Below are 57,671 nucleotides of genomic sequence, written 5' to 3' on the forward strand. Positions count from 1 at the left end.
GGAATCGCTCATACCGGTTTTGGCACGACTGCCATCAACCGGTACTGCCCAGAAAGGGCTGAAACGAGGAAAGAACAAAAACAGCACCAGCATCAACGCCAGCGCCTGAACAACCGGCACAGCCAGGCCACGCCAATGCAGGGATGCTGGCGTATCATCCTGTGGCGATACACTGAGCAACAACAAGGCGTAGCTCAATAACATCAGGCAAAAGAGGCCGTAAACGGCGGCAAAAATGGTTGAGAAGAACAGAAATTGCGTGGCTACCACCAGGTAGCCGAGAAAGCACAGCAGCAAACCGTCGCGCTGGCGCTTCATCTCCAGCAGCTTGAGAATGAAGCCGGTAAGCAGCAGGCTGACCATGCCACTGGTACCCACCTTGCTGCCGAAAGATAAAAACAGACCGCCGCAGCAAATGATCAGCAACAGGGCTTTAACCAGACGCCCGGGGTATTGCCATTTGTGGGCAAAAATTTTCCAGCGCCACACCACAACTGCCAGCCAGACCAGCGGCACCCAGAGTGGCGATGTCAATGCATGAGGAAGCAACGCAAAGAACTGTGCCAGCAGTAACCAGAATAATGCCCGGCGGGAAATTAACGAGTCAGTCATTGGTCGCCGCCGAATCCGATTGTCCATAAAGAGCCAGAGCGGTTAACGCCTCAAGCTTATGCGGCTCCCCGGAGCCGGGAGCTACAATCCGGTCGGGCAATCGCACACCGTAAGTTGCCGAAGCCTTACTCTGCTCAAGCACCTGAAAACACATCGCCGATAAACAGGACTCCATCTCCAGCCGCTGCCAGCTTTGCCAGTCAATCCATAAATCGCTGCCCTCGGAACCGCCAAACTCTTTCAGATGTAACCCGGCACCCCGCGCATAATGCTTCCAGGCAACCCGCGATAAGGGCGACCCGGGCTGGTAGGTGGCAAAACCATAAAAGTCGTCTCCGGCGGCTTGCAGGCTTTCTTTTTGCCCGCCTCGGGATGGTGCGGAATCTGCGGCTTGCGCCGTAATGGGCTGAGGAAACACGATGGCAGACATATTCAGGCGAATCCACGTCCAGCAATTGACCAGACCGAATGGATAGCCGGTTTCAACCTTGATAGCGGGCAATGGCAAGTGTCCACGCCGCTGCGCCAGCGGCTCCAGCTGCAAACGGCATTCTCCACCGGCAGGAATATCTACCACATAGGTTTGCGGCGGATTGCACATCAAGGTGAGGCGCAAGTGCCGATAGTGACGCGGCGCTTTACTGGAAACGCGCACGATAAAAGCCGCCCGCTCCTTTACAAAAACCCCCTCCACCGAAACCGCCTCAAAGACAAGCCCCGAGATATTGCGCCAGACATGAAACAGGCTGATGAAATGCAAACTGATCAGCATGAAGGCGGCTGCCAGAATAAGGTTGTTCTGGTAGTTGGTGCCAAGCAACCAGATAATCAGGACCAGTAGCAAGAACATCCAGCCCTGCCGTGACGGCAGTACGTAGATGGAGCGCAGGCCCGGCTGAACTTTTCTTGCAAGCGGCAAGCGCTGCAGTGTTTTTTGATGCACCCGGCGCCTGAGTCGCTGCCAGTAATTACCCGTTGTAAATTTATTCACCACTGACACCTTTTACCGGCCGGACACTTCCCCAGGTTTTGCATCCCGGACACAGCCAGTGCAAATGTACCGCCGAAAAACCGCAACGATTGCAGAGATAAATCGGCTTTTCAGCAATCACCTTCTCTACAATCAGGGATAATAATTCAAGATTTTGTTTGGCCTTCCCTTCGGAATGCTGGAGATATAAATCGATAATCTGTTTGAGCACCCGGATAGACGGCTTTTGACTCACCTGCTGTTCCAGAAAAGAAACGGCTGACTCAATGCCCTCCTGCGCGACGATAACGTCTGACAGAGCAACCAGCGTGCTGTTGCTTTTATGCTGATTCAGTATCAGAAAAAGGTTCTTGCGTAGCCCCTCCTGGTCGCCCAGCGCATGGCAGCAGGCAATCAGCAAGGGAAGGCACTCGCGAGTCAAATCCGGATCGTGCTGCGGCAGTTTTTTAACAATCGTCAGTGCCTCGGTATAGCGGTGAGCCTCGTAAGCAAGGCGCGCGGCAATCAAGCCCGCCCTGACGGAATATTGATGAGAGTGGCCAGCCAGCTGCAAAAAGTGTTGCGCCTCGGCCTGACGCCCGACTGCAATATGCTCTTCCGCCAACTCACAACAATAATGCGATTTCATTTGAGCCAGTTCCTGCTCACCGAATCGCTCGCTATTACCTTGCAGCCGCTCGGCAATATCTATCGCTTTTTGCCATTCCTTTTCGTTTTGGTAAATACCCAGCAACTGCTCCAACGCACCTGCAATCGGTTTACGCAGTTTTATCAACGGCAATAACAGCAACTCGGCACGATCCAGTAACCCGGCGTGGATATAGTTTTGCGCCAGCTCCAATTGCACCTGCTGTTTGAGGTCAATCGTAAGACCCGTCACGGTTAAAATATTTTCATGAATAGCAATCGCCCTGGTGATCTCCCCTTTACGCCGCATCAAGCCGGCCACTGCCAGATGGATGTCCAGCGTTTCCGGTGTTACATCCAGCGACTGGATGAAGATATCCACGGTGCTATCGGTTTGTTCATTGAGCAGAAAGCGCAGACTTTGATGATAGGAATCCGCCGTAAAGCGCACCGGCAGCAGCGTTTTACGATGACGCAACGACCGGCCGATTGCGACACCGAGCAGGAACAGAACAATTGCTACAAAAATCATCACAAGCATGACAAAGCTTCCGGGTTGCAAGGTTATGCAGAAGGAGAATTATCAGAACTCACACAATCGCCAGGGTTGAGTCGCGTTAGCGATGCCCCGGAAGGCGGTTAACCCGGGATGCCAGGCAAAAAAAACGGCACACCTGAGCTACAAGTATGCCGTTTTCAGAATACGGGGGAATAATCAGTGGTGAATACTTTCGTTAACGCGGTCACGCATTTCCTTACCGGGCTTGAAGTGAGGAACATATTTTCCTTCCAACTCCACGTTTTCACCGGTTTTGGGGTTTCTTCCCATACGCGGGGCACGGTAATGCAATGAAAAGCTGCCAAAACCTCGAATTTCAATACGCTCGCCAGAGGCCAGAATTTCAGACATGTAATCCAGTAACAATTTGACTGCCAGCTCAACATCCTTCATGGGAAGCTGATTCTGTTTTTCCGTTATGTATTCGATCAGTTCAGATTTTGTCATGGCCTGCGCTCTATTGTTAGATGGTATCAGGCAGAAAAGGGAAAGGGCTGGTCTATGAAACACATCATGACGATAACAACACCCTACCGGCCTGATGCCTGTTAAAACGATAAACAGACGCTATACGTTATAGCTCAAAAACCCATGGGGCTCTATAGATATTTGAAAAACTTTAATATTTTTACCGGGGCCACATAAAATAATGGCCGCCCGAGGGCGGCCATTATTCAAACCAGCAGGAAATTATTCCTTGTTGGCCATTTGCGCTTTGATCAGGTCACCCAAAGTAGTCGGGGAAGCCTGTTCAGACTGCTTGCTGCTGTGTTCCTTGATCGCTGATTTTTCTTCTTCAACGTCTTTGGATTTTACAGACAGGCTGATGCTGCGGTTTTTGCGGTCAACAGCAATGATGCGGGCTTCAACTTCGTCGCCCACTTTCAGTACATTGCGCGCATCTTCCACTTTCTCGCGGCTCAATTCAGAAGCTTTCAATACAGCTTCTACATCGGCAGCCAAAGTGATAACAGCAGCTTTAGCTTCTACTTCTTTAACGATACCTTTAACCAGAGCACCTTTATCGTTCTCAGCTACGTACTCGGAGAACGGATCGGTTTCCAGTTGCTTGATGCCCAGAGAAATACGCTCACGCTCCGGATCAATAGCCAGAACAACGGTTTCCAGCTCATCGCCTTTCTTGTACTTGCGAACAGCTTCTTCGCCAGCTTCGTGCCAGGAGATGTCTGACAGGTGAACCAGACCGTCGATGCCGCCTTCCAGACCGATGAAGATACCGAAGTCAGTGATGGACTTGATTTTGCCGCTGATCTTGTCGCCTTTGGCGCAAGTACGGGCAAATGCATCCCACGGGTTTTCCTGGCACTGTTTCAGACCCAGGGAGATACGACGACGTTCTTCGTCGATATCCAGAACCATAACTTCGATTTCGTCACCCAGCTGAACAACTTTGGACGGGTGAATGTTCTTGTTGGTCCAATCCATTTCAGAAACGTGGATCAAACCTTCAACGCCTTCTTCCAGCTCAGCGAAGCAGCCGTAGTCGGTCAGGTTGGTAACTTTCGCTTTAACACGAGCACCTTCCGGGTAGCGCTTGGTGATTTGGATCCATGGATCTTCACCCAGTTGTTTCAGACCCAGAGAAACGCGGTTACGCTCACGGTCAAATTTCAGTACTTTAACGTCGATTTCGTCACCAACGTTTACGATCTCACCCGGGTGCTTGATGCGCTTCCAGGCCATATCGGTAATGTGCAGCAGGCCGTCAACACCGCCCAGATCTACGAAGGCGCCGTAGTCGGTCAGGTTCTTGACGATACCTTTAACAGCTTGACCTTCTTGCAGGCTGGCCAGCAACTCGTCACGCTCAACAGAGTTTGCCTGTTCCAGAACCGCACGACGGGAAACAACAACGTTGTTGCGCTTCTGGTCCAGCTTGATAACTTTGAATTCGAGCTCTTTGCCTTCCAGGTGAGTAGTTTCACGCACTGGACGAACATCTACCAGAGAACCTGGCAGGAAGGCACGGATACTGGCCACGTCAACGGTGAAACCACCTTTGACCTTGCCATTGATAACACCCTTGATAACTTCATCAGCAGTGTGTGCTGCTTCCAGAATTTTCCACGCTTCAGCACGTTTGGCTTTTTCACGGGACAGACGGGTTTCACCGAAACCGTCTTCTACACTTTCCAGTGCTACCTGAACTTCATCACCAATGGAGAGGTTCAGCTCGCCCAATTCGTTGCGGAACTGCTCGGCAGGAATAACGCCTTCAGACTTCAGGCCGGCGTGAACAGTCACCCAGTCCTTGTCGATGTCAATAACTACACCGGTAACGATGGTGCCTGGCACCATATCAACGGTTTTTAAACTTTCTTCAAATAATTCAGCAAAACTTTCAGTAAAGCTCATGGGTGTTACCTGTAATGGACCCGGAATCCGCATGTCAAACGCTATGACCAGCCAAATTCCGCGATTACCGCACTGCCAGAAGTACGGGCCAGTTAATGTTAAAGACAGTAATTACCCAAGGCTGGCGCCAGTAATTACTGCTGATGCTGACACTGGAAATGGTAAAAAGATCGACACATGTCCCAGCGAGCGGGCGAAGGCTATCAGATTCGGTGTGGATTATCAAGAATGAGCAGCATTAAAGCAGTAACGGCAAACTCTGGCCGCTACTGCTTCAAGGGTTAACGCAGGTAGCTGAACAACGTCAGCTGGCTGACTTTGGCGAAGCTTTGTTGGGCAGCACTGAGCACATAGCTCTCCATCGCCAGTTTGATGGACGCCTCGGCGTAATCGAGATCTTCTATATCCGACAACACCTTTTTGTTGGTCAGGTTGGTCTCTATGTTCAGGTCCTTGGCGCTTTCCAGCGTATTGAGCCTGGCACCCACCTCCCCTTGCACCGCCGAAATCTGCGTGACCGAATTACCGAGGTTATTCAGTACCTGAGCGACGATCTTGCTGAACTCGGCCTTGCTCTCCGGGGTGTCCTTAACATTTTTCAATGCCTCCGAAAAACGGCTCAACGTGGTCAACAGCGCTTCTTTATTACTGGAGTTCACCTCGAAACTGTCACCCGGGAGACCGTTAACCGACGTTGTGCCGGCGCCCTGGGTATTCAAGCCGGTAATGGCATCAAGGCCGGCGTTACCACCACTCACGGTGATATTCATACCCTTGGCAGCGGTAATGCCATTGGCATCGGCGGTCAAACCCAGGCGCTGTAATTTTGCAGCGTTACCATTGCCCGCATCATTTAATACCGCCGCCAGCGCCGAGCCGTCTGTGGCGCCGGTAAAGTTGCCGTTAATAACGAAGGTCTCACGCTGACCATTCACCGACAAAGTCAGTGTGGTGGGCGAGGACGAATAATCAGCCCCCGCCCCTGCCGCACCAAAAGACAGGCTGGCAGGTACCGGTGCCGCAGGATTGCCGTAAACCGGCACCTTGATGCCTGCTACTTCGATGTCCTTGCCAGAGGTGTAAGGTTGGTTTGCAGCAAGCACTTTGCCCGAACCTCTTTCAGTTACGGTGTAATTCATCCCCGGCGGTGTCACCGCATTCGGGTCATTGAACACAATGGTAAGATTTTCCGGGAAGAGCTTGTCGTAGTCAGTCTGATCCACAACTGACCCGACGCCGATAGACGCTGCAGGCGCAGAACGATTGGCCGGGTTGGACTGGGTAGTAAAGGTGTTATGGCTGCTCGGGATATCAATAAATAACTTTTTGCCGGAATCATTGACCGCCACGTTCACATTCGCCGATGCCTGCAAGCTCAGCTGACCCTCATCTCCGTGATAGGAAACCTGCCCCATGCCATTACTGACAAATGGCTTGGTGTCGCCCTGGTAACCGGCAAAAATATATTGTCCGGAATAGTTTTTGGTATTTTGCAGCCCCAGCAATTCATCAATACGACTGTCGACCTCGGAGGCAAAGGACTTGTAGTCGCTGGCAGTCATTACCGCCGTGTTGCCTGAAGCCACGCCAAGCTCTTGCATCCGCTGCACCAGATTCACAATTGACTTGAGCGCAGCATCTTCAACACCGAGATTATTCTCGGCAATGTTGATGTTCTTGCCGTATTGCTCAATGCGCGCCATCTCCTGCTTCAACTGCAAAATAGTGGCCGCAGCAACCGGGTCATCGGCTGGCGACATCAGCTTTTTTCCGCTGGCAATTTGCTCCTGCGAACGGGTTACCGCCGTTTGGGCATCGCGCATACTGATGTTGGCAATGTTGTAAATTTGTGAGGTAGAAACACGCATGGTGTTATTCCTGTCAATGTTTTCTATCTGTAAAAAATCTGGCTATATCAAACCGCTTGCAACAAGGCATCAAACAAATCGCGAGCAACGGATATCACGCGCGCATTGGCGTTATACATTTGCTCAAAGCGAATCAGGTTGGCCGCTTCCTCATCCAGATTGACGCCGGAAATACTGTCTCGCAGATTCTGGGTTTGCTCCAGCATGCTTTTGCTGGCGGCGGCGTTCACCGAGGCAAGATGGCTCTGGCTGGCGACCACTTCTACCAGGCGACTGTAACCAGCCCCCAGGCTTAAAGAACCATCGCCAATCAATTTGGCATCTTCAAGCCCGACCAGCTTGAGCGCGTTGCGGTTATCGTTGGAAGCGTTAGTGTTGAATCCGATCGTAAAGGTGTCACCGGCCTGAGGCTGGCCTTTAATAGAAATCTGGTAGCCGGTGAAAGACGACTGGGCAAAATCGGCGGCAGCACTGTTGCCAAATATCTGGCTATCGGTAGGTGCTGTACGCATTTTTACGCCTTCAGCCAACACCAGATCGACACGACCGCCCACAGAAATATGCTCACCGGCACCGGAAAGCGCCACGGAAGGATTGCCCATGCCATCGTTAACACCCAGCGAACTGCCCGGTGCACCGCTCATGCTGATGTTGATATCAACACCGGACGATGCAACCAACCGTAACTCCGGCGCGCCGGTGATAGCATTGCTGCCACTGACGGCACGAATCCCCAGCGCCTGCAAATTGCTGTTGCCATTAACCTGCTGCGCCAGATAGTCATTGAAGGCGGTCATGGAAACGGCGGGGTCAGGCATCAACGAGTCTGAAAAATCCAGCAGTGCTTCGCCGTTAATAACCAGCTGAGCCGTTTGCGCTGCAAAATCCCCGGCACCTATTTGCATGTCGGTAATATTGGCAGAGGTAAACGCATTGGCAGAAACGCCCGGCAAACTGTTTAACATCGCCGCCGTTTGTGCGGCGGAAGCGTTGGCGGTGGTGGTGACTACGCGATTACTTTGCGCACCGCTAATCGGGTCAGTGGTAACCAGCGTGTATTGCTCAACCGGATAACCATTATTAGCCGGTAACGCCAGAGGGCTGGACTGACGACCCGCCGGTAAACCCAGACGAGCGCCATTACCCGTGATGCGAGTCTCGCCCGGGTCCGAGGTAAATACCTGATTATCTTTGCCCGGCACAAAAACCTGTTCACGAATCGGCGGATTCAAATGCACCGGGTTGGCCGGGTCGGTGTTGTCCAGCACATCGTAGGTATAAGGTGATGTAAAGCGCACCACCAGCGGTGGCGACAACTGGCCGGCCACAGAGAAAGCCGGCAAGGTATTACCATTCACATCTTTGGTGGTTAATACCTCACCGGCGCTGATAATACCGTTACCGCTATTGTGACTGTCGGCCAGGGTGCGAATGGGTGAAGCAAAGGCAAGATCTTGCGGCCGGGAAATGACCGATTGAATATGGCCGGCACTCTGGCGAGTGGGCTGCAACATAAAGGTGTCGCCGCCCTGAAAGCTGCCACTCTCCAGCGTAACGGTAATGCCATCAAAAGAAATTTCTGCCGGATAGGAGCCTTGCAACAACCCCTGACTTACTACCATGTTATCGCCGGTGCGAACCACCGTGTAGTTACTGGTTCCCGGTACGATATCGAAACGGTAATCACTGGCCGTTAACTGCGAAGGGTCATTAATTTTCAGAGAGATCATACGATCATTCGGCTGCGCGTTATTACCATGCACAACACGCTCGTAGGTCAAACTTTTGTCATTGATATCGCGAAATATGGGTTGGCCGTAATCACCATCCAGATCCAGACCTTGAGATTGCATATCATTGAATGCATCCGAAATAACAACGGCAATGCGCCCCAACTCATTCATCGCCGGGTGCAAGACATCTTCACGGAATGTCAGCACCCCGCCCAGCTGTCCACCGGTGAGCTGGTGGGTAATGTTTTCCGGCTTGTTGCCATTGATATAAATTTGACCGCCGTCACGCACACTTAAACTGTTCGCCGCATTGCCCAACACCAGCGGCTGACCATTGCCGATAAAAACATTCAGCTCTCTACCGTCCTGGCTGACCACCTGAACAGAAACCAGCTCGGACAACTTGCGCAGCGCTTCATCGCGTTGATCCAGCAAATCGTTCGGGCCGGCACCGGTAGACGATGTTGTTTGCTCGCCAATATTTTTATTCAGGCTGGCAATGGTTTGCGCCAGTGTAGATATTTGATCGGCAATCGCCGATGTCTCACGAGTTACACTGGCTTCAACCGTCGTCAGGCGATCCTGCAACTGGTTAAACCGGGCGGCAAGACTTTGCGCCTGGGTAACAATTAGTTGACGCGCCGGTAATGCCGACGGGTCATCCGCACCGTTTTGCAACGCCGAGAAAAAAGATTGTAAACCGCCCGACAAACCGGTGCTGGAGTCAGCAAAGAGTTTGTCAATTTTACTGATATTGGTGCTGAATTTATCCAGCTGCTGGAATGCCGATGTGTCCAGACGAACCTGCGCCGTAACAAATTCATTGACCACCCGCTCAATAGATTGAGTGCTGACACCGTGCCCCAGATAACCGGCAGTGCCCAGCTTTTGCGGGCCGTTGGTGACGTAGTGAACTTCCTGACGGGTATAGCCTGCTGTTTTGGCATTGGAAATATTATGCCCGGCCGTGCGCAGGGCATGCTGACTTGCCTGCAAACCGGAAATGGCGGTGGATAATAATCCGGACATAATAAACCTCTGTTATCGGAGCTGGGCTATCAGGGCTGCTTCACATCACTATCGAGTGATGCCAATGCCGTTGATGTTTTCACAACATCCTGTTGCAGGATGTTTTTAATTTTTGCCGCGTAACGCGGGTCGGTGGCGTAACCGGCCTGCTGCAAGGCTTCTGCATAACGCGAGGTATTTTCGCCCGCTTGCAATACCTGCTCGTAACGCGGGTTATTTCTCAGCAGGTTAATGTAGTCATTGAAACTTTCTTCATAACTGTTGTAACGACGGAATTCAGCACGTTGCTGACCCGGTAAACCGTTTTCGTATTCCAGCGTATTAACGCTGACCTTACCGCCCTGCCAACTGGAACCGGCTTTAATATTGAAAAGGTTGAAACTGTTTTCGCCGCGGCTGGTGTGAATAACATGTTTACCCCAACCGGTTTCCAACGCGGCCTGCGCCAACAACACATCCGGGGTGGTATTCAATTCGGCCGCTGCTTTTTCGGCGTGAGGCTGCAACATGGCAATAAAGTCTTGTGGCGAATCTGCTGCGCTGGTCTTGCCACCACCGGCACTGGCGGTAATCACCGGCGCCGCCATAGGTGCAATAACAGGGCGACTGTAGATCGGGGGTGGCAATTCAGCGAGTTTTTGCGGCTGGGTTTCAACATTACCATGGGCTTGCTGCAATTGACGGTAGATAGCATCGCCCAAACCAAAGCCCTGGCCGCGGGTCAATTCCAAAGACATTTGCTGATCGTACATTTGTTGGTGAAACTGCATTTCACTGCTGTTGAATATGCTGTCTTCACTGAACACTTCGTTGGCAGCGCGCATACTTTTCAGCATTTGCTGCACGAATACCGCCTCGAACTGCCGCGCCACTTCACGCAGTGCAGCCGGGTCATCTTCCCGGCCTTTTTGCTTTACCTTATTCAGCGATGCCAGATCAACGAAGGCATCCTGGTTGCGGCTTAATATGGGGCTGTTATCAACGGGAATCATCAGATCACCACCAACTCGGCTTTCAAGGCACCAGACTGTTTTAACGCTTCAAGAATCGCCATCAAATCACCCGGTGAAGCACCCACGGTATTTACCGAGCGAACGATATCTTCCAGCGTTGCACCCGGAGCAAATTTGAACATAGGGTTGGTTTCTTCAGTAATCTCAATGCTGCTGTTAGGCACTACTACCGTGTTGCCTTCGCCAAACGCATTGGGTTGGCTGACCGTCAAACTTTCTGCGACTGAAACCGTCAGGCTGCCATGAGTAACCGCCACCGGTGATACCCGCACGTTCTGGCCCACTACAATGGTGCCGGTGCGCGAGTTAATGACAACGCGGGCGGCTTCGTCACCCGGGGTGACCTGAAGATTTTCCAGCAGAGAAATAAAATCTACACGGTGCGCCGGGTTTACCGGGCCGTCGACCATAATGGATACCGCATCAATAGGACGTGCAGTGTCCGGCCCCAACAAATCATTGATACTTTTGGCAACGCGATTGGCCGTTGTAAAATCAGCGCGGTGCAAATTGAAAATAACCGGCTGACCTTCGGCAAACGACGTTTCTACCATACGCTCTACCATGGCACCGCCAGGAATGCGCCCTACACTTTGCACATTAACCTGAATACGCGAACCATCAGCACCTTGCGCACCGAAACCGCCCACTACCAGGCTGCCCTGAGCAACCGCATACACATTGCCATCCAGACCTTTTAAGGGAGAAACCAGCAAAGTGCCGCCACGTAAACTTTTTGCATTACTCACCGATGACACGGTGATATCCAGTGTCTGGCCCGGCTTGGCAAAGGGTGGCAACTCGGCTTGAATCATCACCGCTGCCACGTTTTTCATTTGCATACGGGTTCCGGGCGGGATGGTGATGCCGAATTGTTTCAACATGCTGTTAAAAGATTGCGTGGTAAAAGGCGATTGCGTGGTCTGGTCACCGGTACCGTCCAGACCCACCACCAAGCCGTAACCAATTAACTGGTTGGAACGCACGCCCGCTACGCCGGCAATATCCTTAAGGCGCTCAGCCATTACCCAGGACGGCAGCATGAGCATTAACGCCAACAACAGGCCAATTTTTTTCATGAGAGTAACTCCTTAAAAGGGCCAGTATTCGCTGTTGAAAAATCGGGACAACCAACCCATGGATTGGGAATCTGCCAAAGCACCGGTGCCGCTGTAAGATATTTTGGCGTTCGCCAAACGGGTAGAAATAACGGTGTTATCCGGCGAAATATCATCCGGGCGAACGATGCCGCTAATACGAATAAATTCATCGCCGCGATTCAATGTCATCCATTTTTCGCCGCGCACAATCAGGTTACCGTTAGGCATTACGTCCGCCACGGTAACGGTGATGTTGCCTTGCAAGCTGTTGCTTTGATCAGCACCGGCATCACCGGAAAAATTTCGTGATTGCTGCAGCGCAGTTTCAAGGTCAGTAACGTTCGCGCCGAGCAAGGTGCCTGCGTTAAAATTCAGCTGGCTGTCTTTGGCTACGGATACACCGGAAGATTTGCGCGATACTGTGCGCTCACTCAGCGTTACGGTAATGATGTCGCCAATGCGCAACGCTTTGCGGTCATCAAATAAATTCAAACCATAAGAAGATTGATATAGCGAGCCGTCGGTGCGCTGCGGCACCGGCGCCATGGAAGAAACCACGGGCGCGTAATAAGGATCGTTAGGCATGGGCCGATGCGCCGACGAACAGGCCGTCAAAAAAACGGCAACACCGACAGTAAACCCGCTCGCTAATACTCTGCTTACGATTGTTTTCATGGTCATGATCCGACAGCGATTAAAGAGTCTGACTGATGTATTGCAACATCTGGTCAGCTGTTGATACCACTTTGGAATTCAGTTCGTAGGCACGTTGGGTAGTGATCATATTCACCATCTCTTCAACGATATCCACGTTGGAACCTTCCAGCGCACCCTGCACCAATTTGCCCATACCATTTTCGTTAGGCGCACCTTGAATAGGGTTACCGCTGGCTACGGTTTCCAGAAATAAATTGCCGCCTACTGCTTGCAAACCGGCCGGGTTGATAAAGTCAACCAGAGTCAGGTCACCCAACTGCTGTGGCTCAGCTTCTTCACCTTTGAAAAAAGCATTCACCACACCGTCAGTACTGACAGTAACGCGCACCGCGCCTTCGGGAATATTGATCGCCGGCTCAACCAGCAAGCCTTCATTGTTAACCAGCTGGCCTTCGCTATTGCGTTGAAACTGGCCATTACGAGTGTAAGCAACAGAACCATCCGGCTGCAGAATTTGAAAAAATCCGCGACCATCAATCGCCATATCCAGCGACTGTTCGGTAATTTGCAAATTACCTTCGGTAAATTGTTTTTGCGTAGCAACCACTCTTACACCGGCACCCAATTGCAAGCCGGATGGCAGTTGTGTGTCTTGTGTGGTTTGCGCGCCGGGCTGACGCTGTACCTGATACAAAAGATCTTCAAAAATGGCGCGATCGCGCTTAAAACCGACTGTGCCTACGTTGGCGAGGTTGTTGGAAATGGTGGTCAGTTGCTTATCCTGAGCGGCCAGACCGGTTTTACTGACATAGAGTGCAGCGTGCATGATAAAACCCTCAAATGAAATATCAGGATATTCTGAGTAACTGTGAAGATGCTTCAGAGTTTTGCTCAGCATCCTTCATTAATTTGACTTGCATTTCGTACTGCCGTGAGAGGCTCAATATTTCTGTAAAAGCACTCACCGCATTCACATTACTGCCTTCCAGAAGACCGCTTACCAAACGCACTTCTGCCGCTGGCTGTGCATTCAAACCATCGCGCTGACGGAATAAACCGTCCTGACCTTTTTCAATATTTTGCAGATCGGGATTCACCAGACGAATACGATCCAGCTCAACCATGGCTTCCGGTCCCTGGCCAATTGCCACAGCAGACAAGGTGCCATCGGCACCGACTTCCAGTTTTTCAAGCGGGGGCAAGGAAATTGGCCCGGCATTCCCCAGCACCGGCAAACCATTTCCGGTACGCAAAAAGCCGTTGGCATCAATGACCAGGTTGCCCGCGCGGGTATAAGCTTCGGTACCGTCATGACCGAGCACGGCGATAAAGCCGTTACCATTAATAGCAACGTCAAGATCCCGGCCGGTTTCATTCAAAGGGCCTTGCTCAAAGTCGCTGGTGGGTGATTCGGTGAGCGCATAAGCGCGAGTGGGGCTGCCTTCGCCGAAATAAACGGGCATGGAGCGCGCTTGCGCAAAGTCAGCGCGAAAACCGGTGGTATTGATATTGGCAAGATTATTGGAATGATTGGTTTGCGCCAGCATGTTGTGCCGGGCTCCCGTCATCGCGATATACAGCGCCTTATCCATTACCTTACTCCGCTATTTTTTTGGCAGTTTTGCCGTTAACGGAGTTATTGCAAGGTCAGTGCCAGATTGGACGGGTTATAAATTTGAATTGGATAAAACTTCAAGCCATTGAATTAAATAGATTTTTTAATTAAATCCGGTTAGCGAAGAGGTATTGCAAAGGGACAAGGAAAGTAAAAGCAAGTCGGGCGGCAAACTGCTGCCGCTGTTTGCCGCCCGCAGGAAAAAGGAATTGAAGAGGAAATGCCAACTCACCAAGGGCGCAGCGCCTTATAAAAAGCGCTGCATCACCGTGAGCTAAACATTAACGCAAATTGATAATGGTTTGCGTGGTGGCGTTGGTGGTTTCGATGGTTTTCGCATTCGCCTGGAAGTTGCGCTGGGCAATAATCAGGTTCACCAACTGCTCGGACAAGTCTACGTTGGACTCTTCCAGCGTACCCGAGGATATATCACCCAGCGTACCAGCCCCCGGAACACCAATACCCGGATCACCACTCTCGTAGGTTTGTGCCCACATAGAACCGCCGACCGGCTTCAAGCCATCAAGGCTGTTGAAGTTGGCCAAAGCTACCTGCCCCAATACCTGAGCCTCACCATTGGTAAAGCGGGCAAAAATAATACCATCCTTACCAACATCCAGCCCTGCCAAACGGCCTGTTGCATAACCGTTTTGTTGAGGGTTTCCTACATCAAATTTACCAGCAACCTGGGTTGAGCCATCCAGTTTGATTTCAAAGTTGGAACTTGCTGGAGGCTCACTCACTGGCAGAGTGCCACCTTGCAATACATTTAATGGCCCAAGAGCACCAACCGGTTCTCCATCAGTTCCCAATGGCATCCAGTTGGAAATCAAAATGGTATCGGTCAATGCCGTATTCAGCGAACCATCCTGATTAAAATGAACGTTAAATGACGCCATGGTTGGCTCAAGATTTTGCGGCGGCAACAACGTGGGGTCCGGATCACCCACATTTTGCCCATCCACCTGCACATACATTACCCAGTGATTGGCCGATGTAGAAGGATCTGCAGGATCATAAGGCTGCTTGACGAAATACTGTCGCATAGCATGAGGGTTGCCCAAGCTGTCATAAATCTGTGCTGAAGTGGCTTCGTTGTAGGTGTTCTGATTTTTTGGATCGAATGCGTTAATGGGCACATCGGTAAAAGTGGCTGCAGTAATTGGTGCCATGATGTTGCCCACCGCCGGGTTGCTGGCCTCAACGCTATAACCCTGCCCCATCACGATATCAATTTTGCCCCCCACAACCGCAGCATTGGTAAAGTCATTCAGTAATTGTGCGCCGGTACCCACACGACCAACCACTTCAACCGTACCTGCAGCGGCACCGGTGCCTGTATCGACAAATGAAAATTTGAGGTCAGTACCAATATTGGAAACCAGATTAAGGTTACCATCCGTATCCAGGCTGGCACTAATGCCAGGCAAGTTGGAAGTGGTCAACGCATTGATTTCGTTAGCCAGCCCTTCCATCGTGGTAGCGGAAAGGCGCACCCCATTCAACATCAAATTGCTGCTGCTGTTATCAAAGGTGGTAGAAAGCACTTTGGCATCGGTTCTTGCACTGGCGGTGATGCCCGCCATGGAATTCAGTTCAGAGGCGGTCTTGGCTGCCGACGCACCTTTGTCGCTATTAAAGGTAACAGTTGCACCGGTCGGCCCTTTGATTTGCAGCGCTTGCGGCAAATAGCCATTGTCCACCGCAGGAATACCCGCGGTTGAAGGCCCCGGGTTGGTAAATACGCCGGAGGCGTTACCCACACCAATCACCGAGTTAATACCAGTGGTCAAATCGCGAAGCTCAAGAGTGTTGGTCGCACTGTTTACCACCGCCTGAACATTCAACGGGGTGGTAGAACCGTAAATAGCACTATTAATCAAGCTCGCCATATCATTGAGCGAATTGGCCGTAGACGAGTTCAAATTGATCGTTATAGGGCCGCCATTGCCCGACGCCGGCTGTGAACCGTTTAAACTTAACTCAAACGAAGAAGGGCTGGTCGCAAAGTTGATAGGGACCGTAAAGCCACCCAGACTGCTGGTGGTGGTAGTCGCCTCTTTTAAACCATTCTGGGAAACGGCAATCGCCGCCCCTTCTGTAGAAAAACTTTTACCGGTACTCTCCAGCACCAGCTGGCGGGAATCCAGATTATAAGTACCGCTTAACAGCGTAGTTTGACGAGGCGCCTGAGTGGTTACATCAATGCGCAAGTCACCCATGATGCCGCTGATAACGCCATTGGCGTTGGCCGGGTAACCCTGTAGAACAGAATTATTGCCCGATACCACATAGCCTTCTTTATCCAGACCAAATGCCCCGGCACGGGTGTAAAGCTGCTCGCCGCCATTCTTCACCACAAAAAAACCTTCGCCACTGATGGCAAGATCCAGCTCGCGGTTGGTGTGCCGCGTTGGGCCTTCGCTGAACAGCTGGCGAATGGTTTGCAAATTAACGCCGGAGCCAGGCGTATTGGCAGTTCCGCCCAACAGAGTACTACTGTAAACATCGCCAAACTCTGCACGCGATGTTTTAAATCCGACTGTACCGGCGTTGGCAACGTTGTTACCGGTCACCGACAAGTCAGCATTCGCGGCACGAAGACCACTAAGCGCAGTATTAAAAGACATGGCATGCTCCTGCTAGAAATCGTTGGGTGTTACTTAAAAAAAATTTTGTTTAGTTAAACTGCTTAACATCGGCGATGTTAACCGGGCCAATACCCGCCAAGTTCAGCGTTAGGGAGCCATCCGCACCCAGGGTTACGCTGTTAACATTGGCACTAAGCCCGGTGGCCAGTTGTTCGGTTTTTCCGCCCTGGGTTGCGTGTACTTCAAAACGGTACTCGCCAGCCGGTGCCATTTCTTCTGCAGCCCACTCGGACAATTCACCATTGATTTCCAGGTGTTTGCCGTCCCAACGGAATGTCATATCGCCAGACGCCATATTACCTACCGGGTAGCGGCTAACCAGCGCGCCGGAACCATCGTAAATGCTGATGGATAAATCAGACGTTGACTGGGGAAGATTCACCGTCCCGGACACAATACCTTCCGGCATCAGACGGCTGGACTCGGCAGGAACAGTAACCGAGCGCCCCACCAGCGACGAAGCTTGTAACGCCTGGTTGGACATAAAATTGTTACTGAAACTCTGGAAGTTGGTGTTCAAACGTTCCAGACCTTCTACCGAACTGAACTGCGCCAACTGCGCCACAAACTCGGTGTTATCTTGCGGACTCAAAGGGTCCTGGTTATTTAACTGGGCAATCATCAACTCAAGAAAAGCCGACTGACCGAGCTCGTTGCTCTTTTTTTCAGCGGTATTATTGTTGATATTCAGATGGCTCAAAATGTTGCCAGCAGAAGACGTTTCACCTACCTGACTCATGATTTATCTCCTTACTGACCCAGGGTCAACACGCGTTGAACCATTTGTTTTGCAGAGTTCATGACTTCCACGTTCATCTGAAAAGAACGCGAAGCTGAAATCATATTGGTCATTTCCTCAACCACATTCACGTTCGGGTAAAACACATAACCTTCATCGTCAGCCATCGGATGGCTCGGCTCGTAACGGCGCTCCAGCGGCGCGTCACTCTCGACAATGCCCAACACCTCAACACCGGAACCGGCGGTATGATCAGACATGCCGGGGTTGCCGAATAAGGCACCGCCCATGGCTTTTTCCTGAATCGCAGCAAACACCGGCTGACGATTGCGATAAACCTGATCGGCACTGGAGCTGGCCGCCTGAGCATTGGCAAGGTTACTGGCAGTTGTGTTGAGGCGCAGACTTTGCGCATTCATGCCAGACCCGGCGATATCAAAAATATTTCCCAGTGCCATATAAACTCCGATCAATAATTCAACCAAACAGCGTTAATTTTTCAGTTTATTCACCGCGCAACGCGCTGGTAAGGCCTTTGAACTTGCTGTTTAAAAAAGTAAAACTTGCCTGAAACTGCAGGGCATTTTTCATGTATTCGGCGTGCTCAATCTGATCTTCCACGGTGTTGCCATCGATGGAAGGCTGGTGCGGAACGCGATACAACATATCCGGGTTGGCATCAAAGCCCTGTGCATTCAGATGACGGTCGTTGGTGACCTGAACGGCAAAGGTTTCTTTGGTAGAACCGGTGGCACGGCTGAGCACCTGTTTGAAGTCCAGATCTTTTGCTTTGTAATTCGGGGTGTCCACGTTAGCCAGGTTATCCGCAAGGATAGAGGCGCGCTGCCCGCGTACATGCATCGCTGATTCGTGAATACCGAGAGCATTGGCAAAGGAAATGGTCATGGTGGTTACCTGCGTTTTCCGTTTAAATGTTACGTGCAAGCAATAAAGCAATGCCTGTGCCAGCTGCTATAATTTTTTACAACCCATTGATTTTATTGAAGTTTATGACATTAAAAATAATGAAAAAAATGCGGAGAGGAAAAGCGGCAATGCAGAGCGGCAAGCTTTTACCGCCTGCCAGCGAGCAAAAGATAACCACAGGCAAAGCGGCAAACGGGACAGAAGACAGAAGACAGAAGACAGAAGACAGAAGACAGAAGACAGAAGACAGAAGACAGAAGACAGAAGACAGAAGAACTGTAGAGCAACGGAATCGAAAATGACGCCGCCGCAGAAAAAACAGGCAGTCAAAACAAAAGAAGTTAAGACGGGGGGATGGAAAGCGGTACCTCAGAGAGCCCGATAGTAGATTCCCGGATCACAACGCACCATCTCGAACAAATCTGTAGAGGCAGCAAGCCCTTCAGAGGAACCCAGGAACAAAATACCTCCCGGCTTTAGCGAGGCATGGAGTTTTTGCAAGATGGAACGCTTCAGATCAGCATCAAAATAAATAAGAACATTGCGGCAAAAAATAATATCGAAACGACCCAGCGCGGCGTAACTGTCCATTAAATTAATGGGGCGCAGTTCTACCCGTTCTTTAATAATGGGCTTGATCGCCCAACTGTTGGGGGACGTCTGGTCAAAAAAGCGCTCCAGGCGCTCGGCAGAAAGCCCGCGCAAAATAGACAAGCGGTCGTACATTGCGCGGCGCGCCTGCTCAAGCATGATGCTTGAAAGGTCAGTAGCGACAATTTGCACCGGGCGCGGCAAGGCACCCATGCTCTGCCGCTTGTATTCTTCTACGATCATGCTGATGGAATAAGGCTCCTGCCCGGACGAACAGGCAGCGCACCAGATGCGCACCGGCCCATACATGCGTTTGTCCGGTGCCATCAGCGCCGGCAACATGCGTTTGGTCAGTTGATCGAAGGGATAAATATCACGAAACCAGAAGGTTTCGTTGGTGGTCATGGCATCAATCACCTGGTCACGCAAACGGCGGTTGGAACCTGACCGGAGCGCGCGAACCAATTCGCTGAACGAACCGACACTATGCTCATCCATAAGGCGGCGCAAACGGTTGGAAACCAGATATTGCTTGTTATCGCCGAGCGCTATGCCGCAGGCATCCTGAAGAAACTGACGAAAACTATCAAATTCCGCCTGGTCGTAATTCTCCCCGCCGCCGTTCAACTTCGATTCGCCCGGCGAACTTTTCGACAGCGAAAAACCGGGGGCGATAAAGCTGCCGGTTCCATTGTTTTTCCTGTCTGAAAAATTAGTCATAGCAACTCATTAACCGCACGATAAAAGAACACAAATGAAGCGCCAGCATACAACATCCCCGGCGCACCTGCTCTTTATATTAACCGGGCAAATGCCCGGCTATGCAATCAGTGCCCGGGGTTGGCGAACCTCGCCAGACTTATTTTAATAAATGAGAATCACCTGCAGCCAGAATATGTTCGCTCACCCGACTCGCCAGCTCATCCGGATGGAATTTCGCCAGGAAGTCATTGGCACCAACCTTTTTAACCATGGCTTCATTAAACACACCGCTGAGCGACGTATGCAAAATGATATGCAGATCTTTCAAGGCGCTATTGTTTCGTACTTCGGCAGTAAAGGTATAGCCATCCATCTCCGGCATTTCAATGTCGCAGATAATCAATATCAGGTCGTCATGCGGGTGCTTGCCGGCCGAGAGCAGGCCTTGCAGATACTCCAGCGCTTCCGCGCCGTCTTTTTTCAGCACGGTGCGAATACCCATGGCTTCAACCACGCGCTGAATCTGCTTGCGGGCGATGGACGAGTCATCAACGATCAACACGTATTTCTCGATCACTCTGTCAGCAATACCCTGCCCTACAATCCCCTCACTGATGGATTCTCGGGCGGGTGACACTTCAGCCAGAATTTTTTCTACATCGATAATTTCAACCAGCTGACCATCCACTTCGGTAACGGCGGTTAAATAATGCTCTTTGCCGGCGCCGGTGGGTGGCGGATGAATATCGCCCCAGTTCATGTTAACGATACGTTCAACCGCACGAACCAGGAAGCCCTGCGCCGAGCGGTTGTATTCCGTAATAATGACAAAGCACTTATCAATTTCTGCCAGCGGATTGCGACCAATCGCCTGGTTCATGTCCATGATCGGCAAGGTACCACCGCGAATATGGGCCACGCCACGCACAACCGAGCTTCTGCCAGGGATAGCATTCAGGGGTGGGCACTGCAACACTTCCTTAACCTTGAAAACGTTGATGCCATACAACTGGCGCCCTCCCAGCCGAAATAACAGCAACTCCATACGGTTTTGACCAACCAGCTGCGTGCGCTGATCAACGCTGTCCATTACACCTGCCATACACAATCCCCTGAGGATATTAATTAACGGCCCGTTTGCTGCCGATACGATAAGTTGGCCAGTTGTACAAATACTGCCCTGCCACGGCACACTAATTGCAGAAACCGGCTCTATGAACAAGATAGCGGCAGAAAACCGTCAGCCTTTAGTGCTCTTATCGCACCTGTTGCCTGCGTTAGCTTCCATTTTAGTGGCGCGGCGGGCTAATTGCCGGGCTAACACGGTATTTTGTGACAATTTACGCGCCAATTGCGCCGGGATTCAAGGGGTCAAACCATGAAAAATGCCTTCATGGACACATTTTTTTACTGTCTTGCCAAAAAGGCGGCAAAAGCGACCGTTAACTTAACAAAAGTCAGCTGGCTGTTCGCAATGATAATGACGGTGTCGGGCGGTGTTATCGCCTTGCCGGCGATTGCATCAACAGTGGAATCGCTGCAGACATTGCAAAGCCGGGTGCAACAACAGGCGGCTCAATATTATCAGGGCGCCAAGGCGAAGAAGACCAACATTAGCGTTAATGCGCTCGACTCCCGCTTGCAGTTACGCTCGTGCGTCAAATCTCTGACCATCACACTGAATGACCCGCAATATAACGGTGGCAACCAGACGGCTCTGGTGCGCTGCGACGATGAAGCGCCCTGGTCTATTTATATACCGCTGCAAATTGCGTTGTTTTACGAGTATCCGGTGGCATCACGCAATATGGCCCGCGGCGATGTGGTCAGCGCCGGCGATATTCAGACCACCCTGGTAAACAGCACCGGCCAACGACAGGGCCAGATTGACAGCGCAGTGGATATTATTGGCAAGTCACTGCGCCGGCCGATTCGTCAGGGCGAAGTGTTCCGTAGCGCACAGCTGGAAATGCCAACCGTGGTTAAACGCGGTGATCTGGTCAGTATTCTCACCCAGGTAGGCGCCATCTCCGTCAGTTCTGCTGGCACCGCGATGAGCAATGGCAAAATCGGGGAAAAAATCCGGATAAAAAACAACCAGTCTGACCGGGTCATCATGGCCGAGGTGATTGAGGCAGGTAGCGTTCGCACACTTTAAGTGGTCGCAACGCACAGGAATTGAAAGATACGCCGCATTAAAGCGGTCTGATCGCCTGAAACACGGTAAAATGTGTGATGCAGTGCCTAAAAAAGTAACTTAAGGCGTTAAAGTTTCAGCTTTTCTGCCGATAACCTTTTTGAGCAACCTGTATTCGGGCGAATCGGGAACTTTTATAGCAGTTGGGGAATAGAAACCATGGTCATCGACATTAACAACAATTTTTCCAGTAATGCATCGAGTGCGTCGCGCAACCGCGCCACCGCCCCGACAACCGGAAAAGACACACCTGCCCAGGCAGAAACCATTCCCGCCAAAAGCGGCAAGGATCAGGTCGTGATCAGTGAACAGGCTCAGGGGTTGAGAAAACTCCAAACGTCTATTGGCAATCTGCCAGATGTAGACAGCGATCGGGTCAACGCGTTGCGTCAGGCAATTGCGGAAGGCAAGTTCGAAATCAACGCTGACCGTATTGCCGAAAACATGTTGAACCAGGACGCGCTGCTGCGCTAGAACCCTGAGCGACGGGTAGCGCCCCCAACCGCTGCCCGTTAATTGCGGTTTTTAACTGGAATAAATTCTGCCCGAATTTTCTAACGAGGTTGCCCATGTCCATGAATCCTGCCGTTTTACAACACATGATCAGTGTTGATATCAACACCAGTGAAACCTTGATCGCGCTGATGAACCACGAGCGCGAACTGCTTGAACAGCGCCAGCACGAAGGCCTTGGCGAGGTTATTGAGCAAAAAAACCAGCTGCTCAGCCAATTGGGTGAAAATGCCCTTCAACGTCAGGCCTTATTGCAGAGCCTTGGCTTACAAGCCGATGCCGAAGGCTGGGAAACCCTGCTCAGCACACACCCGGCGCTTACCGAGAGCCGTGAACCCTGGAAAAAACTCACGCAGCTTTTTACAGAGTGCCAGCGGCTCAATGAAATTAACGGCAAGATGATCAATCGCTCGCGCCAGACTCTGGGCAATCTGCTCAACCTGTTGCGCGGCCAGGCGGCCGGCCCCAAGCTCTACAACCAAAGCGGTGTTGCCAGCGGCAACGGCGGCTCCCATTCGGTAACGCGGGTGTAAACCACCCGTTTTTTCACCCGCCTGCATCATCCCTTTGAATTCAAATACAAAAATCCCTACAATGGCGCAGCTTTACATTCTGCTCCGGTAGCTCAGCTGGATAGAGCAGCCGCCTCCTAAGCGGCAGGTCGGACGTTCAAATCGTCTCCGGGGCGCCATTTTTCATCATGAATATTATCCTCCTCACCGCTGAAGATCTGACGGGCGACACCTGCGCAGAGATCCGTGACCAGCGCCGCTGTCAGCATATATTGTCGGTTCATCAGGCTCAGGTCGGCGAGAGAATTCGCGCAGGCCTGCTCAATGGCAACATGGGCTCGGGCATTATGACCACCCTCCAGCCCGACCTGATTATTATTGAAGACCTCATTTTTGATGAACCGCCACCACCGGATCTGCCGCTTTTTCTGGTCATGGCGCTGCCTCGTCCCAAAATGCTCAAGCGGGTTTTACAAACCGTGTCGACGTTGGGTGTCAAAAAACTGGTGCTGATGAATTCCTATCGGGTGGAAAAAAGCTACTGGCAAACGCCATTGCTGGAACCGGAAAGCATTCGCGAACATCTGATACTGGGGCTTGAGCAAGCAAGAGATACGCAACTGCCCGAGGTCATCCTCGAAAAACGTTTCAAGCCCTTTGTGGAAGATCGCCTGCCCGCGTTGATCGCGCAAACCCGCGCACTGGTAGCCCACCCCTATTCAGAAACCCCATGCCCGACCGGTCTTACCGAAGCCACCTCACTGGCGATAGGCCCTGAAGGCGGATTTATTCCCTGGGAGATTGAACAGCTTGAAGCTTGCGGTTTTGAGGGGGTTCATTTGGGAAAGCGCATCATGCGCGTAGAAACAGCCGTACCCTTTTTATTGGCCAGGCTTTTTCATTAAACCCCGCTAGCGCAAATTGCACTGGCGGGGTTTAACGTCTGTTACGGAAGCTTTTGCGGTTGCAACAATAATTTTTCAAAACTGGCGATATCAACTGCCGTACTGGCATAAAAACCCTGGTAGTAATGGCAGCCGTACTGACGAAGAATGTCGAGCTGCTCCGCCTGTTCTACGCCTTCGGCGACCACTTCCATATCCAGCAATTTGCCCATGGTAATAATGGTTTCTACCAGCACTCTGTCATTGCGGTCTTCAATAATATCGCGCACAAAACCCTGATCAATCTTCAGCACGGTAACCGGCAAACGTTTCAAATAACTGATGGATGAATAGCCGGTGCCAAAATCGTCCAGCGAGAAGCTGATGCCGTTTTCCACCAGCGTGGTCATGGTGACGATCGCTTCATCAATTTGCTGAATCAAAATACCTTCAGTGACTTCCATATCCAGAGAATTTTCAGGAATCGAGTAGGCTTTCAACGTACTCAGTACATCGTCCACAAAGGCTTTACGACGGAATTGACGCGGGCTGATATTGATACTGAGCCGCATACCGCTTTGCCAAAGGCCTTTATCCTGCCAGCGCACCAGCGTTTTACACGCTTCTTCCAACACCCACTGGCCGACTTCGAGAATCATGCCGGAGGTTTCAAGCACCGGAATAAATTCAGCCGGCGAGATAAACCCTTTGGTTGGATGCAACCAGCGCAATAACCCTTCAGCGCCAACGATGTGCCCACTGGCTACATCAAGTTTTGGCTGAAAGTGCAATTCAAATTGTTTTTCTTCCAGGGCGCGGTGAAGGTCACCTTCCATCACCAGCTGACGGCTGACCTTGTCCGCCATCTCTTCATTGAAGAACTCAATAGAATCCCGGCCTTTTTCTTTTACCTGATACATCGCGGTGTCGGCGTAACGCAGCAGTTCGTGCACGGTATTATTTTTTTCCGGATAAACCACCACACCCACGCTACAGGTAACACGCAACTCCATGCCATCGCAGAGAATGGGTAATGATACGACAGAGCGAATTTTTTCGCTGATCTCGCCCGCTCGCAATGCAGCAATTTCGATATCCTGATCCAGCACGGTTAGCACAACCACAAATTCGTCACCGCTCAGACGGGCAACCAGATCTTCTTCACGCACGGTTTTTACCAGGCGTGTGGCAACTTCCTGCAACACTTTATCGCCAACCGGATGACCAAGAGAATCGTTAATGGTTTTAAACTGGTCAAGGTCGATAAACAACACCGCACCGAAATAACCGTGTCGCTCTGCCCTGCGCAACTCGTGCTCAAGCCGCTCCACCAGTTGCACCCGGTTAGGCAACCCGGTCAGCGCATCGTGATGCGCCATGTATTCCATTTTTGCCTGAGCATTTTTTCGTTCGGTCACATCGACCGATACAATCAGGGCGACTTTTTCATCGTAAAAGGCCAGCGGCATAATATGGGTTTGCAGGAACAGCTGTTTGCCGGTGGCGGTGATAAAGCGCTCTTCAATCACATCCAGCTCTTCATCACCCTGAATAACGCGATAATCGTTTTGCAGCATGGTATCAATTTCGAATACCGAATTTTTCAGCAATTGCCGCACGTGCAAGGTACGCATCTCTTCGCGGGAAAAACCCAGCTCATCGGCCAGCGCTTTGTTAGCGAACAAGTAATAACCAGCGATATTTCGGGCCCCGATCATCACCGGCAAGCTATCGATAATCTGTCGTAAATGCTCTTCACTTTTGCGCAGCGCCAGCTCTACCGCGCGGCGCTTGGCAAGCGATAACTCGACAATATCCAGCAATTCATTACTGCTTGAAACCAGCAGTGCCAGCTCATCCTTGCGATCGGGCGGCAGCGGAGTAAGCCGTTGCAAGCCAGGCTGATCGGAGTTGATCAGATTGATTTCACGGGCAATACGTGCGATAGGTTTGGTGAGCGTGAGATAAAAAACAAAGAACAGCAGCGACACCAGCAACATGTTGCGCAATACACCGGCCACCAGCGCATATTTGGAGCGGTTGTAAAAACCGGCTAACGCCTGATCCATATCCACCGAGAAACGGATGCTGCCAGCAATGCCATCGGTGTAGCCGGCAATGGGCAAATTGGCGCGGTATTCCTGAGTACCTTCGGTAATGCGATCGGTTAGCCAGCGGGTGGGCGAATGCTCGCGGCGTGAACTGCCCTGCGCGAGAATATTACCCACCTCATCGGCAATTTCTACTTCGTAAATAAATCCGTAACGCAGCAGGCCATTCACCACTTCGTCGGAGAGTTCATCGTCGAGTGTTTGCACCGAACGTGCTGCGGGCGGTGTGGCCACCTCAATAACCCGCTCAATCAGGCTGTCAAATTCCCGCTGCTGATTGTGGTAATCGAGGTAAAGCTGCACCGAGTTCATCAGAAAGCTGAGAACAAACGCAACGATGATGCCTATTTTCGCCAGCTGGAACGAAATACCATCAAAAAACGAAGGCGTGCCGGTTTTATTCAAAGGTGTAATTCCATAACAGAGTCCAGTTTTTTATCATATTTTTCTGGCTACACCGGTTCATCATCAAGCGCCCGGTCTGAGGAAATAATAAAAGGCCGATCCGGCGTAAACCGGCGGCCTTGTTGTTCGCATTCTGCACATCAGCGTAAGCATTACTGTATCTGGAATCCGTTGATAAATTGCACACCGCTGTCCGGTTTTACCGCCGCAAACAGATCCGAATCATCACTGGTGGCTGCCGCGGTAGCGTCGGTTTTCAAATTGATAAAGTCGAATAAATTCACATCAGCCATTTGCGATGGAATGATGTTTTTAATGGCTGAGAAAATGGTTTCGGTACGGCCCGGGTATTGTGCCTCCCAGGTGTGCAACATCTGCTTGACCACCTGCCGCTGCAGGTTTTCCTGGGAACCGCACAGGTTGCAGGGAATAATCGGGAAGCCTTTTTGTTCGGCAAAGTCTACCAGGTCTTCTTCGCTGCAATAGGCCATCGGGCGAATCACAATATTGCGTTTGTCGTCGGACAGCAGCTTGGGCGGCATGGCTTTGATCTTGCCACCGTAAAACAAATTCAAAAACATAGTTTCAATAATGTCATCACGATGATGGCCCAGCGCAATTTTGGTCGCCCCGATTTCATCCGCGAAACCATATAAAGTACCGCGACGCAGGCGGGAGCATAATCCGCAGGTGGTTTTACCTTCGGGAACCAGCTCTTTCACGACGCTGTAGGTATCCTTTTCAATGATATGAAAAGGTACGCCCAGCGCCGTCAGGTATTCCGGCAAGATATGTTCGGGAAAACCAGGCTGCTTTTGGTCCATATTGACGGCAACAATGTCGAAATGGATCGGCGCCGTTTTCTGCATACTGAGCAGTACATCGAGCATGGCGTAGGAGTCTTTGCCGCCCGACAGGCATACCATGATTTTGTCGCCTTCCTCGATCATGTTGTAATCGGCAATGGCGCTTCCAACAAGACGGCGTAACCGCTTTTGCAGCTTGTTAAATTCGAGGCGCTCTTTACGGACAGGAAATGCTTTCATAGTGATTTGCGTGACAACCGGATGTAGAGGAAAAACCGCCATTGTACGGTTTTTATGCGCACGGGGGAATGTCTCCGGCGGTAATTTCCCTTTGGCGGCAATAGTTTGCCACTCGCCGCCAATAGCCTCTCAAAAGTGCTCATTATTTGCCTCTTCACGGTCCAAATCGCCGTTTTGGTGCACTTTCCTCCTGGCACAACCTTTGCTTTCTCACTAAAAAGCACCCTCGAATCACGGGTTTACGCCCTTATCGGATCAGGTTATGTCATTCATCCAGGGTTTATTGACCAAATTTTCCAAACCTTCCTTTGCAGGATCCGGCAAATCGGAGCGCCCGCGGGTGGCACCCGTTTACCTGACACCCGGTCCATTGCTGGATCTGTTTGAACAGCGCCAGCGACTGGAAGTGTATTTTGAAGGCAGCCAACGCTCCTATCAGACGCTTATCCTATCCATTGATGATGAAAATGGCGTGATATGGTTTGATGATTTATTTCCGTCACAACGTTTACTGGAAACCGGCAGCCAGCTTGAATTTATTTATCGCTCCCGCGAAAAACAGCTGAAGTTCACCGCCACGGTGATTGCCACCGGCGAGCACCTCGGCATTCAAGGTTTTGCCATCACCTTTCCGCATAATCCTGTGTGGCATTCGCGCCGCGAATATCGACGCCTGAATTTGTTTGGAGCCAGCGCCCTGTCGGGCAAGCTGCGCGCCTTTAATGATGATGTTCGCTACGGCACCATCGAAAATTTGTCAGCGGGCGGCATGTGTATTCTGCTGGCAGGCTCGCTGGAAGACTTTTTTCAGCAGGGCGAAGAGCTGCCGCTGTGCGAATTTATGTTGAACGATATTCGCATTCAGGCGCGCGCGCGCGTCAGAGGATTGTCACCCAACCGCACGCCCTACCGAAGCACGCGCTTGCGATTGGAGTTTCTGACGCTTTCTGAAGAAAAGAGAGCAGTAATTGACGAATTTATAAACAAAAATTCCTCTATTAAAAATTTTCGTCAGCGGGCAGCCTGAGAACAGGAAACAAGGCTAAACTATTCGCGCTTCAGGCCGATTACCTTTGAAGGCAGCTTAATAAAATGCCTCTGTTTCCAGCGCTAAACGCGTAGCGTTCGCTGACTTTTGTAAGGATTTTTCCATGCGTAATAACGGTCCGATAACCGGTAGAGAAGTCTTCGTTTCGAATAATAATGAGATTGTTTCCTCAACCGACACCCGGGGAAATATTCAATTTTGCAATGACTATTTCTGCCAGATTGCAGGCTACACGCGCGACGAATTATTGGGCCAGCCCCATAATATTCTGCGCCACCCGCATATGCCTGCCGAAGCTTTCGGCATGATGTGGACAGCATTAAAGGCAGGCCGCCCCTGGATGGGTATGGTGAAAAACCGCTGCAAAAATGGTGACCACTATTGGGTGGATGCCTATGTGACCCCGTTGCGCGAAAAAGGCCAGATTTACGGCTACGAATCTGTGCGCGCCAAAGCCGACCCGGTTATCGTTAAACGCGCCGAGAAGGTCTATGCCCGTATCCAAAACGGCAAAGGCATTTACCCCTGGTATGAAAAGCTCTGGCATATTTTCGGTGAAGCCATACAAGCAGGCGCCCTGACTTTTGTAGTGTTGCTGGGTATTTTTTCGCTCACCTCGCTGTTAAGTGCATCCATGGTGGCGGGGCTTTTTGGCATCAGCTTGTTAACCGGTTTTATCAATTTCTGGGTTACCCATAAAAAACTTTCGCAGCCGCTTGCGGCAGCGCGGGCGTTTTTAACCGATCCGGTGGCTGCTTATATCTATTCCGGTCGCTGCGATGCCAGCGGCGAAATTATGTTGGCACAAATTGCCATTCAGGCTCGCTTGCGCACCGCACTGGGCCGCTTCGGCGAGTCTGCCAGAGAACTGCATATCAAGTCTGAAGAAGCGCACGACCAGGCGCAGCGCACTCACACCGGCATGTCCGCACAGCAGCGCGAAACCACCAATGTTGCCAATGCCATGCAACAAATGTCGGTTGCGGTTCAGGAAGTTGCCAGCGGCGCTACGCAAACCTCTACCGCGACCAGCATGGCGATCAACGAAGTTCGCAAGGGTAATGAAGTAATCGCCGGTGCCAACAAGGCGATTGTTGATCTCTCTCGCACGGTAGGTGATCTGGGGCAAATGCTGGACCGCCTTTCCGAAGACAGCCGTAAAATTGGTAGCGTAGTAGATGTTATTCGCAGCATTGCGGAACAAACCAACCTGCTCGCCCTGAACGCCGCTATCGAAGCGGCGCGCGCCGGTGACCAGGGTCGCGGGTTCGCGGTGGTTGCGGATGAAGTACGCACGCTGGCACAGCGCACCCAGGAATCGACCAGTGACATTCAAGGCATTATTGGCAAGCTTGGCCAGGCGACGGAAGATGCCAGCGCCAGCATGAACACCTGTATGCAGCTGGCAGATCGCAGCGTTGCCGAAATGGTCAATGTGGAAAATGCACTGAACTCCATTTCCGATTCGGTAGCCACTATTGATGGCATGTCCCATCAAATTGCCACCGCCGCTGAAGAGCAGTCTTCCATGGCGATGGAAATCGAGCGCAATACCCACGCAATTGCCCGCATTTCCACTCAGTCACAACACGAAATTAATATCGCTGACCGTGTTACCCAGGAAATGGCTGACTTGTCCCAAAGCCAGCTGGAACTGATCATCCGCTTTCGTTAATTCTTCCGCAAAATTGGCTGCAATTCATAACTGCAGCCATACTTACCTCAACCGGCCTGATAAAATTGTCTGGCCGGTTTCCCGGCTCCACGATCTGAAACCGCTTTTATGGACCGTCTTATATGCCTAATGGAACCGCTGCAGCGGCTCATGCTGCTGCAATGACCCCGGAAGAAATTATCGCACTGGATCAGGCGCACGTTTGGCACCCCTATGCCGCCTTTCCCAATCCTTCACCGGTTTACCCCGTCAGTCACGCTGAAGGTGTTTATTTGCACCTGAGTGACGGGCATACGCTGATTGATGGCACCTCGTCCTGGTGGAGCGTGCTGCACGGCTATAACCACCCGGAACTGAATCGGGCAATCGAAGAGCAATTACACAAAGTTTCCCATGTCATGCTGGGAGGCATCACCCATGAACCGGTAGTAAAGCTGGCCAAATTACTGGCAGACATTACCCCGGAAGGTTTGAATAAGGTCTTTTTTTCCGACTCGGGCTCGGTAGCCGTTGAAGTCGCCATGAAGATGGCGCTGCAATACTGGTTCTCTTCCGGGCAACACCAGAAAACCCGCTTTCTCGCGTTGCGAGCGGGTTACCATGGCGACACCTTTGCGGCCATGTCAGTGTGTGATCCTTTTACCGGCATGCACCACTTATTTACGCAGACACTGCAACACCAGATTTTTTGTGAACCGCCGGCCTGCGGGTTTGATGAAGAATGGGATGAAATTCATATCGCCAGTTTTTCACAATTAATTCAACGGCACCGTCAAAAAATTGCAGCGGTTATTCTTGAACCTATCGCCCAGAATGCTGGCGGCATGCGCTTTTACTCACCGCATTACCTGAGGCGCGTACGTGAACTTTGCGATGCCCATGATATTTTATTAATTGCCGATGAAATCGCCACCGGCTTCGGACGCACCGGCAAACTCTTTGCCTGCGAACATGCCGGCATCAGCCCGGATATTATGTGCGTGGGCAAAGCACTTACCGGCGGTTATATGGGAATGGCTGCCACCTTGTGCAATGACAAGGTTAGCGATGAAATATCACGCGGTGATGCTGGCGCCTTTATGCATGGCCCAACATTTATGGGGAACCCCCTCGCCTGTTCGGTAGCACTGGCCAGCACCAGGCTGCTCATTGAAGGCGATTGGCAAAAACGTGTTTTACACATTGAAGCGTTTTTAAAAGCCGAGCTGGAGCCCTGCCGCGAACTGCCAGCCGTAGCGGATGTAAGAGTGCTGGGAGCAATCGGTGTAGTTGAGCTGCATAACGCGATTGATATCGCCAGCATTCAAGCCGCCTTTATCAAACAGGGAATATGGGTCCGCCCTATTGGCAAACTTATTTATTTAATGCCGCCGTTTATTATCAGCGATGCAGAACTGCATCAACTGACACGAGGTATTTACACCGTGGTATCCGAGCTGGATAGCTGATTGTAAAATTACAACCGCCACTCAGCCGATGAAAATAACGGCCTGATAGCAAAAAAGCCCGCCCTTTACCAAGGCGGGCTTTTTTGTGGCGCGGTATTTTTCAGAAAATATTAAAAGCTGCGTTTCGCCATATAACTTTCGTAATCGGGAATGGCACGCTCTGTAGTATTACTGAACAAGGGCGATGTCACCATGAAATCAGCCGACACCTGATTACAAGCAATCGGAATATTCCAAACCGCAGCAATACGCAACAAAGCCTTCACATCCGGGTCATGCGGCATGGGCTCAAAAGGATCCCAGAAGAAAATCAACACATCCACCCTGCCCTCGGTAATCATCGAGCCAACCTGCTGGTCACCGCCGAGCGGGCCACTCAATAATTTATTCACCGGCAACCCGGTTTCCCGCTCAATCAAGCGGCCTGTTGTGCCCGTACCGTACAAGGTATGTTGCGCAAGCTCAACCTTGTGCGTTTCACACCACTGCACCAAATCTTTTTTCTTATTGTCATGAGCAACCAGCGCAATGTGCTTTTTGGCTGCCAACGTAACGTTTTTATATTCCATAACCGGCTCCGGAATTGACCTGTTATTGATTGCCAACCCATGCGTAATGAAGTGCGATCAGCAATGACGCTCGATATTAATGCTCAAGGGTAACGCAAAAAAACAAAACCGGCTATTGCCGGCTTTGTTTTCAAACGATGCGCTATCAACGCAGAGAAGACGTCATCAGTTACTGAGTTCCAGCAACAGCTTGTTCAAACGCTGAACATAGGCCGCCGGATCAGCCAACTGTGAACCTTCCGCCAGGTTAGCCTGGTCAAACAACACGTGAGCCAGGTCAGTAAAGCGCGCTTCATTGCTTTCCTCTTCCAGCTTTTTCACCAGCGGGTGTTCCGGGTTCAGCTCGAAAATCGGCTTGCTTTCCGGCAGGTTCTGGCCGGCAGCTTCCAGAATGCGGCGCATTTGCGCACCCATATCATGGTCCGCAACCACCACACACGCCGGTGAGTCGGTCAAACGGTGGGTTACCCGTACTTCAGCGACTTCATTATCCAGGGCTGTTTTTACACGGTCCAACAAAGGCTTCAATTCTTCAGCAATTTTTTCCTGCGCCTGCTTGTCTTCTTCGCTGTCCAGCTTGCCCAGGTCAAGCTCACCTTTGCCAACATCCTGCAAGGATTTGCCGTCGAACTCGGACAAATGTCCCATCAACCACTCATCAACACGATCACTCAGCAACAGCACTTCGATGCCTTTTTTACGGAAGACTTCAAGGTGCGGGCTGCTCTTCGCGGTAGTGAAATTCTCTGCCGCGATGTAGTAAATTTTTTCCTGGCCTTCTTTCATGCGGCTGACGTAATCGTCCAGCGACTGATCCTGATCGGCCTTGTCGGTAAAGGAGGAAGAGAAGCGCAGCAGTTTGGCAATTTTTTCACGGTTGGCGAAATCTTCTGCCGGGCCTTCTTTTAACACCTGACCAAATTCCTTCCAGAATTTGCTGTAATTTTCCGGTTCTTTCGCCAGCTTCGACAGCATTTCCAGAACGCGCTTGGTCAGTGCCGAGCGCATGCTGTCAATGTTCGGGTCTTTCTGCAAAATTTCGCGCGATACATTCAACGACAAATCGTTGGAATCCACTACACCTTTAATAAACCGCAGGTACAGCGGCAGGAATTGTTCGGCGTCATCCATAATAAAGGTGCGCTGAACATAGAGTTTCAAACCACGCGATGCATCGCGGTTATACAAGTCATAGGGAGCGCGCGCTGGAATGTACAGCAGGCTGGTGTAATCCAGATTGCCCTCAACACGGTTGTGGCTCCAGGTTAACGGGTCGGTATGGTCGTGACTGACGTGCTTGTAGAATTCCTTGTATTCATCATCGCTCACTTCGCCACGGGAGCGTGTCCACAGCGCGGTAGCTGTATTCACCGCTTCCTCTTCCGACTCAACTTCGCCGTCTTCGCCCAACGGGCTTTGTTTCGGCATCAGGATCGGGATCGCAATGTGATCGGAGTATTTTTTGATGATGGAACGCAAGCGCCAGCTATCGGCAAACTCTACCGCATCGTCCTTCAAATGCAGTTCGATGCGGGTACCGCGATCGACTTTTTCAACCGTTTCGATATCAAACTCGGCATCACCGGAACACTCCCAACGAACGCCCTCTTCTGCTGCTGCGCCGGCACGACGGGTGGTAACCACCACACGGTCAGCAACAATAAACGCCGAGTAGAAACCGACACCGAACTGGCCAATTAACTGGGCATCTTTTTTCTGGTCGCCGCTCAGGTTTTGCATAAACTGCGCAGTACCGGATTTGGCAATGGTACCCAGATTATCAATCACTTCATCGCGGGTCATGCCGATGCCGTTATCGCTGATCACCAGCGTTTTGGCATCTTTATCAAAAGAGATGCGAATTTTCAGATCGCCATCGCCCTCATACAAGGCATTGTTGGAGACTGCCTCAAAGCGTAATTTGTCTGCGGCGTCCGATGCGTTGGAAATCAGCTCCCGCAAGAAGATCTCACGATTGGAATACAGAGAGTGAATCATCAAGTGTAATAATTGACGGGCCTCGGTCTGAAAGCCTCTGGTCTCTTTGCGGGTATCTACCGACATTGTTATCTCCTGATCAAAAAACAAACAAAAAACCTGTCAGGCGCTTAAAAATACACCTGAATTATGAATAACAAGCAAGATGGGGTTAACGAGGAGGATTTCAAGGGGCGAATGTCGCCCGGAAATAAAATGGCTCAAAAATACTTGACCCGGCCAGCTCGGGCCTGGCCCCTGAAACGAAAGACGGCGGCAATGGGACAATAGAGTGAGACCATACGCAGCAGGCTTATCAGCCATAGACTTTCAATACTTATACACCGAGTTGGATAACGCCGATCCCGGGCAAAACCGAATAACTCACGTTAATGGTCAGGCTGCTGTGTGGAAAAATAAAATTCCAATCATGCAAAATAGTCCCGCGCGCTTAACCCACCCATTGGCTGCGAAACGGATGATCGTTAGCAGCTTGTGGCCGGCGATAATAAATAATCAAAGGATAAATAACACTGCACGCGGCAAATGCACTAACGCAGACTGGCAACTGAAAATAAAAAAACCCGCCATTTAGCGGGTTATCAATAGTGACTCGCAACCGGTCACCAAGGCTCAATAGCATCCTTACGCCTACCACTGCATCCCTACCAGGCAAGGCTAATATTCCTCAAGGCACTTATGCTTAAAGCTGGCACCTCAGGGTAACTTTCGGCCTTGCAAGTCTTCACCGGGAGCTCTCTCGTGAAGGTTATCCTCGTGCCGCTTCCCTCTTTTGACGACCCGGTTACGGGTCACCATTGAGGCAATGAAAATTACCAAAAAAATAATAGCGGCGATGTCCAGCCAGACTGCGTTAGTAATTTCCATTGGAAACCCGTCTCCCCATTTCAACATGCTTAACATCGGCTACCAAAAAAATCCTTATCGCTCTACCCAACCTCCTTGCTGTATGAAAGACATTTAATTCGGATTACTCGGGTAACTTGCCAGAGTTGTTACTTCCGCCCTTTTTTCCTGCTTCAGAAGCGCGTTGCGGATCATTTTTAAAATTACCGCCACTTTGCTGGCCGCCTTTCGCTCCAGCTTCGGAGGCGCGCGCCGGATCATTCGCAAAATTTCCCGGATTTTGATTTTGCTGGGAATGCCCTGATTTTCCAGATTGGTCAGATTGCTCTGATTTACCAGATTGTTCAGACTGCCCTTGTTGCCCTTGTTGCCCTGACTGGCCAGCCTGGTTCGTTTTTCCCGAGTGCTCTGACTGACCTTGTTGTCCTTGCTGCTCTGACTGGCCGGCCTGGTTTGTTTTTCCTGACTGCTCTGACTGTTTAGGCTGGTCGGATTGTCCTTGCTGCCCTTGCTGTCCTGATTTACCTGACTGCTGTGACTGGTCGGATTGACTGGTTTTTCCTGACTGCTCTGCCTGACCCGATTGGCCTGACTGCCCGGATTTTCCTGGCTGCTCTGACTGACCTGATTGGCCTGACTGTCCTGATTGCTGTGCCATAAAAATCTCCTTGAATCTCAAAAAGAAGTGAAGTGCGTTGTTGCACTCACTGAGTATATGGCTCCCTGCCAATACAACAAATCCGCAGAAAATTGAAAAGCATCTAATGAATAACCGGTTAAGTCTGAACAGCGTTAAGAATGAAATTTTTTGGGTGTTTATTAAAAATACAGCGTGCAAGATCACACTTACCGCTACGATTGCTTCGTTTGCATGAAAATTTATGGCACTCAATCTACTTATAAGCGTATCGCGACATCTTTAAAGCCTGTGACGCAAGTAGCTAATTCATTTGGGGATTTGCTGCGTCAGAAATCACCACCGAAAAGTTACTGATAGAATTTTGATTTGTAATCAATCAATGCTCCGGATGAGGCCTCATATTGCTCATCCGTAACTCCGCTTTCTTTCAACCACCGATAAACCATATCGAAAGCGACTTCGTGGATGCACACCACCACGCGGCGATCTTCTTCGGCGTTACTCTTGCGTTCTTTTAAACAATTCAGCAGCCGCTCAGGGTCATGTGATGCAAGCGGTAAATGACCCGCTAACAACTTGCTTCCCTGAACAACATCGACCACTTCATACTCAATAATTGGCTCAAAAACCAACCTGGCCATGTCATCCAGAGATACACGAACCTTAAGTAATTTGTCCTTATCCAGGCTACCGGTAATCCAGGCATGATTTACAAAGGCCATAATTAATCCACCTAACACAACCAGAAAACTCCACCACATCCTCTGCTCAGAGCGATCCCATGAGCCTCTCAATGACAGAATGTGACCCATAAGCAACAAATAATAGGCAATTAATTCCTATTTTCCAGAAAATTTTTCAAGGAATATTAAATGCTTAAAGGGAAACATCGACACCCAGATGAAATGGGCGCCAAGCAGATCCTGCCCGACCCCGGATTTGCGGCAGGTCACAATTTACACTTGAACAAGTCGCGTATTTTCCTGAGAAGGCATTGCTGCATGACCGCTGAGCTACTGCGAAGATAACAAACGAAAAAATAAGCCCACTGAAAAGGATTATTCTTTCTTTAAACCAAAGACATTTTTGGGGAGCAAGCAGATGGAAGTTAGTAGCAACACGGTTTAAGGAAAAGCTTCCTAAAATGGTCACTCTTTTTTAATGGCGGAAGTTTCAGATTAAAACGCGACCAGCACAAACCCACTGCGTGATCGCTCTGCTGTCAGTACTCGAATAAAATAGATTTTAAATCAGCGGTTACTTCAGAGCCAAAGCTGCGAGCATAGGCCTGGCAAATTTCTACATAGCGGGTGTCCCGGCAAAAGGCCAACACAACCGCTTCCAATTGCGGATTGGTAACTCCCAATTTCTCTTCAAAACTTTTTGCAAAATCCGTCCAGGAAATTTTTTCTTTTTCGAAAAGGATGCTTTCATACTCCTCGAATATACCGTGTGCAGTATCCAGATCCGCCTCTGACCAATCAAGCCCTACCACCAGAGAAGAGATAGGCTGTTTTTTTGCATCCAGTAACTCTCGGGAAAGAAGGCCAATGTGAAACTTCAATTTTTCAATTTCATCAAAAACATTTTCACTTTTCATACTATTAATATCCTTTAAAAATCAGCTCGACTTACACTTTTTAGCACCAACAGAAAGCATCACCGGAATACTATAAAATTTTAGACAGGAGGTTTAATTGAATGGGTACGGCGTGAGCGAAGGTAATATTCAGTTTCTGTAGCTGTAAGAATAGACCAGAGGGTGAATAATTAAATTTTTGAGCCCTCTGGAAATATAATTTTGTGAATGAATTCAATTAAATTGCTGCTATGAATGCTTTCAGGAAAACCCCGGCGTGATAAACCCCATAACCGAAGCGATATCTTTGACAGCCTAAAGCACTGAAACCTATAAGTAACAGCCGTAAATTTGACCTATTTTACCGACTGTCTTTTCTTATGAATCACCGACATACCTATAAATAATGAACCCAAATTACCTTTCAAGCAGGGAGCAAACAGCGGTGTATGTTTCTCCCGGGTTATCGCGTCAAAAAAATATCGGAACAGAAACCCTCCACCCCGAATTTAAACGTTGAATGCACGGCCAGAACGCCACAAACCAACTGCAGAAGTATCACCGTCATCGGCCAATATCTGGAAATCGCTGCCCCATCAGGTGCTGTGATAGAATGGCGCCGCAATTTTTATAGCATCTCATTAAAAGGATATTTCATGAAAAAGCTTTTACCCCTTCTGTTGGCCGCTGGCGTTTCCGCTACTTGCCTTGCTCATGATGAACAGGGTTTTTATGTGGGCGGTGGTATTGCCGCAACCGTGGTGGATGATTGCGGAAGTTATTGCGACAGCAAGGGCGCCCTCATCGAAGGCGGATACTTTTTTAACAAAGTCGTCGGTATTGATGCAAAGTTTGCGAGAACCGAGCGCGATAAGGACGATGATATAACGACAGACAGCACTTATCTCGGGGTGAATGTAGGCCATACCTTTAACACCTCCTGGGTTCGCTTGTACGCAAAGGCCGGTTACTACCATTCAAAAATAAAATATGAGTACTACCGTGAAAGCGTTTCTGATTCCAACCCTGCCCTGGGTATTGGCGTTGTGATCACACCTTTGTCTCACCAAAGCAACCTCTACATTCGGCTGGAGTCCATTGCCAGCGAATTCCGCAACGCCGATGTGGGCTTCGCAAATTTGACGGTTGGCTATCAGTTCTAATAGCCGCGGCACCCGGCAATTGCAGAGGACGCATAACCTGCTGATTTTGTTTGTTTTTTAATCTTTTGCGTGATAAACACAAGAAAATCTGACTTTTTTGACGCGAATGCTTGTCATGATTAAAAATCCCTGGTAAAGTTCGCGCCCTATGCAGTTGTGTCTCCGCACAATGCTTCAGGACTATAGCTCAGTTGGTTAGAGCACCACCTTGACATGGTGGGGGTCAGCAGTTCGAGTCTGCTTAGTCCTACCAAATTTGTTACAAATCAAAGGCTTATCGATGAATTCGATAGGCCTTTTTTGTTGGGTTGTCGACCAATCCAGCCCGCTTTTACAAGCTATGTATTAGCCGCCTTGCTGATTGTGTTAAACTGCGCCCACTTTAAGCCAGCATCACGTCAGCTGCGCTTGCCCGCCCTGTGGCGAATTGCTGCAGGCATTGAAGACACTCCTCTTTACTCTACTGGCGATGCGGATGATGGCTCACCGCTTGCCTCGAGGCCATTTCATGCAAGAAAATTTTGCCAATATTATCGCTGCCGTCGGCGAAGATCTCGATCGTCCCGGTTTGCAAGATACCCCCAAACGCGCCGCCAAGGCATTTCAGTTTTTGACCAAGGGTTACCACCAAACGCTGGAAGAAGTCGTTAACGGCGCGCTCTTCCCGTCTGACTCCAATGAAATGATTATGGTGAAGGATGTGGAGCTTTACTCCTTGTGCGAACACCACTTGTTACCCTTTATTGGAAAAGCGCACGTTGCTTACATTCCTACCGGCAAAGTGCTGGGCTTATCCAAGGTTGCTCGTATTGTTGATATGTATGCGCGTCGCTTGCAGATCCAGGAACAATTAACCCTGCAAATAGCAGAGTCAATTCAGGAGATTACCGGCGCTACCGGTGTTGGCGTAATTATTGAAGCCAAACATATGTGCATGATGATGCGCGGCGTGGAAAAGCAAAACTCGTCGATGAAAACCTCGGCAATGCTCGGCAGCTTCCGCACCAACCAGGCAACCCGCACCGAATTTCTTTCTTTGCTTCGCTAATCGCTTTTAAAGTTTATAGACAATAAAAAAGCAGCTGTTAATAGCTGCTTTTTTATTGTCTGTTATTTCTACGAAAAACGTTTTATTTAACCCCCTACCACATCAACACCGGTTAGCAATTTCAAAATCAGCGGATGCTTTTGTTCGCTGGCGTGCGAGTGTTGCACTACCCGGTGGGTAACCACCACAGCCAGTAGTTGCTGCAAATCTTCGGGGATAACGTAATTGCGACCCTCCATGTAAGCCCAGGTTTTTGCCGCTCGCAATAAGGCCATGGCGCCGCGTGGCGAGAGTCCGCAGTGAAAATCTGTATCGGTTCGTGTTACGTGAATCAAACGCTGCAGGTAATCAATCAGGCTGTCCGAGGTTTTTACCTGTTCGGTTTCGGCACGCAACTGCAACAATTGCTCGGGGCTTAAGCAAACTTTTAACGATTCGAGATGGTTGCGAGTATCACCGCCCAGAAACAACTGCCGCTCGGATGCGGCATCCGGATAGCCGAGGCTGATACGCATTAAAAAGCGGTCCAGTTGCGACTCGGGCAACGGGTAGGTACCACTTTGCGATTGCGGGTTTTGCGTGGCGATAACAAAAAAGGGCTGCGGCAACTTTCTCGTTTCACCCTCAGAAGTCACCTGACGTTCTTCCATGGCTTCGAGCAGCGCACTTTGGGTTTTCGGTGTCGTGCGATTGATTTCGTCTGCCAGCAGCACCTGCGAAAACACCGGCCCGGGATGAAAAACAAACCGGCTTTTTGCCGGTTCAAAAACCGACACACCGAGAATGTCGGCAGGCAGCATGTCATTGGTGAATTGAACGCGGCGATAGCTTAATCCGAAGACGTTGGCCAGAGCTTGTGCCAAGGTGGTTTTACCCATGCCGGGTAAATCTTCAATGAGCAGATGGCCATCGGATAACAGGCAGCAAACCGCCAGCTTTATTTTTTCTTCTTTACCGAGCAATACGCGGCTGATTTCTTCAACCAGTGTTTGAATAACATCCCGCATGTCGTTTTATTCTCATCCTGACCCCCTCCGCGCACAACAGCGACAGGGTTTGATTGATTACAAGGACTCAAAACCGCGCTGAAGATCCGCCTTCAGGTCATTGATGTCTTCAAGACCTACCGCAATACGAATCAGGTTTTCAGTGATACCCGCCTCCAGCTTTTGCTCCGGAGCGAGACGACCATGGGTGGTCGTTGCCGGGTGCACAATGGTAGTTTTGGTATCACCCAGGTTGGCGGTAAGCGACATGATGCGCGTTGCATCAATCACTTTCCAGGCTTCTTCACGGCCACCTTTAACGCGGAACGACAGAACACCACCGAAGGCTCTCTGTTGTTTGGCGGCCAGCTCGTGACCTTCGTGATTGGGCAGGCCGGCATAAAATACTTTTTCAACCGCCGGCTGTGCATCCAGCCATAACGCCAGCTCCAGCGCATTGGCAGAGTGCGCGTCCATTCTCAGGCGCAGGGTTTCCAGACCTTTAAGAAATACCCAGGCGTTGAATGCGCTCATGGTCGGGCCAGCGGTTCGGATAAACGCCAGCACTTCGTCAGTAAGCACTTTTGCGCCGGCAACCACACCGCCAAGACAACGCCCCTGACCATCAATATATTTGGTGGCAGAGTGAACTACCAGGTCAGCACCGAATTTCAGCGGCTGTTGCAGCGCCGGTGTACAGAAGCAGTTATCGACAACCAGCAAAGCATCGTGACGATGCGCTATTGCTGCCAGCTGCTCAATATCCAGTACATCGCATTGCGGGTTGGAAGGTGTTTCAATGAAAAGCATACGGGTTTGCGGTGTAAAAGCCGCTTCCCAGGCTGCATAGTCGGTGGGCGCAACAAAGCTGGTGGTAATGCCAAATTTTTGCAGGTATTTATTAAACAGTACGGTGGTTGTACCAAATACGCTGCGCGAACAAATAACATGGTCACCGGACTTCAACAAGGCTACCGCGGTCGACAGAATGGCCGCCATACCGGAGGAAGTTGCTACCGCCCCTTCTGCACCTTCGAGCGCCGCAATACGCTCTTCAAACATACGCACTGTAGGGTTGGTGTAACGGGAATATACATTACCGGCGTTTTGCCCGGAAAAGCGGTTGGCTGCCTCTTCAGCACTGGCGAATACATAGCTCGATGTTAAAAATAAAGCTTCGCTATGTTCATCTTCATTAGTGCGGGTATGGCCGGCACGAATAGCCAGTGTGTCAGGTTGTGCAAACAACAACAGATCTTCCCATTCACTCATTGCTTTTCCTCACCAATAATTTCACACGCCGTTCGTCTTAATGATTGCTTTCGCCGTTGTGCAAACCGATCGGCTTATCTTCACCGGCAGCCGCTTTGGAATTGTCGCTACGGCTGTGCGCCAGCTTGTCGAGATAAGCCTGATCAACATCACCGGTGACGTACTTGCCGGTAAATACCGAGCAGTCAAACTCCGTTACTTTTTTGTTGCCTTCGGTAGAGGCTGCGATCAGGTCTTCAAGATCCTGATAGATCAGCCAGTCGGCACCAATTTCGCGGCAGACTTCTTCGTCGGTACGGCCGTGTGCAATCAACTCGGAAGCGGTTGGCATATCAATGCCGTAAACGTTGGGATATTTCACCGCTGGCGCAGCAGAGGCGAAATACACTTTGGCAGCACCGGCATCGCGAGACATCTGGATAATTTGCTGGCAAGTGGTACCGCGCACAATCGAGTCATCGACCAGCAATACGTTTTTGCCTTTGAACTCCAGATCAATCGGGTTCAGTTTTTGACGTACCGATTTTTTACGCTGCTGTTGGCCAGGCATAATAAAGGTGCGGCCGATATAGCGGTTTTTTACCAGGCCTTCACGGAATTTTACACCAAGTTTTTGCGCCAATGCCTGACCGGCTACACGGCTGGAATCCGGAATAGGAATAACCACATCGATGTCGTGGTTGGGGCGCTCGCGGAGAATTTTTTCTGCCAGCTTTTCACCTTGACGCAAACGGGCTTTATAAACAGAAATGCCGTCCATAATGGAATCGGGACGGGCAAAATAAACGTGTTCGAAAATACACGGCGTGAGCGAAGCTGACTCGGCGCACTGACGGCGATGCAACTGACCATCAACGGTGATGTAAATTGCTTCACCGGGTTCAACGTCATCAATCAGTTCAAAACCGAGTACGTTCAGCGCCACGCTTTCGGAAGCGACCATGTACTCAATGCCTTTTGCCGATTCGCGCTTGCCGTAAACCAGCGGGCGAATGCCATGCGGATCGCGGAAGGCAATCAAACCGTAACGGGCAATCAGCGTAACTACCGCGTAGCCACCGCTGATGCGGGCATGAACGCCTTTTACTGCGTCAAAAATATCATCAGCAGACGGCGATAATTTGCCCTTGGATTGCAGCTCGTGCGCAAACACGTTGAGCAATACTTCAGAGTCGGAATCGGTGTTGACGTGGCGCAGATCTGTTTTAAACAGCTCTTCACCCACTTTGTCGGCATTGGTCAGGTTGCCGTTATGTGCAAGGGCAATACCGTAAGGAGAGTTAACGTAGAAAGGTTGTGCCAGCGCCGGCCCCGAGCTGCCTGCGGTGGGATAACGCACATGGCCGATACCCATGTTACCCAACAGACGCTGCATGTGACGGGTTCTGAAAACGTCCTGTGCAAGGCCGTTTGCTTTTTGCTGGGCAAGTCGGCCGTCCTGGCAGGTAACGATACCGGCCGCGTCCTGACCGCGGTGTTGCAAGATGGTTAATGCATCATAGAGTTGTAAATTGACGTCGCTCTTGCCGACAATACCAACAATGCCACACATAGATTATCTACCTTTGCCGAACGAATTAATGTGATTCCTGCGAGAAGAATCCGGTAAAAAAACTGACAACCTGACTGAAAAGATCACGTGCCTGGGTTTCAAATTCGAGAAAGTGGGGAATCATTGCTGACTCTTGCCACCATGGGTCCTGATCAACTGAAATCAAGCCGGGTAGAAAAATCAGACAGACCATGATCACGATAACGCCTCTGGCCAATCCGAATATCATTCCCAACAGTCGATCGGTTCCCGATAAACCGGTTACGTGGATTAAAGCACCAATGAGATAGCCCAGTAATCCACCCGCCAACAAGGTGGCGATAAATAAAATAGCAAAGGCCACCATTTCACGAACTGACGGGGTGGCGATATGATCAATCAATAAATAAGAAAGAGGTTCGCTAAAAAGAACAGCGACAAGGACAGCAGCCACCCAGGTGGCCAGTGATAGGGCTTCCCTCACAAATCCCCGCTTGATGCTGATCAAAGCGGACAGAACCAAAATGGCAATAATGGCCCAATCTGCCCAATTCATGCGCGGGAATTCTCCGGTTATTCAAGGTCGCGCATTTTACCAGAGCAGCCGCATATCAGATACCCCGAATTGCAACTGCCGGGCAATCAGGGTTCGAAACGACGAATCTGGGCGTTGGTTTTCAGGCGCTGATCCAACTCGGTTTTGATTTTGGCCGATTCTTCACGGTTAAGGTTGGGGCCTACAAATACCCGAATAAAGGTACCCTTGTCCGTTTTTACATCGCGAATAAAAGCTTTGTAGCCATCACGCTGCAAGTCATCGCGCAGTTTTACCGCCGCTTCGCGGTTGGACAAACTGACCAGCTGAACCATCCAAGCTTGTGGAATACCTTTGTCGTCCAGCGGGATGGCCGGCACCGCTGCTATTGCAGACGAGGCGGCGGACGATGAAGAGGAGGAGGCCAGAGAAGAACTTGAAAACTGTGCAGCTACAACAGAAGACTCTGTAGCAACCTGGGGCTGTTGAGGAAGAGAGAAAGAATCTGACGATGCGTCATCATCAGGCAAAAACATAGTTTCGGGCTGCGGCGCCGGTTCACCGTCCCATGTTGCATCAGGGTCAGAGAACTCAACGGTTTGCGCAGGCGGTGCCGGCGGAATGCGGGACTCGCCGTCAACCCGGTGCCCCTGCTGCTCTTTGAACAGACCCGGCAAAAAAATCACCGCCAGTGCTGCCAGCACAAATCCGCCTACCAGGCGTTGCTTCAAGCCTTCTCTCACTCTTGCACCCTCTCCTGCTGATCCAAATTGTGAAACGCCGATAAGGCAGCCGCAACCGTAAAAAAAGAACCCCAGATAACAATGCGATCACCGGGAACCGATTGATCGATAATCAGGGACAAACAGGCTTGAAAATCACCGGAGCCATTAACCTTTTGCCCCAGCTTTTCAAGATCGCTGGTCAAACCGGCAACCGGCGCAGCCCGCTCCAGAAAGGATAAATCCACGACAAACCAGTGATCTACCACCGCCGTCATATTAGCCAGGGCACCGCCGCGATCCTTGTCGGACATCATACCAACGGCTGAAAAAGTCCGTCCGGCGATAGGCAGCTGCTGCAAACGGCTGACAAAGTAAGCACTGGCTGCCGGGTTGTGCGCTACATCGAGAATGATTTCACGCCCGAGATAATTCAAGCGCTGAAAACGACCTGGCAGGCGAACATTGGCCAACACCTCACCGGCGTTATCCGGCACCTCACCCAACAACGCGACCGCCTGCAAGGCAGCCGCAAGGCTTGGCAAAGGCAAGTGCGGCAACGGCCAGTTTGACCATTGCAAGCGCTCACCGGTTCCATCAATGCCTTGCCACGACCAGACATTTCCATCCACTGCGAATGAAAAATCCTGATTCACGGCCAGTAAATTCGCTCCCACCTCTGCCGCCGCGGCAGCGATACTCAGTGGAGGTTTGGGGTCGACGCTAATGACCGGTTTGCCATTGCGAATAATGCCAGCTTTTTCGCGACCGATAACTTCCCGGTCGCTACCCAGCCAATCCTGGTGATCAATAGCAATGCTGGTAATGACGGCGATATCGGCATCGAGAATATTCACTGCATCCAGCCTGCCGCCCAACCCGACTTCCAGCACCATAAAATCTACTGCGCGCTCACGAAAAACATAGAGCGCCGCCAGCGTGCCGTATTCAAAATACGTCAGACTGATTTCGTTGGCGGCATCGCGAATGGCAGCAAACGCCTGACAGATTTCTGCATCTGTGGCGGGAGCACCATCAACCTGAATACGCTCGTTGTAATGCAACAAATGGGGAGAGGTATACAGCCCGACACGTTTGTCGGCAGCCTGCAGCAAGGCAGCGATGGCCGTTACACAAGAGCCTTTGCCATTAGTGCCGGCGACAGTAATAACGCGGCATTGCGGCTTTAACAAATCGAGCCTGGATGCAACCTCGCGGATGCGCTCCAGGCCCAGATCGATTTCTCGCGGGTGAGATTGTTCAAGCCAACTCAACCATGCTTGCAGAGATGTCAAATTCATAGCGGAAAGGTCATCAGACCTCGGCGCGACGAGTAAACTTTGCCAGCAAACCGGCAACTTTATCGCGCATATCACGGCGGTGAATAATCAAATCAATGGCGCCGTGTTCGAGCAAAAATTCACTGCGCTGAAAACCTTTCGGTAATTTCTGGCGAATGGTTTGTTCGATAATATTGGGGCCTGCGAAGCCGGCGCGGGCGCCAGGTTCTGCCGCGTTGATATCACCCAACAATGCCAGACTGGCAGATACACCACCGTAAACCGGGTCGGTCATGATAGAAATGTAAGGCGTGCCCTGCATTTTCAGACGTTCAATCACCGCACTGGTTTTAGCCATTTGCATCAACGAGATCAATGCTTCCTGCATACGGGCGCCGCCCGTGGCAGAAAAACAGATCAACGGAATATTTTCTTCGAGCGCCAAACGGGCGGCACGAGCAAAACGCTCACCCACCACATAACCCATGGAACCGCCATGGAATGCAAATTCAAACGCGACCACCACAACCGGCATGCCTTTCAGGTTGCCGCGCATAGCGATCAGGGCATCTTTTTCGCCAGTGGCTTTTTGTGCGGTGGTCAAACGCTCTTTGTACTTTTTGATGTCTTTGAATTTCAGACGATCAACCGGCTCAACATCGGTGGCCAACTCTTCACGGCCATCGGCATCCAGAAAAATATCGAGACGATTACGCGCGCCGATGCGCATGTGATGCTCACACTTCGGGCACACATTCAGATTTTTTTCCAGCTCCGGCTTGTACAAAACAGAATCACATTTTGCACATTTCTCCCAAACACCCTCGGGCACTTTGTTGCTACGAGGTTTGCCTTCGGAACGCACAACACTCGGAATAATTTTTTCCAACCAGCTCATGGGTTATCTCTCTTTACAGAAATGGTATCAGTCAACAGGTTTACAATCAGAGGCTATCAAGAGCTGCGCGAATATCAGCGACGATGGCACCGGTCGCATCGGCAATCACCTCTGCTGTCTCACCTTGAAGCTCACCAATTTTATTAACCAGCACACTGCCAATCACCACGCCATCGGCGAGTGCGGCAACCGCTTTGGCAGTAGCGGCATCTTTAATACCGAAGCCGACACAAACCGGCAAATTTGACATGGAGCCAAATTCTGCCAGGCGGTTTTTAACTTCTTCTACATCCAGGTGTCCGGCGCCGGTCACGCCTTTCAAGGATACGTAATATAAAAATCCACTGGCTTGCGCAGCGATTTGACGAGCGCGCTCCGCACGGGTGGTCGGCGCCAGCAGAAAAATATTATCAAGACCGTGAGCGTCGAGTTGAGCACGCAAATCACCCACTTCTTCAAACGGCAGGTCAACGGTTAACAAACCATCGACACCGGCCGCACTCGCCGCTTTGGCAAACGCTTCATAACCAAAACGCTCAACCGGGTTGGCATAACCCATTAATACAACCGGCGTGTCGGCATTGGTTTTACGAAATTCCTGAACAACATTCAGGGTATCGGTAAGGCTGACGTTGCTGGCAAGCGCACGCTCGTGGGCTTTTTGAATCACCGGGCCTTCTGCCATGGGGTCAGAAAAAGGCACGCCCAATTCAATAATATCAACACCTTTCTCAACCAGCTTATGCATTACCGTGAGAGTGACATCCGGTACCGGGTCACCATTCACAATGTAAGCCACCAGAGTTTTTTTGCCCGCCGCCTTGGCGCGACCGAGCTGCTGGGAAATTCGACTCATCGACAAGAATCCTGCATAACAAATGGGGGCTTCGCTTACGAAGCCCGTTGTTTAATTAAATAGTAATACCGTCAATGGCAGCTACGGTGTGAATGTCTTTATCGCCGCGGCCGGACAAGTTGGCAATAATGATCTGGTCTTTACTCATGGTCGGCGCAAGTTTTTTCACATAGGCCATGGCATGACTGGATTCCAGCGCCGGCATAATGCCTTCAATCAGGGTGAGCTCGCGGAATGAGGTCAGCGCTTCCTGATCGGTAATGGATACGTAATTCACCCGACCAATGTCATGCAACCAGGAATGTTGCGGACCTACACCCGGGTAATCCAGACCGGCAGATACCGAGTGTGTCTCGATAATCTGGCCGTTGGTGTCTTGCATCAGGTAAGTGCGGTTGCCGTGCAGCACACCGGGAACGCCCTGATAAAAACGGGTCGCATGACTGCCGCTTTCAACACCCAGACCACCCGCTTCCACACCGTACATTTTCACGGATTCATCACCCAGCATCGGGTGGAACAAGCCGATAGCGTTGGAACCACCACCCACACAAGCGACCAGAGCATCCGGCAACTTGCCGGTTTGATCCAGACACTGCTGACGGGCTTCACGGCCGATAATCGATTGGAAGTCACGCACCAGCTGCGGATAAGGATGCGGGCCGGCGGCGGTGCCAATGATATAGAAAGTGTCATCCACGTTGGTCGCCCAATCGCGCATGGCTTCGTTCATCGCGTCTTTCAAGGTGCGGGAACCGGAGGTTACGGAAAATACCTCGGCACCCAGCAATTTCATCCGGTAAACATTCAACGCCTGGCGTTTGATGTCTTCAGAGCCCATGTACACGCGGCACTTCAAGCCCAAACGGGCCGCTACGGTAGCCGTGGCTACGCCGTGCTGGCCGGCACCGGTTTCGGCGATAACGCGGCTTTTACCGGTAAATTTGGCCAACAGTGCCTGACCAATGGTGTTGTTTACCTTGTGCGCGCCCGTGTGGTTGAGATCTTCACGCTTCAGGAAAATTTGGGCGCCACCCAGTTCACGGCTCCAGCGCTCGGCAAAATACAGGGGCGAAGGACGGCCAACGTAGTGCGCCAGGTCCTTGTCAAACTCAGCCTGGAAAGACGGATCATCTTTCAGGTTGTTGTAAATGGTTTCCAATTCATCGAGTGCATGAATCAGGGTTTCTGAAACGAAACGGCCGCCGTAAGGACCAAAATGCCCTTTCGCGTCCGGGAAGCTGCTGTAGTCAACAGTGCTGGTTTTGGAATCATTCACGGTCTGTATCACCTGAATTGGGGCCGGATTTGGCGTTATGGATAAATGCGTTTACTTTTCGGAAGTCTTTTTTGCCAGGGCTTTGTTCTACGCCGCCGCTAACGTCTACCGCGTAGAGCCCTGGCGTTTTAACCGCTTCGGCAACATTGTCCGGGGTTAGCCCACCGGCCAGAATTAAAGGTTTTTCGGCTTGCGAAGGCACACGATGCCAATCAAATACCTCACCGGTACCGCCAGGAACGCCAGGGCGCCAGGCGTCCAGCAAAATTCCCAGTGCCGACGGGTAGCGGGCTATTTCTGCCGCCACATCCATATCGGGGCGCATCCGCAAGGCTTTGATATAAGGGCGGCCAAAGGATTCACAAAATTCCGCAGGCTCGTCACCATGAAATTGTAATAAATGCAGCGGCACCTGGCGCAACAGCGCGTTAATAGTATCGGCACTGGCGTCTACAAACAGGCCGGTAACCGTCACAAAGGGCCCCGCCGCACGGGCGATGGCCGCGGCTTGCTCTGCTTGCACAAAGCGGGAGCTGGGCGGATAAAACACCAGCCCGATAGCATCCGCGCCAGCCTCAACAACAGCTATTGCGTCCTCAACCGAGGTAATACCGCAAATTTTGGTTCGGATATAAGCCACTGCAACGCCTTGAGAAATGCCGGAAAAAAGAAACCGTCGATACTATCAGAAATGCCGGGAAATTACTGCTTGCTGCGGGCAAAAATCACGAAGCCGCCCCTAACCCCGCGACGGTTATTTTCAGGGTTAATATTATCGACCCGTCAACTCCCCGACAGGTTCATCTATAAATAGCGGACCGGGAGACAGTTCCGGCAAGGCAAACATAGCCGGATAATCCACTTTCACCAGGTAAAGCCCATTCGGCTTTGCCGTCACCCCCGCCGCTTTGCGGTCGCGGGCGGCAAGAATTTCTGCCACTTTGCCTGGCGGAATGTCGCCGTGCCCTACCGCTGACAACACGCCAACAATATTGCGAACCATATGATGCAGAAAGGCATTGGCGCGCACTTCAAGAATAATCAAATGTCCGCGCCGCACCAGATGCAGATGATGAATGCGGCGCACCGGGTTGCGCGCCTGACATTGCGCCGCCCGAAAAGAGCTGAAATCATGCTCACCTACCAGATGAGCAGCCCCTTCGCGCATCCATTCAAGATTGAGTGGACGGTCAAACCAGCTGACCTGATCGTGCAGCAAACCGTGCGATGCCGGCCGGTCACTGAGCAAATAGCGATAAGCCCGGGCTTGCGCGCTGAAACGGGCATGAAATTGCGGCGAAACCTCTTTTGCCCAGGAAATACTGACACCGTAAGGCAAATGCGCCCTCGCCCCCAATCGCCAGGCTTTTTCCGGGCGCTGAGCCAGCGTATCGAAATGCACCACTTGCCCGGTGCCATGCACACCGGAGTCGGTACGACCTGCGCATACCAGGGTTATCGGCTCACAGGCCACCGCTGAGAGTGCTTTTTGCAGAACACCCTGCACGGTTTTCGGATCGTGAGGCTGCCATTGAAAGCCGCGAAACCCGGTGCCGTTATACTCAACACCCAATGCGATGCGGCGCATGCCTTCCGGCCACAAAGTATCAGCAACCACTTCCCCGTTGCGAGCGTAGGCTTTACTGGTTGGAATATAGTCTTGTGACATAAGCTGAAATTACCTGCTCCAAAAACAACAAAGCCTTGTACACGAATGCACAAGGCTTTGGGTAAACATCAAAACGTGGTTAGCCGATGCTATCCAGCAATTGCGACGCCTCTGCCTGCTGCTGCTCATTACCTTCCTGAGCAACTTCGGCAAGGATATCACGGGCACCTTCCGGATCCCCCATATCAATATAAGCGCGCGCCAGATCCAGCTTGGTAGCAACCTCATCGGCGTCGGCCAGGAAATCCAGCTCGGCATCGAGATCGTCATCCGACAGGTCTACACTGGCCGGAGCCAGGGTTTCGGCAAATGCGGGCGATGGCTCATCCAGCTCCAAGGGAGCATCCGGCTTATAAGTAGAATCCGACTCGATTTCAGAAGCCAGCTCGTCGAAAGAAAAATCATCGTCACTGCCAACTGCCGGCTCCGAGGAACTGAGCGCTTCGAGTTCTTCGAAATTAAAATCATCCAAAGAAGATTTTTCAGTCAGCTCATCATCCAGTGCAAACAGCGCTTCTTCCTCTTCCGGCGCATCAGCAACCGGCGTCATTTCCTTGAAAAGCGCTTCCAGATCTTCATCTGCCAGCGACAATTCATCATCGTCTTCATCAACAATTTCCGGCTGTGGCGCCGGGGCGTCGAGCGTGATTTCTTCGTCGGCATCATCAAACAGCGATGCATCGGCTTCGTTAACGGTCAGAGACAAAGACCCGCCCGCTTCTTTTTCCAGCTCATTAATCTCACGATCCAGCGCTTCGAGATCAAAGGCATTTGCATCAAACTCTGCATCAGGGCTGAAATCATCCAGAGCATCTTCTGTCGACAGCTCGGCAACAACCGGTTTGTCGGCATCCAACTCCGGACCAGCATCGTCAAGCAGCGTCAGGTCAGCTTCGGAGAACAGCTCGTCTTCATCTTTATCTGTCAGAGCATTATCCGTCAGTGCCGGGGTGCCTTCCTCTTCTTTAAGGTCGTCAAAGTCAAACGAGAAATCATCCAGCTCTGACAGGCTTTCAGTCGGCGCTGCTGTTGCTGCAAGGCCCGGTTTGTCACCTTCCAGCGGGTCATCATCAAGATCAAAATCAAATGTCAGTTCATTTTCTTCCGGTGCAGAATCTGCCAACGGAGCGACCGGCGCATCGAACGATAAATCGTAACGGCTGGCGGCGTTTTGCAGATCTTTGTCATCCGTCAGGGATTCTTCAGACAAGGCTTCAAGCTCGGCATCAAAATCAAATGACAAATCATCGTCAGAGGTCAGCGGTTGATTGTCGGCAAGCAGCGATTTTTCTTGCGGATCGTTGGCATCATCAATAAACAGTTCATCGAACAATGAATCTGTATCGTTTTCAGCGGTTAGCGCTGCATCGTCAGCTTCATCCGGCACTTCTGACAGATCAAAATCGCCCACACCCGGAATCTGCTCTCTCAGCTCGGTTGCGCGTGCAAGCACCATCGGGCTGGCAAGGGCGATAAGGCGAGCGTAATGCAGATCGAATTTTTCAGCATTTTCCTGCTGCGAGTAAACTTCCAGCAGCTTGAGGCGAATTTCCGTTGATTCCGGATCGCGCTCAAGCCCTTTCAGCAGCATGTCTTCTGCCTGATCGAACTTGCCGTAAGCGATATAAATATCCGCTTCGCTGACCACATCATTGGTTTCTGCTTCAAAACCGCTATCCGGCACGTCCAACGCGTCGGCATCTGCAGCCAGAGCTTCTTCTGCCGCTTGTTCATCATTAATTTCTGATGACGTATCGGCGGGCAACACGAAGATAGAACTGTCATCGACAACTTCAGGCTCTTGCGCCTGTTGATCCTGACGGCGCTTCCACAACAGCAGCAACAAAAGAATCAATGCCAACAAACCGGCACCGATCCAATGGATGTAATCAAACAAGCTGTCCAGCAAACTCTTTTGCGGTGGTGTGGTGGTTACTACCGCACGCTGACTGCTCGACGCTGCCGCTGAAGAAGCCGACACAGCAGGCGCTACGGCGGCAACATCCGGCGCAGTGGCAGTGTCATCCGCCAGCGCAGAGTCATCAGTGGCTGCGGCGGCAGTAGTTTGATCCGCCTCGGCACCGTCTGCTGCGCCACCCAATTGCAAAGCGCGCAACTGACTGTTGCTCACTTCAACCAGGCGCTCCATGGTTTTAATTTGTTCTTCAAGATCGCGAACGCGGGAGGTCAGCTCCTGATTTTCGGCGGCAGCTTTGTCCAGCTCTTCCAAAGAAGAAGCCAATTCGCCTTCAAGCGCGCGGCCACGGCCAGTGTTATCACCACTGCCCTGACCTACTGAACTGTCACCACTGCCGGGAGTTGCCAGGCGAACGCTGCCCGTTACACCGGTATTATTACTGGCCGGTGCGCTATCACGGCGCGCAGCACTGAGCGGCGCACCCAGGGTGTTATCGCCCCAGGATTGATTCTGACGAGCGACTTCGTTAACGGCTTCGCCACGCGACAGTGAACGAATATCATCCGATGAAGGAACACGTAACACCTGTCCACTGCGCAAGCGGTTGATGTTGCCATTAATGAAAGCATCAGGATTAAGTCGCTGAATGGCCAACATGGTTTGATGTACGGAATGACTGGAATCGGGCCGCACTTCGAGGGCGATTTGCCACAAGGTGTCATTGCGGTCAACGCGATAGTTGTCACCCGATGCCGACGATGCGGCGGTGGCACGACGGGCAGCCGGTTGAGGCGTGGGCTCCACTACCGGGCGCGACACGGGTGCAGGTGCTGCCGGCTGAACTGTATCCGCCGGGCGAGCGGTAGACGCCGGCGCAACCGACGATTGCGTAGTAGCAGCAACAACGGAGCGGCTGGCGGAGGTTTCCGAGAAGACCGGCAAATCCATTAACAAGGTATATTCACGCAGCAAACGACCGGTTGGCCAGCGCGCTTCTACCAGGAAGTTGATGAAGGGTTCGCGCACCGGACCACGGCTGCTCACCTTGACGATAGCGCCACCGGGATTGTCCAGCAGCACCTCGAATTCAAATTCGCTGTAAAAATACAGACGCTCTACGCCATTGCGCTCAAAATCGGCTGGTGCAGCAAGGGCGATTAATACCTGATCAGCACTGAGACCTCGAGTGTCCAGCAACTTGATTTCGGCCTTGAGAGGTTCGTTCAGTTTGGAGTTCAGCTGCGCTTCACCCAACCCCAGCGCGAGAGCCGGATTGGAGAGCAGCGAACAGGCGAAGCCACCCGCCAAAATCAATTTACGAAGATGCATAGGACTATCCTTTTATTATCATCAGTTCCAAATGCTCTTCATCAAATTGGACCAGCCGGCCAATGCTTCTGGAGCACTTAAAGCGGATGCAGCATACAGCGGTTGAAAACCTCGAATATAGCTTCAAAATCTCGCGTAAGTATTCAGTATAAATGGGCTTTTATCAATACTTTCGCTTTTTTCATCTTCGCTAAATGGCGCAAATAGCAACGCTTTTCAAACAATTTCAGATGATTTTCCTGAAAATCCGACCAGCGGCTTTTAAGTCACTAAAAAAAATCCCCGACAGTTATCTGTCAGGGATTTTCTTTTGCAGGTTTCAGGCCACTATCAGGCTTCTTTCAGAATACGCAGCATACGACGCAGCGGCTCTGCAGCACCCCATAACAACTGGTCACCCACGGTGAACGCAGAAATGTATTGCGGCCCCATGTTCATCTTGCGCAGACGACCAACCGGGATAGACAAAGTGCCGGTTACGGCAGTCGGCGTGAGGTCACGCAAGCTGCTTTCGCGGTCATTCGGCACCACTTTGGCCCACTCGTTGGAGTTGGCAATCAGCGCTTCGATGTCAGCGATAGGCACATCTTTGTTCAGCTTGATGGTCAGCGCCTGGCTATGGCAACGCATCGCACCAATGCGAACGCACAAACCATCTACCGGAATCGGATTGCCGCTGCGACCCAGAATCTTGTTGGTTTCTGCCTGCCCTTTCCACTCTTCTTTGGACTGGCCGGTTTCCCATTGCTTGTCGATGTACGGCAACAGACTGCCAGCCAGCGGATGGCCGAAGTTGGCTTTGGGCAACTCATCACCGCGCATGGTTTCAGCAATGATACGGTCAATTTCCAGAATGGCAGACTTCGGGTCAGCCAGTTGCTCAGCTACCGACTTGTGCAGCGTGCCCATTTGGGAAATCAGTTCACGCATATTTTGCGCACCGGCACCGGAAGCCGCCTGATAAGTCATGGAGGTAACCCAATCTACCAGACCTTCGCGGAACAAGGCGCCCAAGCCCATCAGCATCAAACTTACGGTACAGTTGCCGCCGATGTAGTTTTTCACACCGTTTGCGATGCCGTTTTTAATCACGTCATTGTTAACCGGGTCGAGCACGATGATGGCGTCTTTGTCCATACGCAGGCTGGAAGCCGCGTCAATCCAGTAGCCATTCCAACCGGCTGCGCGCAGCTTCGGGAAAACTTCATTGGTGTAGTCACCGCCCTGACAGGTAACAATGACATCCAGTTGTTTCAAATCGTCAATGGAATAAGCATCTTTCAACGGCGGCAAACCACTGGCCACCGCCGGTGCAGCACCACCCACATTGGAGGTGGTGAAAAAAACCGGCTCGATATCAGCAAAGTCGTTTTCAGCGCGCATGCGATCCATGAGCACCGAGCCAACCATACCGCGCCAACCTACAAAACCTGTTTTCATGTCGCTTTCTCTCTCTATCCCGTTATCGTTTTACGCGGTCAACGCCGCGATGACTGCATCGCCCATTTGCGAGGTCGATACCCGTATTGTGCCTTCGGTATAGATGTCGGCTGTACGCAGTCCCTGGTCCAGCACGTTACCCACTGCCACTTCAATGGCATCGGCAATATCCGGCAAGCCCAGCGAGTAACGCAGCATCATGGATACCGAAAGAATGGTTGCCAGCGGATTGGCAATGCCCTTGCCGGCGATATCCGGCGCCGAGCCATGACAGGGTTCGTACATACCACGCCCGTCTTTATCAAGGGATGCTGATGGTAACATACCAATGGAACCGGTGAGCATGGCTGCCGCGTCGGACAGAATATCACCAAACATATTGCCGGTTACCAGCACGTCAAACTGCTTGGGCGCACGCACCAGCTGCATGGCCGCGTTATCCACGTACATGTGCGACAGCTCCACATCCGGATACTCTGCGGACAAGGTGTCGAGCACCTCACGCCACAACATGGTGGCTTCCAGTACGTTGGCTTTATCGACCGAGCAGACTTTATGGTTGCGCTTGCGCGCCATTTCAAACGCGGTACGGCCGATACGAATAATTTCGCTTTCGGAATATTTGTAAGTGTTGAAACCTTCACGCTCGCCATTTTCAAGAACGCGGATACCGCGCGGTTCACCGAAGTAAATGCCGCCAGCCAGTTCTCGCACAATCAGAATATCCAGACCGGAAACCACTTCCGGCTTCAGCGAAGACGCGTCAACCAGTTGCGGATACAGCAACGCCGGACGCAGGTTTGCATACAGGCCCAACTGGGAACGAATTTTCAGCAAGCCTTTCTCCGGACGAATCGCGCGGTCGAGCTTGTCCCACTTGGGGCCGCCCACAGCACCCAGCAGAATCGCGTCAGCTTTGCGAGCGCGCTCCAGGGTTTCATCGGTTAATGGCACACCGTGTTCATCAATAGAGCTGCCACCCATCAAACCTTCTTCAAAGCTCAGGCCCAATGTGTATTTGCTGTTGACGACATCCAGTACCTTGCGCGCTTCCGCAACAATTTCCGGACCAATACCGTCGCCTTCCAGAATCAGAATATGCTTACCCAAAACGTTCCCCTCAGGTGTTACACCCATTTTTGCATCCGGCTTGACGGTTGTGACAATGCCGAATGCCCACAAAAAAGCAGCGCTACATTTTCATGCAGCGCTGTTGTTATTGAATCGCAACGCTACCTTACTTTACCGCGTCAAACAACCAGGGCGAATCCACCCGACGACGGGCTTCATAAGCGCGAATGGCCTCGGCATGCTCCAGCGTAAGGCCAATATCGTCCAGACCATTCAGCAGACAGTGTTTACGGAACGCATCCAGCTCAAACGCAAAGCGCTCACCGGCAGGAGTAACCACGACTTGCTCTGCAAGGTCGATGGTTAATTGATACCCTTCGGCAGCGTACATTTCGTTGAACAGCTTATCTACAATTTCTTCTGATAAAACAATGGGTAACAAGCCATTCTTAAAGCAGTTGTTGTAGAAAATATCGGCGAAAGACGGCGCGATGACCGAGCGGAAACCGTAATCGTCCAGCGCCCAGGGGGCATGCTCACGGCTGGAGCCACAACCAAAATTCTCGCGCGACAACAGAATAGTCGCACCCTGGTAGCGCGGAAAATTCAGCGGGAATTCGGTGTTGACCGGGCGCCCGGTACATTCCTTGTCTGGCTGGCCTTCATCCAGATAGCGCAACTCATCAAACAGATTTTTGCCAAAGCCGGTACGTTTGATCGACTTTAAAAACTGCTTGGGGATGATCATATCGGTATCCACGTTGGCCCGATCCATGGGCGCTGCAACACCGGTTACTAAGGTAAAACTTTTCATACTCAGCTCCTCAATTCACGCACATCAACAAAGTGACCGGCAATTGCCGCCGCCGCTGCCATCGCCGGGCTCACCAGGTGAGTACGTCCGCCATACCCCTGACGCCCCTCGAAGTTGCGGTTGGAGGTAGAGGCACAATGTTCGCCAGCGCCCAATTTGTCGGCGTTCATCGCCAAACACATGGAGCAACCCGGTTCACGCCATTCGATACCGGCATCGATAAAGATGTGATGCAAACCTTCTGCTTCGGCTTGCGCCTTTACTGCGCCGGAGCCCGGCACAACAATCGCTTCTTTCACGCTCTCAGCGCGCTTGCGCCCTTTTACCACCGCTGCCGCTGCACGAATATCTTCGATGCGGGAGTTGGTGCAGGAGCCGATAAAAACGCGATCGACATAGATGGAGGTCATCGGCTGATTGGCTTTCAGGCCCATGTACTGCAAGGCACGCACCATACCTTCGCGCTTTACCGAATCGGTTTCATTGGCCGGGTCCGGCACATTCTGATCGACCGCTACCACCATTTCCGGTGAGGTTCCCCAGCTGACTTGCGGCTTGATGTCTTCACCGCGCAACTCAACCACGGTATCAAAATGCGC

The 57,671-nt window shown here is 51.3% G+C and carries 51 protein-coding genes and 2 tRNA genes (2 of these 53 running past the window's edge); 12 read left to right on the plus strand and 41 right to left on the minus strand.

All coding sequences use genetic code 11. The features are described from left to right. From C4F51_RS10350 to flgB, 16 genes are all read right to left on the minus strand, one after another. A protein-coding gene (locus C4F51_RS10350) for a transglutaminase TgpA family protein (protein ID WP_193909537.1) crosses the window boundary here: on the minus strand, positions 1 to 612 show its 5' portion. It extends 1,374 nt beyond the left edge of the window; only the first 612 of its 1,986 coding nucleotides appear in the window; it begins with the start codon at positions 610 to 612; the stop codon falls past the left edge of the window. Beyond that, entirely contained in the window at positions 605 to 1,603 is a 999-nt protein-coding gene (locus tag C4F51_RS18340; protein WP_193909538.1) for a DUF58 domain-containing protein, read from the minus strand. The genes C4F51_RS10350 and C4F51_RS18340 overlap by 8 nt, the downstream gene beginning before the upstream one ends. Beyond that, on the minus strand, positions 1,596 to 2,771 hold the full coding sequence (gene lapB / locus C4F51_RS10360; protein ID WP_193909539.1) for a lipopolysaccharide assembly protein LapB: 1,176 nt from the start codon (positions 2,769 to 2,771) through the stop codon (positions 1,596 to 1,598). The genes C4F51_RS18340 and lapB overlap by 8 nt, the downstream gene beginning before the upstream one ends. A gap of 174 nt (positions 2,772 to 2,945) precedes the next feature. After that, entirely contained in the window at positions 2,946 to 3,263 is a 318-nt protein-coding gene (ihfB, locus tag C4F51_RS10365; RefSeq protein WP_328701429.1) for an integration host factor subunit beta, read from the minus strand. Between the two features lie 216 nt (positions 3,264 to 3,479). Continuing rightward, a complete protein-coding gene (gene rpsA / locus C4F51_RS10370) occupies positions 3,480 to 5,165 on the minus strand; it encodes a 30S ribosomal protein S1 (protein ID WP_193909541.1) in 1,686 nt (561 codons plus the stop codon). A 281-nt stretch (positions 5,166 to 5,446) separates the two neighbouring features. Continuing rightward, positions 5,447 to 7,033: a flagellar hook-associated protein FlgL gene (flgL, locus tag C4F51_RS10375; RefSeq protein WP_193909543.1), complete on the minus strand. Its 1,587-nt coding sequence runs from the start codon at positions 7,031 to 7,033 to the stop codon at positions 5,447 to 5,449. 47 nt (positions 7,034 to 7,080) lie between these two features. After that, positions 7,081 to 9,795 (minus strand): flagellar hook-associated protein FlgK, encoded by a 2,715-nt coding sequence (flgK, locus tag C4F51_RS10380; protein WP_193909545.1) that lies wholly within the window; start codon positions 9,793 to 9,795, stop codon positions 7,081 to 7,083. A 29-nt stretch (positions 9,796 to 9,824) separates the two neighbouring features. Next, positions 9,825 to 10,787 carry a flagellar assembly peptidoglycan hydrolase FlgJ gene (flgJ, locus tag C4F51_RS10385; protein WP_193909547.1) on the minus strand — a complete coding sequence of 321 codons (963 nt, stop codon included), beginning with the start codon at positions 10,785 to 10,787 and terminating at the stop codon, positions 9,825 to 9,827. After that, a complete protein-coding gene (locus C4F51_RS10390) occupies positions 10,787 to 11,887 on the minus strand; it encodes a flagellar basal body P-ring protein FlgI (protein ID WP_193909549.1) in 1,101 nt (366 codons plus the stop codon). The genes flgJ and C4F51_RS10390 overlap by 1 nt, the downstream gene beginning before the upstream one ends. Positions 11,888 to 11,899: 12 nt before the next feature. Next, positions 11,900 to 12,583 (minus strand): flagellar basal body L-ring protein FlgH, encoded by a 684-nt coding sequence (gene flgH / locus C4F51_RS10395; RefSeq protein ID WP_193909551.1) that lies wholly within the window; start codon positions 12,581 to 12,583, stop codon positions 11,900 to 11,902. A 19-nt stretch (positions 12,584 to 12,602) separates the two neighbouring features. Further along, complete coding sequence (gene flgG, locus C4F51_RS10400; protein WP_193909553.1) at positions 12,603 to 13,391, minus strand: flagellar basal-body rod protein FlgG; 789 nt, start codon at positions 13,389 to 13,391, stop codon at positions 12,603 to 12,605. Between the two features lie 22 nt (positions 13,392 to 13,413). Then, positions 13,414 to 14,157 (minus strand): flagellar basal-body rod protein FlgF, encoded by a 744-nt coding sequence (gene flgF, locus C4F51_RS10405; RefSeq protein WP_193909555.1) that lies wholly within the window; start codon positions 14,155 to 14,157, stop codon positions 13,414 to 13,416. 304 nt (positions 14,158 to 14,461) lie between these two features. Continuing rightward, a complete protein-coding gene (locus C4F51_RS10410) occupies positions 14,462 to 16,810 on the minus strand; it encodes a flagellar hook-basal body complex protein (protein WP_193909557.1) in 2,349 nt (782 codons plus the stop codon). Positions 16,811 to 16,859: 49 nt separating this feature from the next. Then, positions 16,860 to 17,570 carry a flagellar hook assembly protein FlgD gene (locus tag C4F51_RS10415; protein WP_193909559.1) on the minus strand — a complete coding sequence of 237 codons (711 nt, stop codon included), beginning with the start codon at positions 17,568 to 17,570 and terminating at the stop codon, positions 16,860 to 16,862. An 11-nt stretch (positions 17,571 to 17,581) separates the two neighbouring features. Next, positions 17,582 to 18,028: a flagellar basal body rod protein FlgC gene (gene flgC, locus C4F51_RS10420; RefSeq protein WP_193909561.1), complete on the minus strand. Its 447-nt coding sequence runs from the start codon at positions 18,026 to 18,028 to the stop codon at positions 17,582 to 17,584. A gap of 46 nt (positions 18,029 to 18,074) precedes the next feature. Then, positions 18,075 to 18,476, minus strand: a complete 402-nt coding sequence (flgB, locus tag C4F51_RS10425; RefSeq protein WP_193909563.1) for a flagellar basal body rod protein FlgB — start codon at positions 18,474 to 18,476, stop codon at positions 18,075 to 18,077. A gap of 26 nt (positions 18,477 to 18,502) precedes the next feature. Here flgB and C4F51_RS10430 point away from each other — a divergent pair, with 26 nt between their 5' ends. Further along, complete coding sequence (locus C4F51_RS10430; RefSeq protein ID WP_193912667.1) at positions 18,503 to 18,799, plus strand: hypothetical protein; 297 nt, start codon at positions 18,503 to 18,505, stop codon at positions 18,797 to 18,799. A 67-nt stretch (positions 18,800 to 18,866) separates the two neighbouring features. Here C4F51_RS10430 and C4F51_RS10435 read toward each other — a convergent pair whose 3' ends face one another. Both C4F51_RS10435 and C4F51_RS10440 read right to left on the minus strand, forming a co-directional pair. Then, a complete protein-coding gene (locus C4F51_RS10435; protein ID WP_193909565.1) occupies positions 18,867 to 19,808 on the minus strand; it encodes a CheR family methyltransferase in 942 nt (313 codons plus the stop codon). Between the two features lie 139 nt (positions 19,809 to 19,947). Further along, positions 19,948 to 20,892 carry a chemotaxis protein CheV gene (locus C4F51_RS10440; RefSeq protein ID WP_193909567.1) on the minus strand — a complete coding sequence of 315 codons (945 nt, stop codon included), beginning with the start codon at positions 20,890 to 20,892 and terminating at the stop codon, positions 19,948 to 19,950. A gap of 372 nt (positions 20,893 to 21,264) precedes the next feature. On the opposite strand from C4F51_RS10440, the gene flgA reads away from it, so the two are divergent. The 5 genes from flgA (at position 21,265) to C4F51_RS10465 (ending at position 23,917) form a co-directional block, all read left to right on the plus strand. Further along, positions 21,265 to 21,948, plus strand: a complete 684-nt coding sequence (flgA, locus tag C4F51_RS10445) for a flagellar basal body P-ring formation chaperone FlgA (RefSeq protein ID WP_193909569.1) — start codon at positions 21,265 to 21,267, stop codon at positions 21,946 to 21,948. 198 nt (positions 21,949 to 22,146) lie between these two features. After that, complete coding sequence (gene flgM, locus C4F51_RS10450) at positions 22,147 to 22,461, plus strand: flagellar biosynthesis anti-sigma factor FlgM (protein WP_193909571.1); 315 nt, start codon at positions 22,147 to 22,149, stop codon at positions 22,459 to 22,461. Between the two features lie 95 nt (positions 22,462 to 22,556). Then, the gene (locus C4F51_RS10455) at positions 22,557 to 23,033 is read left to right on the plus strand and encodes a flagella synthesis protein FlgN (protein WP_193909573.1); all 477 of its coding nucleotides are present in this window, start codon (positions 22,557 to 22,559) and stop codon (positions 23,031 to 23,033) included. Between the two features lie 81 nt (positions 23,034 to 23,114). After that, positions 23,115 to 23,191: transfer RNA gene (locus C4F51_RS10460), tRNA-Arg, on the plus strand. Positions 23,192 to 23,200: 9 nt separating this feature from the next. After that, entirely contained in the window at positions 23,201 to 23,917 is a 717-nt protein-coding gene (locus tag C4F51_RS10465; RefSeq protein WP_193909575.1) for a 16S rRNA (uracil(1498)-N(3))-methyltransferase, read from the plus strand. 41 nt (positions 23,918 to 23,958) lie between these two features. Here the strand turns inward: C4F51_RS10465 and C4F51_RS10470 are convergent, their stop codons facing one another. After that, entirely contained in the window at positions 23,959 to 26,412 is a 2,454-nt protein-coding gene (locus C4F51_RS10470) for a putative bifunctional diguanylate cyclase/phosphodiesterase (RefSeq protein WP_193909576.1), read from the minus strand. Positions 26,413 to 26,564: 152 nt separating this feature from the next. Then, complete coding sequence (gene ttcA, locus C4F51_RS10475; protein WP_193909578.1) at positions 26,565 to 27,458, minus strand: tRNA 2-thiocytidine(32) synthetase TtcA; 894 nt, start codon at positions 27,456 to 27,458, stop codon at positions 26,565 to 26,567. A gap of 262 nt (positions 27,459 to 27,720) precedes the next feature. Between ttcA and C4F51_RS10480 the strand changes: the two genes are divergently transcribed. The 3 genes from C4F51_RS10480 to bioA all read left to right on the plus strand — a co-directional run bounded on the left by C4F51_RS10480 (position 27,721) and on the right by bioA (position 31,629). Continuing rightward, the gene (locus C4F51_RS10480; protein WP_193909580.1) at positions 27,721 to 28,485 is read left to right on the plus strand and encodes a flagellar brake protein; all 765 of its coding nucleotides are present in this window, start codon (positions 27,721 to 27,723) and stop codon (positions 28,483 to 28,485) included. A 124-nt stretch (positions 28,486 to 28,609) separates the two neighbouring features. Beyond that, positions 28,610 to 30,181: a methyl-accepting chemotaxis protein gene (locus C4F51_RS10485; RefSeq protein WP_193909582.1), complete on the plus strand. Its 1,572-nt coding sequence runs from the start codon at positions 28,610 to 28,612 to the stop codon at positions 30,179 to 30,181. Positions 30,182 to 30,303: 122 nt separating this feature from the next. After that, on the plus strand, positions 30,304 to 31,629 hold the full coding sequence (gene bioA, locus C4F51_RS10490; protein ID WP_235992319.1) for an adenosylmethionine--8-amino-7-oxononanoate transaminase: 1,326 nt from the start codon (positions 30,304 to 30,306) through the stop codon (positions 31,627 to 31,629). A 110-nt stretch (positions 31,630 to 31,739) separates the two neighbouring features. Here bioA and C4F51_RS10495 read toward each other — a convergent pair whose 3' ends face one another. The 5 genes from C4F51_RS10495 to C4F51_RS10515 all read right to left on the minus strand — a co-directional run bounded on the left by C4F51_RS10495 (position 31,740) and on the right by C4F51_RS10515 (position 37,282). Beyond that, complete coding sequence (locus C4F51_RS10495) at positions 31,740 to 32,198, minus strand: methylglyoxal synthase (protein ID WP_193909584.1); 459 nt, start codon at positions 32,196 to 32,198, stop codon at positions 31,740 to 31,742. A 165-nt stretch (positions 32,199 to 32,363) separates the two neighbouring features. Beyond that, on the minus strand, positions 32,364 to 34,262 hold the full coding sequence (htpG, locus tag C4F51_RS10500; RefSeq protein ID WP_193909586.1) for a molecular chaperone HtpG: 1,899 nt from the start codon (positions 34,260 to 34,262) through the stop codon (positions 32,364 to 32,366). 904 nt (positions 34,263 to 35,166) lie between these two features. Next, positions 35,167 to 35,700 (minus strand): general stress protein, encoded by a 534-nt coding sequence (locus C4F51_RS18435; protein WP_193909588.1) that lies wholly within the window; start codon positions 35,698 to 35,700, stop codon positions 35,167 to 35,169. Positions 35,701 to 36,029: 329 nt separating this feature from the next. Then, positions 36,030 to 36,404 carry a hypothetical protein gene (locus tag C4F51_RS10510; protein WP_193909590.1) on the minus strand — a complete coding sequence of 125 codons (375 nt, stop codon included), beginning with the start codon at positions 36,402 to 36,404 and terminating at the stop codon, positions 36,030 to 36,032. Positions 36,405 to 36,904: 500 nt separating this feature from the next. Then, the gene (locus C4F51_RS10515) at positions 36,905 to 37,282 is read right to left on the minus strand and encodes a hypothetical protein (protein ID WP_193909591.1); all 378 of its coding nucleotides are present in this window, start codon (positions 37,280 to 37,282) and stop codon (positions 36,905 to 36,907) included. A gap of 635 nt (positions 37,283 to 37,917) precedes the next feature. Here C4F51_RS10515 and C4F51_RS10520 point away from each other — a divergent pair. The 3 genes from C4F51_RS10520 (at position 37,918) to folE (ending at position 39,472) form a co-directional block, all read left to right on the plus strand. Next, entirely contained in the window at positions 37,918 to 38,424 is a 507-nt protein-coding gene (locus C4F51_RS10520; protein ID WP_193909593.1) for a porin family protein, read from the plus strand. A 176-nt stretch (positions 38,425 to 38,600) separates the two neighbouring features. After that, a tRNA-Val gene (locus tag C4F51_RS10525) sits at positions 38,601 to 38,677 on the plus strand. A gap of 255 nt (positions 38,678 to 38,932) precedes the next feature. Continuing rightward, a complete protein-coding gene (gene folE, locus C4F51_RS10530; RefSeq protein WP_193909595.1) occupies positions 38,933 to 39,472 on the plus strand; it encodes a GTP cyclohydrolase I FolE in 540 nt (179 codons plus the stop codon). Positions 39,473 to 39,558: 86 nt separating this feature from the next. Here the strand turns inward: folE and C4F51_RS10535 are convergent, their stop codons facing one another. The 16 genes from C4F51_RS10535 to leuC form a co-directional block, all read right to left on the minus strand. Continuing rightward, the gene (locus C4F51_RS10535) at positions 39,559 to 40,479 is read right to left on the minus strand and encodes an AAA family ATPase (RefSeq protein ID WP_193909598.1); all 921 of its coding nucleotides are present in this window, start codon (positions 40,477 to 40,479) and stop codon (positions 39,559 to 39,561) included. 57 nt (positions 40,480 to 40,536) lie between these two features. Next, on the minus strand, positions 40,537 to 41,730 hold the full coding sequence (locus C4F51_RS10540) for an O-succinylhomoserine sulfhydrylase (protein WP_193909600.1): 1,194 nt from the start codon (positions 41,728 to 41,730) through the stop codon (positions 40,537 to 40,539). Positions 41,731 to 41,767: 37 nt separating this feature from the next. Beyond that, positions 41,768 to 43,282, minus strand: a complete 1,515-nt coding sequence (purF, locus tag C4F51_RS10545) for an amidophosphoribosyltransferase (RefSeq protein ID WP_193909602.1) — start codon at positions 43,280 to 43,282, stop codon at positions 41,768 to 41,770. A gap of 25 nt (positions 43,283 to 43,307) precedes the next feature. Next, positions 43,308 to 43,817 carry a CvpA family protein gene (locus C4F51_RS10550; RefSeq protein WP_193909604.1) on the minus strand — a complete coding sequence of 170 codons (510 nt, stop codon included), beginning with the start codon at positions 43,815 to 43,817 and terminating at the stop codon, positions 43,308 to 43,310. Between the two features lie 86 nt (positions 43,818 to 43,903). Further along, positions 43,904 to 44,539 carry an SPOR domain-containing protein gene (locus C4F51_RS10555; protein WP_193909606.1) on the minus strand — a complete coding sequence of 212 codons (636 nt, stop codon included), beginning with the start codon at positions 44,537 to 44,539 and terminating at the stop codon, positions 43,904 to 43,906. Then, entirely contained in the window at positions 44,536 to 45,819 is a 1,284-nt protein-coding gene (folC, locus tag C4F51_RS10560) for a bifunctional tetrahydrofolate synthase/dihydrofolate synthase (protein ID WP_193909608.1), read from the minus strand. The genes C4F51_RS10555 and folC overlap by 4 nt, the downstream gene beginning before the upstream one ends. A gap of 13 nt (positions 45,820 to 45,832) precedes the next feature. Then, positions 45,833 to 46,696, minus strand: a complete 864-nt coding sequence (gene accD, locus C4F51_RS10565) for an acetyl-CoA carboxylase, carboxyltransferase subunit beta (RefSeq protein ID WP_193909609.1) — start codon at positions 46,694 to 46,696, stop codon at positions 45,833 to 45,835. A 46-nt stretch (positions 46,697 to 46,742) separates the two neighbouring features. Beyond that, positions 46,743 to 47,552 carry a tryptophan synthase subunit alpha gene (trpA, locus tag C4F51_RS10570; protein ID WP_193909611.1) on the minus strand — a complete coding sequence of 270 codons (810 nt, stop codon included), beginning with the start codon at positions 47,550 to 47,552 and terminating at the stop codon, positions 46,743 to 46,745. 55 nt (positions 47,553 to 47,607) lie between these two features. Then, positions 47,608 to 48,831 (minus strand): tryptophan synthase subunit beta, encoded by a 1,224-nt coding sequence (trpB, locus tag C4F51_RS10575; RefSeq protein ID WP_193909612.1) that lies wholly within the window; start codon positions 48,829 to 48,831, stop codon positions 47,608 to 47,610. Beyond that, positions 48,824 to 49,462 (minus strand): phosphoribosylanthranilate isomerase, encoded by a 639-nt coding sequence (locus C4F51_RS10580; protein ID WP_328701430.1) that lies wholly within the window; start codon positions 49,460 to 49,462, stop codon positions 48,824 to 48,826. The genes trpB and C4F51_RS10580 overlap by 8 nt, the downstream gene beginning before the upstream one ends. 141 nt (positions 49,463 to 49,603) lie before the next feature. Further along, positions 49,604 to 50,500 (minus strand): tRNA pseudouridine(38-40) synthase TruA, encoded by an 897-nt coding sequence (gene truA, locus C4F51_RS10585; RefSeq protein ID WP_193909615.1) that lies wholly within the window; start codon positions 50,498 to 50,500, stop codon positions 49,604 to 49,606. Positions 50,501 to 50,579: 79 nt separating this feature from the next. Then, entirely contained in the window at positions 50,580 to 53,747 is a 3,168-nt protein-coding gene (locus tag C4F51_RS10590) for a FimV/HubP family polar landmark protein (RefSeq protein WP_193909617.1), read from the minus strand. 330 nt (positions 53,748 to 54,077) lie between these two features. Beyond that, entirely contained in the window at positions 54,078 to 55,187 is a 1,110-nt protein-coding gene (gene asd / locus C4F51_RS10595; protein ID WP_193909618.1) for an aspartate-semialdehyde dehydrogenase, read from the minus strand. A gap of 30 nt (positions 55,188 to 55,217) precedes the next feature. Beyond that, positions 55,218 to 56,297 (minus strand): 3-isopropylmalate dehydrogenase, encoded by a 1,080-nt coding sequence (gene leuB, locus C4F51_RS10600; RefSeq protein ID WP_193909620.1) that lies wholly within the window; start codon positions 56,295 to 56,297, stop codon positions 55,218 to 55,220. Between the two features lie 127 nt (positions 56,298 to 56,424). Beyond that, positions 56,425 to 57,072 carry a 3-isopropylmalate dehydratase small subunit gene (gene leuD, locus C4F51_RS10605; protein ID WP_193909622.1) on the minus strand — a complete coding sequence of 216 codons (648 nt, stop codon included), beginning with the start codon at positions 57,070 to 57,072 and terminating at the stop codon, positions 56,425 to 56,427. A 2-nt stretch (positions 57,073 to 57,074) separates the two neighbouring features. Further along, positions 57,075 to 57,671, minus strand: partial view of a 3-isopropylmalate dehydratase large subunit gene (gene leuC, locus C4F51_RS10610; RefSeq protein ID WP_193909624.1) — the 3' portion only. Its footprint extends 828 nt past the window's final position; only the last 597 of its 1,425 coding nucleotides appear in the window; its start codon lies beyond the right edge, outside the window; it ends in the stop codon at positions 57,075 to 57,077.

The organism is Cellvibrio polysaccharolyticus (assembly GCF_015182315.1).
In the GTDB taxonomy this organism is placed as follows: Bacteria; Pseudomonadota; Gammaproteobacteria; order Pseudomonadales; family Cellvibrionaceae; genus Cellvibrio; species Cellvibrio polysaccharolyticus.

What these genes read in the sequence shown, in the direction of transcription:
- lapB (WP_193909539.1), bottom strand. Translation starts at nt 2,771, where the DNA reads ATGCTTGTGATGATTTTTGTAGCAATTGTTCTGTTCCTGCTCGGTGTC.
- rpsA (WP_193909541.1), bottom strand. Translation starts at nt 5,165, where the DNA reads ATGAGCTTTACTGAAAGTTTTGCTGAATTATTTGAAGAAAGTTTAAAA.
- flgL (WP_193909543.1), bottom strand. Translation starts at nt 7,033, where the DNA reads ATGCGTGTTTCTACCTCACAAATTTACAACATTGCCAACATCAGTATG.
- flgK (WP_193909545.1), bottom strand. Translation starts at nt 9,795, where the DNA reads ATGTCCGGATTATTATCCACCGCCATTTCCGGTTTGCAGGCAAGTCAG.
- flgJ (WP_193909547.1), bottom strand. Translation starts at nt 10,787, where the DNA reads ATGATTCCCGTTGATAACAGCCCCATATTAAGCCGCAACCAGGATGCC.
- C4F51_RS10390 (WP_193909549.1), bottom strand. Translation starts at nt 11,887, where the DNA reads ATGAAAAAAATTGGCCTGTTGTTGGCGTTAATGCTCATGCTGCCGTCC.
- flgH (WP_193909551.1), bottom strand. Translation starts at nt 12,583, where the DNA reads ATGAAAACAATCGTAAGCAGAGTATTAGCGAGCGGGTTTACTGTCGGT.
- flgG (WP_193909553.1), bottom strand. Translation starts at nt 13,391, where the DNA reads ATGCACGCTGCACTCTATGTCAGTAAAACCGGTCTGGCCGCTCAGGAT.
- flgF (WP_193909555.1), bottom strand. Translation starts at nt 14,157, where the DNA reads ATGGATAAGGCGCTGTATATCGCGATGACGGGAGCCCGGCACAACATG.
- C4F51_RS10410 (WP_193909557.1), bottom strand. Translation starts at nt 16,810, where the DNA reads ATGTCTTTTAATACTGCGCTTAGTGGTCTTCGTGCCGCGAATGCTGAC.
- C4F51_RS10415 (WP_193909559.1), bottom strand. Translation starts at nt 17,570, where the DNA reads ATGAGTCAGGTAGGTGAAACGTCTTCTGCTGGCAACATTTTGAGCCAT.
- flgC (WP_193909561.1), bottom strand. Translation starts at nt 18,028, where the DNA reads ATGGCACTGGGAAATATTTTTGATATCGCCGGGTCTGGCATGAATGCG.
- flgB (WP_193909563.1), bottom strand. Translation starts at nt 18,476, where the DNA reads ATGACCATTTCCTTTGCCAATGCTCTCGGTATTCACGAATCAGCGATG.
- C4F51_RS10430 (WP_193912667.1), top strand. Translation starts at nt 18,503, where the DNA reads ATGTTACGTGCAAGCAATAAAGCAATGCCTGTGCCAGCTGCTATAATT.
- C4F51_RS10435 (WP_193909565.1), bottom strand. Translation starts at nt 19,808, where the DNA reads ATGACTAATTTTTCAGACAGGAAAAACAATGGAACCGGCAGCTTTATC.
- C4F51_RS10440 (WP_193909567.1), bottom strand. Translation starts at nt 20,892, where the DNA reads ATGGCAGGTGTAATGGACAGCGTTGATCAGCGCACGCAGCTGGTTGGT.
- flgA (WP_193909569.1), top strand. Translation starts at nt 21,265, where the DNA reads ATGATAATGACGGTGTCGGGCGGTGTTATCGCCTTGCCGGCGATTGCA.
- flgM (WP_193909571.1), top strand. Translation starts at nt 22,147, where the DNA reads ATGGTCATCGACATTAACAACAATTTTTCCAGTAATGCATCGAGTGCG.
- C4F51_RS10455 (WP_193909573.1), top strand. Translation starts at nt 22,557, where the DNA reads ATGTCCATGAATCCTGCCGTTTTACAACACATGATCAGTGTTGATATC.
- C4F51_RS10465 (WP_193909575.1), top strand. Translation starts at nt 23,201, where the DNA reads ATGAATATTATCCTCCTCACCGCTGAAGATCTGACGGGCGACACCTGC.
- ttcA (WP_193909578.1), bottom strand. Translation starts at nt 27,458, where the DNA reads ATGAAAGCATTTCCTGTCCGTAAAGAGCGCCTCGAATTTAACAAGCTG.
- C4F51_RS10480 (WP_193909580.1), top strand. Translation starts at nt 27,721, where the DNA reads ATGTCATTCATCCAGGGTTTATTGACCAAATTTTCCAAACCTTCCTTT.
- C4F51_RS10485 (WP_193909582.1), top strand. Translation starts at nt 28,610, where the DNA reads ATGCGTAATAACGGTCCGATAACCGGTAGAGAAGTCTTCGTTTCGAAT.
- bioA (WP_235992319.1), top strand. Translation starts at nt 30,304, where the DNA reads ATGCCTAATGGAACCGCTGCAGCGGCTCATGCTGCTGCAATGACCCCG.
- C4F51_RS10495 (WP_193909584.1), bottom strand. Translation starts at nt 32,198, where the DNA reads ATGGAATATAAAAACGTTACGTTGGCAGCCAAAAAGCACATTGCGCTG.
- htpG (WP_193909586.1), bottom strand. Translation starts at nt 34,262, where the DNA reads ATGTCGGTAGATACCCGCAAAGAGACCAGAGGCTTTCAGACCGAGGCC.
- C4F51_RS18435 (WP_193909588.1), bottom strand. Translation starts at nt 35,700, where the DNA reads ATGGCACAGCAATCAGGACAGTCAGGCCAATCAGGTCAGTCAGAGCAG.
- C4F51_RS10510 (WP_193909590.1), bottom strand. Translation starts at nt 36,404, where the DNA reads ATGGCCTTTGTAAATCATGCCTGGATTACCGGTAGCCTGGATAAGGAC.
- C4F51_RS10515 (WP_193909591.1), bottom strand. Translation starts at nt 37,282, where the DNA reads ATGAAAAGTGAAAATGTTTTTGATGAAATTGAAAAATTGAAGTTTCAC.
- C4F51_RS10520 (WP_193909593.1), top strand. Translation starts at nt 37,918, where the DNA reads ATGAAAAAGCTTTTACCCCTTCTGTTGGCCGCTGGCGTTTCCGCTACT.
- folE (WP_193909595.1), top strand. Translation starts at nt 38,933, where the DNA reads ATGCAAGAAAATTTTGCCAATATTATCGCTGCCGTCGGCGAAGATCTC.
- C4F51_RS10535 (WP_193909598.1), bottom strand. Translation starts at nt 40,479, where the DNA reads ATGCGGGATGTTATTCAAACACTGGTTGAAGAAATCAGCCGCGTATTG.
- C4F51_RS10540 (WP_193909600.1), bottom strand. Translation starts at nt 41,730, where the DNA reads ATGAGTGAATGGGAAGATCTGTTGTTGTTTGCACAACCTGACACACTG.
- purF (WP_193909602.1), bottom strand. Translation starts at nt 43,282, where the DNA reads ATGTGTGGCATTGTTGGTATTGTCGGCAAGAGCGACGTCAATTTACAA.
- C4F51_RS10550 (WP_193909604.1), bottom strand. Translation starts at nt 43,817, where the DNA reads ATGAATTGGGCAGATTGGGCCATTATTGCCATTTTGGTTCTGTCCGCT.
- folC (WP_193909608.1), bottom strand. Translation starts at nt 45,819, where the DNA reads ATGAATTTGACATCTCTGCAAGCATGGTTGAGTTGGCTTGAACAATCT.
- accD (WP_193909609.1), bottom strand. Translation starts at nt 46,696, where the DNA reads ATGAGCTGGTTGGAAAAAATTATTCCGAGTGTTGTGCGTTCCGAAGGC.
- trpA (WP_193909611.1), bottom strand. Translation starts at nt 47,552, where the DNA reads ATGAGTCGAATTTCCCAGCAGCTCGGTCGCGCCAAGGCGGCGGGCAAA.
- truA (WP_193909615.1), bottom strand. Translation starts at nt 50,500, where the DNA reads ATGTCACAAGACTATATTCCAACCAGTAAAGCCTACGCTCGCAACGGG.
- C4F51_RS10590 (WP_193909617.1), bottom strand. Translation starts at nt 53,747, where the DNA reads ATGCATCTTCGTAAATTGATTTTGGCGGGTGGCTTCGCCTGTTCGCTG.
- asd (WP_193909618.1), bottom strand. Translation starts at nt 55,187, where the DNA reads ATGAAAACAGGTTTTGTAGGTTGGCGCGGTATGGTTGGCTCGGTGCTC.
- leuD (WP_193909622.1), bottom strand. Translation starts at nt 57,072, where the DNA reads ATGAAAAGTTTTACCTTAGTAACCGGTGTTGCAGCGCCCATGGATCGG.